Annotated in this window: 52 protein-coding genes; 16 read left to right on the top strand and 36 right to left on the bottom strand. The window is 70.3% G+C overall.

Annotated elements, in window-relative coordinates; translation table 11 throughout:
- Positions 1-97: 97 nt before the first annotated feature.
- From mmsB to chvE, 3 genes are all read right to left on the bottom strand, one after another.
- Positions 98-1345, bottom strand: coding sequence for a multiple monosaccharide ABC transporter permease (mmsB, locus tag Van01_RS05090; protein ID WP_204000897.1), 1248 nt, complete (start codon positions 1343-1345; stop codon positions 98-100).
- Positions 1342-2889, bottom strand: a complete 1548-nt coding sequence (gene mmsA, locus Van01_RS05085) for a multiple monosaccharide ABC transporter ATP-binding protein (protein WP_204000894.1) — start codon at positions 2887-2889, stop codon at positions 1342-1344. The genes mmsB and mmsA overlap by 4 nt, the downstream gene beginning before the upstream one ends.
- An 81-nt stretch (positions 2890-2970) precedes the next feature.
- On the bottom strand, positions 2971-4101 hold the full coding sequence (gene chvE / locus Van01_RS05080) for a multiple monosaccharide ABC transporter substrate-binding protein (protein WP_239093891.1): 1131 nt from the start codon (positions 4099-4101) through the stop codon (positions 2971-2973).
- Between the two features lie 503 nt (positions 4102-4604).
- Here chvE and Van01_RS05075 point away from each other — a divergent pair.
- Positions 4605-5915 (top strand): hypothetical protein, encoded by a 1311-nt coding sequence (locus tag Van01_RS05075; RefSeq protein WP_204000891.1) that lies wholly within the window; start codon positions 4605-4607, stop codon positions 5913-5915.
- Positions 5916-6096: 181 nt separating this feature from the next.
- On the opposite strand, the gene Van01_RS05070 is transcribed toward Van01_RS05075, so the two are convergent.
- Together Van01_RS05070 and Van01_RS05065 are read right to left on the bottom strand one after the other, a co-directional pair.
- On the bottom strand, positions 6097-9099 hold the full coding sequence (locus Van01_RS05070) for a glycoside hydrolase family 95 protein (RefSeq protein ID WP_204000888.1): 3003 nt from the start codon (positions 9097-9099) through the stop codon (positions 6097-6099).
- Between the two features lie 286 nt (positions 9100-9385).
- Positions 9386-9721, bottom strand: a complete 336-nt coding sequence (locus tag Van01_RS05065) for an L-rhamnose mutarotase (protein WP_204000885.1) — start codon at positions 9719-9721, stop codon at positions 9386-9388.
- 173 nt (positions 9722-9894) lie between these two features.
- Between Van01_RS05065 and Van01_RS05060 the strand changes: the two genes are divergently transcribed.
- Positions 9895-10590 (top strand): FadR/GntR family transcriptional regulator, encoded by a 696-nt coding sequence (locus Van01_RS05060; RefSeq protein WP_204000881.1) that lies wholly within the window; start codon positions 9895-9897, stop codon positions 10588-10590.
- Between the two features lie 96 nt (positions 10591-10686).
- Here Van01_RS05060 and Van01_RS05055 read toward each other — a convergent pair whose 3' ends face one another.
- The 5 genes from Van01_RS05055 to Van01_RS05035 form a co-directional block, all read right to left on the bottom strand.
- Positions 10687-11571 (bottom strand): amidohydrolase family protein, encoded by an 885-nt coding sequence (locus Van01_RS05055; protein WP_204000878.1) that lies wholly within the window; start codon positions 11569-11571, stop codon positions 10687-10689.
- Complete coding sequence (locus tag Van01_RS05050; RefSeq protein WP_204001932.1) at positions 11568-12896, bottom strand: enolase C-terminal domain-like protein; 1329 nt, start codon at positions 12894-12896, stop codon at positions 11568-11570. The genes Van01_RS05055 and Van01_RS05050 overlap by 4 nt, the downstream gene beginning before the upstream one ends.
- Positions 12897-12968: 72 nt before the next feature.
- Complete coding sequence (locus Van01_RS05045; protein WP_204000863.1) at positions 12969-14012, bottom strand: ABC transporter permease; 1044 nt, start codon at positions 14010-14012, stop codon at positions 12969-12971.
- On the bottom strand, positions 14005-15546 hold the full coding sequence (locus tag Van01_RS05040; protein WP_204000860.1) for a sugar ABC transporter ATP-binding protein: 1542 nt from the start codon (positions 15544-15546) through the stop codon (positions 14005-14007). The genes Van01_RS05045 and Van01_RS05040 overlap by 8 nt, the downstream gene beginning before the upstream one ends.
- A complete protein-coding gene (locus Van01_RS05035; RefSeq protein ID WP_204000857.1) occupies positions 15543-16607 on the bottom strand; it encodes a sugar ABC transporter substrate-binding protein in 1065 nt (354 codons plus the stop codon). Before Van01_RS05035 ends, Van01_RS05040 begins: the two co-directional genes overlap by 4 nt.
- 597 nt (positions 16608-17204) lie before the next feature.
- Here Van01_RS05035 and Van01_RS05030 point away from each other — a divergent pair.
- The gene (locus Van01_RS05030; protein ID WP_204000854.1) at positions 17205-17666 is read left to right on the top strand and encodes a VOC family protein; all 462 of its coding nucleotides are present in this window, start codon (positions 17205-17207) and stop codon (positions 17664-17666) included.
- Between the two features lie 23 nt (positions 17667-17689).
- Here Van01_RS05030 and Van01_RS05025 read toward each other — a convergent pair whose 3' ends face one another.
- From Van01_RS05025 to Van01_RS05005, 5 genes are all read right to left on the bottom strand, one after another.
- Positions 17690-18490 carry an inositol monophosphatase family protein gene (locus Van01_RS05025; RefSeq protein ID WP_204000850.1) on the bottom strand — a complete coding sequence of 267 codons (801 nt, stop codon included), beginning with the start codon at positions 18488-18490 and terminating at the stop codon, positions 17690-17692.
- 76 nt (positions 18491-18566) lie between these two features.
- On the bottom strand, positions 18567-19718 hold the full coding sequence (locus Van01_RS05020) for a serine hydrolase domain-containing protein (protein ID WP_204000847.1): 1152 nt from the start codon (positions 19716-19718) through the stop codon (positions 18567-18569).
- A 4-nt stretch (positions 19719-19722) separates the two neighbouring features.
- On the bottom strand, positions 19723-20550 hold the full coding sequence (locus Van01_RS05015; protein ID WP_204000844.1) for a carbohydrate ABC transporter permease: 828 nt from the start codon (positions 20548-20550) through the stop codon (positions 19723-19725).
- Positions 20550-21518, bottom strand: a complete 969-nt coding sequence (locus Van01_RS05010) for a carbohydrate ABC transporter permease (protein WP_204000841.1) — start codon at positions 21516-21518, stop codon at positions 20550-20552. Before Van01_RS05010 ends, Van01_RS05015 begins: the two co-directional genes overlap by 1 nt.
- A complete protein-coding gene (locus tag Van01_RS05005; RefSeq protein ID WP_204000790.1) occupies positions 21515-22876 on the bottom strand; it encodes an ABC transporter substrate-binding protein in 1362 nt (453 codons plus the stop codon). Before Van01_RS05005 ends, Van01_RS05010 begins: the two co-directional genes overlap by 4 nt.
- 377 nt (positions 22877-23253) lie before the next feature.
- Between Van01_RS05005 and Van01_RS05000 the strand changes: the two genes are divergently transcribed.
- Entirely contained in the window at positions 23254-24279 is a 1026-nt protein-coding gene (locus Van01_RS05000) for a LacI family DNA-binding transcriptional regulator (protein WP_204000787.1), read from the top strand.
- 74 nt (positions 24280-24353) lie between these two features.
- Positions 24354-25301, top strand: a complete 948-nt coding sequence (locus Van01_RS04995; RefSeq protein WP_204000784.1) for a glycoside hydrolase family 68 protein — start codon at positions 24354-24356, stop codon at positions 25299-25301.
- 59 nt (positions 25302-25360) lie between these two features.
- Here the strand turns inward: Van01_RS04995 and Van01_RS04990 are convergent, their stop codons facing one another.
- The 6 genes from Van01_RS04990 to Van01_RS04965 all read right to left on the bottom strand — a co-directional run bounded on the left by Van01_RS04990 (position 25361) and on the right by Van01_RS04965 (position 31178).
- Positions 25361-26566 carry a low temperature requirement protein A gene (locus Van01_RS04990; RefSeq protein ID WP_204000769.1) on the bottom strand — a complete coding sequence of 402 codons (1206 nt, stop codon included), beginning with the start codon at positions 26564-26566 and terminating at the stop codon, positions 25361-25363.
- A 195-nt stretch (positions 26567-26761) separates the two neighbouring features.
- Positions 26762-27763, bottom strand: coding sequence for a sulfate/molybdate ABC transporter ATP-binding protein (locus Van01_RS04985; RefSeq protein ID WP_204000766.1), 1002 nt, complete (start codon positions 27761-27763; stop codon positions 26762-26764).
- A complete protein-coding gene (locus tag Van01_RS04980; RefSeq protein ID WP_204000752.1) occupies positions 27760-28596 on the bottom strand; it encodes a sulfate ABC transporter permease in 837 nt (278 codons plus the stop codon). The genes Van01_RS04985 and Van01_RS04980 overlap by 4 nt, the downstream gene beginning before the upstream one ends.
- A complete protein-coding gene (cysT, locus tag Van01_RS04975; protein ID WP_204000748.1) occupies positions 28589-29437 on the bottom strand; it encodes a sulfate ABC transporter permease subunit CysT in 849 nt (282 codons plus the stop codon). Before cysT ends, Van01_RS04980 begins: the two co-directional genes overlap by 8 nt.
- Positions 29434-30453: a sulfate ABC transporter substrate-binding protein gene (locus tag Van01_RS04970; protein ID WP_204000745.1), complete on the bottom strand. Its 1020-nt coding sequence runs from the start codon at positions 30451-30453 to the stop codon at positions 29434-29436. The genes cysT and Van01_RS04970 overlap by 4 nt, the downstream gene beginning before the upstream one ends.
- A 278-nt stretch (positions 30454-30731) precedes the next feature.
- Positions 30732-31178: an RrF2 family transcriptional regulator gene (locus Van01_RS04965; protein ID WP_204000741.1), complete on the bottom strand. Its 447-nt coding sequence runs from the start codon at positions 31176-31178 to the stop codon at positions 30732-30734.
- 258 nt (positions 31179-31436) lie between these two features.
- On the opposite strand from Van01_RS04965, the gene Van01_RS04960 reads away from it, so the two are divergent.
- Positions 31437-32633, top strand: a complete 1197-nt coding sequence (locus tag Van01_RS04960; RefSeq protein ID WP_204001930.1) for an epoxide hydrolase family protein — start codon at positions 31437-31439, stop codon at positions 32631-32633.
- Between the two features lie 26 nt (positions 32634-32659).
- Here Van01_RS04960 and Van01_RS04955 read toward each other — a convergent pair whose 3' ends face one another.
- The 8 genes from Van01_RS04955 to Van01_RS04920 form a co-directional block, all read right to left on the bottom strand.
- Entirely contained in the window at positions 32660-33730 is a 1071-nt protein-coding gene (locus Van01_RS04955; protein WP_204000739.1) for an ABC transporter ATP-binding protein, read from the bottom strand.
- On the bottom strand, positions 33727-34710 hold the full coding sequence (locus Van01_RS04950; protein ID WP_204000722.1) for an ABC transporter ATP-binding protein: 984 nt from the start codon (positions 34708-34710) through the stop codon (positions 33727-33729). Before Van01_RS04950 ends, Van01_RS04955 begins: the two co-directional genes overlap by 4 nt.
- Positions 34707-35597, bottom strand: a complete 891-nt coding sequence (locus Van01_RS04945) for an ABC transporter permease (protein ID WP_204000719.1) — start codon at positions 35595-35597, stop codon at positions 34707-34709. Before Van01_RS04945 ends, Van01_RS04950 begins: the two co-directional genes overlap by 4 nt.
- A complete protein-coding gene (locus tag Van01_RS04940; RefSeq protein ID WP_204000716.1) occupies positions 35594-36538 on the bottom strand; it encodes an ABC transporter permease in 945 nt (314 codons plus the stop codon). The genes Van01_RS04945 and Van01_RS04940 overlap by 4 nt, the downstream gene beginning before the upstream one ends.
- 18 nt (positions 36539-36556) lie before the next feature.
- On the bottom strand, positions 36557-38092 hold the full coding sequence (locus Van01_RS04935) for an ABC transporter substrate-binding protein (protein ID WP_204000713.1): 1536 nt from the start codon (positions 38090-38092) through the stop codon (positions 36557-36559).
- A gap of 122 nt (positions 38093-38214) precedes the next feature.
- Positions 38215-38676: a hypothetical protein gene (locus Van01_RS04930; RefSeq protein WP_204000711.1), complete on the bottom strand. Its 462-nt coding sequence runs from the start codon at positions 38674-38676 to the stop codon at positions 38215-38217.
- 37 nt (positions 38677-38713) lie between these two features.
- Complete coding sequence (locus Van01_RS04925; protein WP_239093463.1) at positions 38714-39334, bottom strand: M23 family metallopeptidase; 621 nt, start codon at positions 39332-39334, stop codon at positions 38714-38716.
- Positions 39335-39377: 43 nt separating this feature from the next.
- Positions 39378-39842: a universal stress protein gene (locus tag Van01_RS04920; protein WP_099846027.1), complete on the bottom strand. Its 465-nt coding sequence runs from the start codon at positions 39840-39842 to the stop codon at positions 39378-39380.
- Positions 39843-39987: 145 nt separating this feature from the next.
- Here Van01_RS04920 and Van01_RS04915 point away from each other — a divergent pair, with 145 nt between their 5' ends.
- On the top strand, positions 39988-40860 hold the full coding sequence (locus Van01_RS04915) for a fumarylacetoacetate hydrolase family protein (protein ID WP_275410251.1): 873 nt from the start codon (positions 39988-39990) through the stop codon (positions 40858-40860).
- Entirely contained in the window at positions 40857-41642 is a 786-nt protein-coding gene (locus Van01_RS04910; protein ID WP_204000705.1) for an SDR family NAD(P)-dependent oxidoreductase, read from the top strand. Before Van01_RS04915 ends, Van01_RS04910 begins: the two co-directional genes overlap by 4 nt.
- A gap of 41 nt (positions 41643-41683) precedes the next feature.
- Here Van01_RS04910 and Van01_RS04905 read toward each other — a convergent pair whose 3' ends face one another.
- Positions 41684-42139: a MerR family transcriptional regulator gene (locus tag Van01_RS04905; RefSeq protein ID WP_204000702.1), complete on the bottom strand. Its 456-nt coding sequence runs from the start codon at positions 42137-42139 to the stop codon at positions 41684-41686.
- 41 nt (positions 42140-42180) lie between these two features.
- Between Van01_RS04905 and Van01_RS04900 the strand changes: the two genes are divergently transcribed.
- A complete protein-coding gene (locus Van01_RS04900; RefSeq protein WP_204000699.1) occupies positions 42181-43353 on the top strand; it encodes an MFS transporter in 1173 nt (390 codons plus the stop codon).
- 113 nt (positions 43354-43466) lie between these two features.
- Here the strand turns inward: Van01_RS04900 and Van01_RS04895 are convergent, their stop codons facing one another.
- Positions 43467-43976, bottom strand: coding sequence for a hypothetical protein (locus Van01_RS04895; protein WP_204000696.1), 510 nt, complete (start codon positions 43974-43976; stop codon positions 43467-43469).
- 171 nt (positions 43977-44147) lie between these two features.
- Between Van01_RS04895 and Van01_RS04890 the strand changes: the two genes are divergently transcribed.
- The 3 genes from Van01_RS04890 to Van01_RS04880 all read left to right on the top strand — a co-directional run bounded on the left by Van01_RS04890 (position 44148) and on the right by Van01_RS04880 (position 46754).
- On the top strand, positions 44148-45263 hold the full coding sequence (locus Van01_RS04890) for a helix-turn-helix transcriptional regulator (protein WP_204000694.1): 1116 nt from the start codon (positions 44148-44150) through the stop codon (positions 45261-45263).
- 82 nt (positions 45264-45345) lie between these two features.
- Positions 45346-46536 (top strand): helix-turn-helix domain-containing protein, encoded by a 1191-nt coding sequence (locus tag Van01_RS04885; RefSeq protein WP_239098855.1) that lies wholly within the window; start codon positions 45346-45348, stop codon positions 46534-46536.
- Entirely contained in the window at positions 46533-46754 is a 222-nt protein-coding gene (locus Van01_RS04880; RefSeq protein WP_204000688.1) for a hypothetical protein, read from the top strand. The genes Van01_RS04885 and Van01_RS04880 overlap by 4 nt, the downstream gene beginning before the upstream one ends.
- A 51-nt stretch (positions 46755-46805) precedes the next feature.
- Here Van01_RS04880 and Van01_RS04875 read toward each other — a convergent pair whose 3' ends face one another.
- The 5 genes from Van01_RS04875 to Van01_RS04855 form a co-directional block, all read right to left on the bottom strand.
- Entirely contained in the window at positions 46806-49601 is a 2796-nt protein-coding gene (locus Van01_RS04875) for a DEAD/DEAH box helicase (protein ID WP_239098854.1), read from the bottom strand.
- 79 nt (positions 49602-49680) lie between these two features.
- Positions 49681-50442 carry a hypothetical protein gene (locus Van01_RS04870; protein WP_204000686.1) on the bottom strand — a complete coding sequence of 254 codons (762 nt, stop codon included), beginning with the start codon at positions 50440-50442 and terminating at the stop codon, positions 49681-49683.
- The gene (locus Van01_RS04865) at positions 50432-50950 is read right to left on the bottom strand and encodes a sigma-70 family RNA polymerase sigma factor (RefSeq protein WP_204000673.1); all 519 of its coding nucleotides are present in this window, start codon (positions 50948-50950) and stop codon (positions 50432-50434) included. Before Van01_RS04865 ends, Van01_RS04870 begins: the two co-directional genes overlap by 11 nt.
- 92 nt (positions 50951-51042) lie before the next feature.
- Positions 51043-51717, bottom strand: coding sequence for a hypothetical protein (locus Van01_RS04860; protein ID WP_239098853.1), 675 nt, complete (start codon positions 51715-51717; stop codon positions 51043-51045).
- Between the two features lie 155 nt (positions 51718-51872).
- The gene (locus tag Van01_RS04855) at positions 51873-52286 is read right to left on the bottom strand and encodes a hypothetical protein (RefSeq protein WP_204000670.1); all 414 of its coding nucleotides are present in this window, start codon (positions 52284-52286) and stop codon (positions 51873-51875) included.
- A gap of 392 nt (positions 52287-52678) precedes the next feature.
- Here Van01_RS04855 and Van01_RS04850 point away from each other — a divergent pair, with 392 nt between their 5' ends.
- From Van01_RS04850 to Van01_RS04835, 4 genes are all read left to right on the top strand, one after another.
- Positions 52679-53032, top strand: a complete 354-nt coding sequence (locus tag Van01_RS04850; RefSeq protein ID WP_204000668.1) for a DUF4212 domain-containing protein — start codon at positions 52679-52681, stop codon at positions 53030-53032.
- A complete protein-coding gene (locus Van01_RS04845) occupies positions 53029-54714 on the top strand; it encodes a sodium:solute symporter family protein (RefSeq protein WP_204000665.1) in 1686 nt (561 codons plus the stop codon). The genes Van01_RS04850 and Van01_RS04845 overlap by 4 nt, the downstream gene beginning before the upstream one ends.
- A 314-nt stretch (positions 54715-55028) precedes the next feature.
- The gene (locus tag Van01_RS04840; RefSeq protein ID WP_204001921.1) at positions 55029-56255 is read left to right on the top strand and encodes a multidrug effflux MFS transporter; all 1227 of its coding nucleotides are present in this window, start codon (positions 55029-55031) and stop codon (positions 56253-56255) included.
- 94 nt (positions 56256-56349) lie between these two features.
- A partial coding sequence (locus tag Van01_RS04835; RefSeq protein ID WP_204000662.1) for an SWIM zinc finger family protein occupies positions 56350-57362 on the top strand: 1013 nt, incomplete at its 3' end.

The raw sequence follows: 57362 nt of genomic DNA, 5'->3' as shown, positions 1-57362 counted from the left end.
GCGACGTCAAGCGCGGCCGGCGGGCCGGCGTCGGTCCGCCGGCCGGAGCTGACCGGAGACCGTCGGGCACCCGCGTGGGGGTGCCCGACGGTCTTGCTCAGCGGCTCGCGCCGGCCCGGCGCTTGTTGTAGACGTCGAAGGCGACGGCGACCAGCAGCACGAGGCCCTTGACCACCGACTGCAAGGACTGGTCCACACCCATCAGCTGCATGCCGTTGCTCATCACCGCCATGATGAGCCCGCCCACCATGGCGCCGACGACGGTACCGACGCCGCCGGTGACAGCCGCACCACCGATGAACGCGGCGGCGATCGCGTCGAGTTCGAACATGTTGCCCGCCGCGGGCTGCGCGCCGTTGGAGCGGGAAGAGAAGATGATGCCGGCCACCGCGGACAGGAAGCCCATGTTGACGAAGATCCAGAAGTTCACGGTACGGACCTTCACGCCGGACAGCATCGCCGCGGAGAGGTTGCCACCGATCGCGTAGACCTGCCGGCCGAAGACCGTGCGCCGGGTGAGCAGCCCGTAGACGAGCACCAGGGCGGCCAGGATGATCAGCACGATCGGCAGGCCACGGGCGTGCGCGAGCTGCCAGGCGAACCACATGACCACGGCACCGACGAGCGCCATCCGGGCGACGAACAACGCGAACGACTCGACGGGCTGCTGGTACCGGACGCGGGCGGCCCGGGTGCGGAAGCAGCTGACCACGTAGCCGGCCACCGCGATGCCGCCGATCAGCAGGGTGAAGGCGTCATAGCCGTCACCACCGATCAGACCGTTGAGGAATCCGGCCGCGATCCTGTTGTACTCGGCCGGGAACGGCGACAGCGAGATGTTGTCAAGCACCCGCAGGGTGAGGCCGCGGAAGAGCAGCATGCCGGCGAGGGTCACGATGAACGCGGGAATGCCGACGTACGCCACCCAGAAGCCGTGCCAGGCGCCGACCGCGAGACCCACCGCCAGGGCGGCCAGCACACCGACCCACCACGGTTGGCCCTGTCGGATGACGACCACCGCGGAAACCGCGCCGGTGAGCGCCACCACCGAGCCGACCGAGAGGTCGATGTGCCCGCCGATGATCACGATGACCATGCCGATGGCGAGCACCAGGATGTACGAGTACTGCAGGACGATGTTCGTGATGTTGCCCGGGCTCAGCGAGAGACCGTCGGTCAGGAACGCGAACAGGGCGACGATGACGACGAGGGCGACGAAGATGCCGCTCTGCCGCAGATTGTTCATGATCAGCGTACGTGGGTCGCTGGTGCCGACATGCAGTGCGGCGGCGGGAGCGCTCTCGGCCGACTTCTTGTCCGCCGAGGAAGGCCTGGTGCTGGTCATCCGACGCTTTCCTTGTCCTTCGCCATGAGTTCCATGAGCTTCTCCTGGGTCGCCTCAGCGACCGGCACCTGGCCGGTGATGCGGCCTGCCGACAGCGTGTAGATGCGGTCGCACATGCCGAGCAGCTCCGGCAGCTCGGAGGAGATGATGATGACGGCCTTGCCGTCGGCCACCAGCCGATTGATGATCGTGTAGATCTCGAACTTCGCCCCGACGTCGATGCCCCGGGTCGGTTCGTCCAGGATCAGCACGTCCGGATCGGTGAACAGCCACTTCGACAGCACGACCTTCTGCTGGTTGCCACCGGAGAGCTTGCCCACCACCGACATCACGCTCGGCGCCTTGATGTTCATGTCGCGCCGGCTGGACTCGGCGACCTTGATCTCCTCGTTGTCGTTCACCCAACCCAACCGGGCGAGTCGACGTAGGCCGGCCGCCGAGATGTTGCGCCGGATGTCCTCGATCAGGTTCAGGCCGAAACGCTTGCGGTCCTCGGTCGCGTACGCGATGCCGTTGCGGATGGCCTCGGCGACGGTGCGCGCCCTGACCTCCCGGCCGTGCACGAACAACCGGCCGGTGATGTCGCGGCCGTAGGAGCGTCCGAAGACGCTCATCGCCAGTTCGGTCCGCCCGGCGCCCATCAGGCCGGCGATACCGACCACCTCGCCGGCGCGCACGTTCAGGTTCGCGTCGTCGACCACCAGCCGGTCCTGGGTCGGATGTCGCACCGACCAGTCCTCGATGCGCAGCACCTCCTCGCCGGGGGTGGACACCCGGTCGGGGTAGAAACTGTCGATGTCGCGGCCGACCATCCCCCGGATGATCCGTTCCTGGGTCACCTCGCCGGAGGCCATCTCGAGCCGCTCCACCGTCCGCCCGTCGCGCAGCACTGTCGTGGAGTCGGCGATCGCGGTGATCTCGTTGAGCTTGTGGGAGATCATGATGCAGGTGATGCCCTCGTCGCGCAGTCGGCGCATCAGGCTCAGCAGGTGGGCCGAGTCGACGTCGTTGAGCGCGGCGGTCGGCTCGTCGAGGATGAGCAGCCGGACCTTCTTGGAGATGGCCTTGGCGATCTCCACCAGCTGCTGCTTGCCGACGCCGAGCTGCACCACAGGCGTCACCGGGTTCTCGGCCAGCCCCACCGAGGCGAGCAGCCGCGCCGCTTCGGCGTTCGTGCGGTTCCAGTCGATCAGCCCGCCGGCCCCGCGCTGCTCGTTACCGAGGAAGATGTTCTCGGCGATCGACAGGTACGGGACCAGGGCGAGTTCCTGGTGGATGATGACGATGCCCCGGCTCTCGCTGTCCCGGATGCCCTTGAAGTGCACCGGTTCGCCGTCGAGCAGGATCTCGCCGTCGTAGCTGCCGGACGGGTAGACCCCCGACAGCACCTTCATCAGGGTGGACTTGCCGGCGCCGTTCTCGCCGCAGATAGCGTGGATCTCCCCACGACGTACGGCGAGGGTGACGTCCTGGAGCGCCGCCACGCCCGGGAAGGTCTTGGTGATGCGACGCATCTCGAGGATGTTGTCGTCAGTGCTCACCATCCTGAGCCTCCAGATCGTCGTGTGTGGCAGGGGTGGTGCCGGGCCCGGTGGCGGGTACGCCACCGGGCCCGGGCAACGCCGTCAGCCGGCCTGGCCGGCGGCGACCTCCTCGGCGGTGAAGTAGCCCGAGTCGATCAGGACCGGCTTGATGTCGTCCTTGTACACCGTCTGCACCGGCAGCAGGTACGAGGGCACGACCTTGACACCGTTGTTGTAGGTCTCGGTGTCGTTGGCCTCCGGCGCCTTGTCGGTGAGGAACGCCTCACCGGCGATGACGGCCTGCTCGGCCAGCAGCCGGGTGTCCTTGAAGATGGTGGAGCTCTGCACCCCGTCGTCGATCAGCTTGACCGAGGCGATCTCGGCGTCCTGGCCGGTCACCACCGGGAAGTCCGCTCCCTTGTAGCCGGCGTTCTGCAGGGCGGTGATGATGCCCCGCGACAACCCGTCGTACGGCGACAGCACGCCGTCGACCTTGGTGCCGCTGTTGTAGCTGGAGGTGAGCAGGTCCTCCATCCGCTTCTGCGCGGCCTCCTGCTGCCACCGCAGGATCGCCACCTGCTCGATCTTCGTCTGCCCGGACGTCACCTTCAGGGTGCCGTCGTCGATGAACGGCTTGAGGGTGTCCATCGCGCCGTCGAAGAAGAAGTGGGCGTTGTTGTCGTCGAGCGACCCGGCGAACAGCTCGATGTTGAACGGGCCCTTCGCCTCGCCCTTCGCGCCGTCCTTGGTCTGCACCCCGAGGCCGACGAGCAGCGCGGTCGCCTGGGCGACACCGACCTTGTAGTTGTCGAAGCTGACGTAGAAGTCGACGTTCGGGCTGTCCCGGATGAGCCGGTCGTAGGCGATGACCGGGATGTCCGCGTCGGCCGCCGCCTGCAACTGACCGCTCAGCGCCGTGCCGTCGATCGCCGCGATGATGAGCACGTCGGCACCCCGAGTGATCATCTGGTCGACCTGCTGGGACTGGGTGGGGATGTCGTCACCGGCGTACTGGAGATCGACCTGGTAACCCTTGGCCTCCAGCTTCTCCTTTACCGAGTTGCCGTCCGCGATCCACCGCTCGGAGGTCTGGGTCGGCATCGACACGCCGATGGTCAGGTCGGCGGGCGTGTCGCTGTCGTTACCGCCGCTGCCGGCACCGTCGCCACTACAGGCCGCCATGCTCAGCGCCAGGGCGGCGCTACCGAGAGCGGCCAGGACTCTTCTGTTCACTGGCTTCCCCAATCTGGAACTCGCGCCGTCGCACCGGCTGCGCGGGTCGCACTTGGGGCCCAAGTGTTAGCGCTCACAATGCCTAGGTCAACACCTGGTTGGAAATACCGCGGTCACGGTCTCGTAACGAACGCCCCACTCCACCGAGTGGCCGAGTCGCCGCAGGTCAAGCGGGTGATCACGGGATCCGACCGCGGAGTCGCGCCCCCGGCCGAGCGACGCTCATCGACGTCAGAGAATACGGCAAGCCCGGGCCGGCGAACACCCCGCGACCCCGCTCCGTCCACTGCGGACCTGCGCGCCGCGCGCGATCACCGTGGCACGGTGCCGTCGTCGCACGGCGTGAACACTGGGTTTCCATCCGGTTACCAACCCGGCATTGACATCTACGACAGCGGCACCGATGCTCTGCTAAATCAGTTTAGCGCCCGCTGTTTCAGAGCTCGGCAGTTGCCGCTCCGGCGCGAGCCGGACCAGACGGACGCGTCCCACGAGGAGGGCCGATGAGACTGCGCAGGACGTTCGTCTCCGTCGCTGCGGTGCTGCTGCTGGCCACGTCCGGCACCGCCGCCTATGCCGCGAGCAGGGATCACGGCGGCGGTACCGGTGGCATCCGCAGCGTCACCCCCATCACCACGGTCTACACCTACGGCCAGAAGGTCTCCGCCGTCGCCGTCGAGTACGGCGGCACGGTCAACCCCCGCAAGCTCGACAACTCGACCTTCTCGGTCTCCGACACCAGCTACAACTTCCGGTTCAACCCCATCGAGGACCTGCCCAAGCTGACCGAGCGGACGATCACCCACACGTACACAAACAGCACCGCCACCGTCCGCGCCGACCGGCGGTCCGTGCCCGGCAACTACGTCATCGTTGAGCTGGACCCCGACCAGAACGCCGGCTGGACCGTCATCGTCTCCAAGTGCCCGACCTTCCTGTGCACGGTGAAGGTGAACCCGGACCTGCCGACCCGGGTGACCCAGCGCAAGGACGTGCACGCCCAGCCGGGCAAGGGCAAGGGCGCCGGGCCGGTACTGGCCAAGGGCGCACCGCGCACCTCGCACGGTGTCACCGAGGCACCGGTGAACCTGCTCGTCGACGAGTTCCGCTACGGCTCGTATCTCAGCGGCGGCATGGTGCTGCCGTACCACTACCACCTGCCGAAGAACTACCAGGCCGGCCGGAAGTACCCGCTGATGGTGGTCCTGCCCGGGCACGGCATGGGCTGGGACGGCGACAACACGGGCGTGCAGATCGCCGCCGACATCCCGGCGACCGCCTGGCTGCGGCCGGAGGTCACCGGCAGCCGGGGGGACGTCATCGTGCTCGCCCCGCAGAACCAGCGGGTCGGCGACGTGGCCGAGGCGGACCTGCTGGTCAAGCTGGTCGAGCAGTTCAGCAAGGACCACGCGGTCGACACCGGGCGGGTGTACGCCACCACCGTCTCGTACGGCTCGCGGCTGCTGTGGGAGGCGTTCGCCAAGCGTCCCGACCTGTTCACCGCCGGCCTGGTGACCGGTGGTTTCCAGGTCAGCGCCAGCCAGGCGACGGCCATCGCCGCCGCCGAGATCCCGCTGTGGATCACCCACGGGGTCAACGACCACCTGCTGAACATCTCGCTGGCCCGCAACTCGCGGGCGGCGCTGCGGCCGGCGTACGAGGCGCAGGGCAGGACGCCCGAGCAGGTCGCCGAGCTGCTGCACTACACCGAGTACGGCAACGAGGCGTTCTCGTTGCCCGACTACCACGCCGCCTACGGCCCGACGTACGACGACCGGAGCATCCTGCAGTGGCTGCTGGCCCAGCGAAAGTGAGCCCGGCCGGATAGGCCCTGGGCGCAGTGGCCAGGAACGTCGGCGGTGTCGCGGCCAGGTCCCGGCGGCGACCCGGGCCACGTTCCTGGCCACCGCACCGGCTCGCCGGCCGCGACAGGGATGTCGTGGCCGGCGAGCCTGCCGGGCGGCTCCGCCCGATCCGGAGATCCGCCCGCGACCGTCAGGCGCCGATGGCGATGGCGAAGATGTGCATGGTCGGGACGTTCGCCGCCGGCCGTGCGCTGATGTTCGGCAGTTCCACCCGGGCCACCGCCTTGTTCTGCAACGCCACCCCGACGTAGTAGACGCAGGCGGCGGTGTTCTGCCGCTGGTTGCCCGGCCGGTTCTGGTACGCCATCACCACGGCAGCGGTGCCACCGGCGTGCGGTCCGCCGTACCAGTCGGGGGTGCTGAGCGTGAAGGTCTGCCGGGTGCCGTCGGCGTAGACCACGGCGGCGGTGCCCGACACGGCTCCGTAGGTGCCGGTCGCAAGGAAGCCGAGCGTACGGCCCGTACCGGTCACCCCTATCGACTGCCCTGAGGCGATGGCGTTGTCGGCGCCACCCGGGGCCACGTTGGGCCACCGGAAGGTGACCCCGTTGCGGCTCACCGTGCTGCCCGGGGTGACCCCGGCCTGGGCCAGGGCCTGGGCGGAGAGGGTGGCGCCGTTACCGTCGAAGTTCCCGGCGCCCGTGTTGTTGTCGTTCGTGGTGCTGACGTTCGTGAAGCTCTGCTCCAACGGCGGCGCGGTGGGCACGCCGCCGGACCCGGTGGCCCGGTAGGTGCGCCCGGCCACGACGGTGACCTCGATCAGGTCGTTCTCGACCTTCGTGGTCCGGGCCGGGGTACCGTCGGCGGCGTCGACCACCGTGTGGTTGCCGGTGAACATGCGGCCCCGCAGCCGGACGGTGCCGGCCCGGTCCGGCCGGACCAGGATCTCGGTGGCCTGGCCGTTGCTCCACGTGATGCCGACTGTGTGACCGCCCCGGCCGCGCAGGCCGCTGACCCGTCCGCTGGGCCAGGCCGCCGGCAGGGCCGGCAGGATGTGCAGCTCGCCGACGTGGCTGTGCAGCAGCATCTCCGCGATGCCGGCGGTGGCGCCGAAGTTGCCGTCGATCTGGAACGGCGGGTGCAGGTCGAACATGTTGGGCGCGAGCCGGGCCGGGGTGGCGAGGAAGCGGATCAGGTCGTGGGCCCGGTTGCCCTCCTCCATCCGGGCCCAGAAGTTGATTTTCCAGGCGAGCGACCAGCCGGTGCCGTCGTCGCCCCGGATCTCCAGGGTGCGTCGGGCCGCCTCGAACAGTTGTGGGGTGCCCCGCCGGGTGATCTGGTTGCTGGGCGCCAGCCCGTAGAGGTGCGAGATGTGGCGGTGGTACCGCTCGGTCTCGACCCAGTCGTAGAGCCACTCCATGATGTTGCCGCGCGACCCGATGCGGTTCGGCGCGAGCCGGTCCCGGGTGGCTCGTACCTGCGCCCGGAAGGTGGCGTCGGTGTTGAGGATCTCGCTCGCCCGGGCGCACCCGTCGAAGAGGTCCCGCAGGATCTGGTTGTCCATCGTGGGCCCGGCGCACACGCTGGCGTCGGCGTGGTGGCCGATCTCCGGCGAGTTCGACGGGTTGGTCACCAGGTAACCGAGGCTCGGCTCGGTCACCAGGGTGTCGAGGAAGAACTGCGCCGCGCCCTTCATCGCCGGGTAGTTCGCCCGGAGGAACTCGACGTCCCCGGTGAACAGGTAGTGGTCCCAGATGAGGGTGGCCAGCCAGGCGCCGCCGGTCTGCCACATGCCCCAGAAGGCACCGTCGACCACCGAGGTGGCCCGCCAGGCGTCCGTGTTGTGGTGGGTGACCCAGCCACCGGCGCCGTACTGCACCTGGGCGGTGCGGGCGCCGGCCACCGCGAGATCCCTGATCATGCCGAAGACCGGTTCGTGGCACTCGGACAGGTTCGTGGTGTTGGCCAGCCAGTAGTTCATCGGCAGGTTGGCGTTGATCGTGTACTTCGAGTCCCAGGCCGGGGTCAGCGAGTCGTTCCAGATGCCCTGGAGATTGGCCGGCTGGGTGCCCGGCCGGGAGGACGAGATCAGCAGGTACCTACCGAACTGGAACAGCAGCGCGGAGAACTGCGGATCGTTTACGTTGTTGTGCTGGGCGATCCGGACGTCTGTCGGCTGGTCGGCGGCGGAGGTGCGCCCCAGGTCGAGACTGACCCGCCCGAACAGCGCCTGGTAGTCGGCGACGTGCCGACTGCGCAGTTGGTCGTAGTTGCTGGCCCGCGCGGCGGTGAGGTGCCGACGTGCGATGCCCTGGTAGTCGCCGCCGACGTTGCGGTGGTTGACGTAGCTGGAGCCGATCGAAACCAGCAGGGTCACGCTTGTCGCGCCTGTCACCCGCAAGGTGCCACCGGAACTGCTCACCGTGCCGCCACTGATCGTGGCGTTGGCCAGGGCCAGGAACCGCACCGCGCCGTTGACGCCCTCCTGATTGCCGGAGACGCCGTCGAGGGCGATAGTGGTGCCGTCCGGACTGGAGACGGAGGTCCGCTGCGGGCTGTCGAACGTGGCGGTGAAGGTGATCGAACCCGCCCGGTCGGCGGTCAGCCGCATCGCGATGATCTGGTCCGGCGCGCTGGCGAACGTCTCCCGCTGGTACCGCACGCCGTTCATCACGTACGACACGCTCGTGGTCGCGGTGGTGAGGTCCAGCTGTCGGTCGTACTGCGACGCCCCGCCGGAGGTCGGGAAGGCCAACCGGAGGTTGCCGACGGTCTGGTACGCCAGCTGCCCGACCGGGTTGCCGAGCATGTTCTGGTTGATCAGATTCTGGGCCTGGATCCACTGATTGGCGAAGACGAGCCGCCGGATCTCGGCCAGCGCGCCCAGACCACGGGGGTTGCTCGGATCGTGCGGTCCGCCGGCCCAGACGGTGTCCTCGTTGAGCTGCAGCCGCTCCGCGTCGACATTTCCGAAGACCATGGCACCGAGCCGGCCGTTGCCGATCGGCAGCGCCCGTAGCCAGTCGGTGCCGGCGGACTCGTCGTACCAGAGGGCCAGGTCGCCGGCGGCGAGCACCTGCGGCGGGGCCGCCGAATCCGCTCGGGCCACGGCGGTCCAGGGCAGCGGCAGCAGAGCTCCGCCAGCACCCGCCGCGCCGATCTTGAGGGCCTGCCGTCGAGTCAGGTCTGACATCGATCCTCCAACCGTGACCGATCCGGCCGTGCGAAGCCTCACTGATCGCCGGCAGGCCCAGAACGGCCCAGACGTCTGATGTGTTTCGCGAATGTTACCGTCACCACACTCGATCGGCAACTGTCAATCTAACTAACGATCGGAGTGGTCGAGAGTTGGAATTTCCGATGCCACAAGGCTTTTCTTTGCCCTGGGACAGGGTGATACCACACCCGGGCGGCAGTCCGATCGGACGGACCGCGTACCGAGCGAGCGCATTCACCACCTCAATCATCAGATGTAAAGGTCAGGGCGCCTCCTCGGTCAGGTGCCAGACCTCCTGCATCGGGGCCCACCAGTGCCCCGACCCGGGCTCGGCGAGGGATTCCTGGCACGGATCGGTCAGCTTCCACCACGCCTGCGTCTCCGGGTCGTCGGCCATCCGCCGCTGGTCCGCGTCGTGGTCGTCACCGACGTACTCGTAGTAGCCGAACAGCAGGTCGCCGTGCAGGAAGATGGTGAAGTTGCGGATGTTCCCCGCGCGTAGGGTCTGCTCGACACCGGGCCAGACCGCGGCGTGCAGCCGCAGGTAGGTGTCCCGGCACTCCGGCCTGAGCCGAATCACCATGCCGTAACGTCGCACGTCACATCCTCTGCTGGGCTCGGTTGGTCCTGGTTTCCGGCAGTCGCATGGCGAGCGGGCAGCGTCGCAGGCAAACGTCCGATGTCTCTATAGTGGTGGGGGTCGCCGGTGCCGGCCGCATGGCCCGGGTCCGGGTCGGCGGCGCGCGCCTGACCGGTCCGAAGGGGGCATCGATGGCACTTACCGACGACGCGATCGCGAAGATCCGGAGCATGATCCAGAGCGGTGAGCTGCCCCCGGGGGCGCGGCTGCCACCGGAGCCACAGCTGGCCGCCCAGATGGGACTCTCGCGCAGCGGTGTCCGGGAGGCGGTGAAGGTGCTCGAATCGGCTCGGGTGCTGGACGTGCGGCGCGGCGACGGGACGTACGTGACGAGCCTCGCTCCCCGACTGCTGCTGCAAGGTCTCGGTGTCGCGGTGGAGCTGCTGCGCGACGACACACTGCTGGAGGTCATGGAGGTGCGCCGGCTGCTGGAGCCGATGGCCACCGGCCTGGCGGCGCTGCGGATGACCGACGCCGACCTCGACGAGCTGGGCCAGATCCTGGAGGACATGCGGGCGGCCACCGACGACGCCGAGAAGCTCATCCAGTTCGACACCGCCTTCCACCACACGGTCGTCGCCACCACCGGCAACGAGACGCTCATCTCGCTGCTGGACGGGCTCTCCGGCCGTACCCTGCGGGCCCGGGTGTGGCGCGGGTTGATAGAGGGCAACGCGGCACACCAGACGATCGAGGAGCATCACACGATCTACCTCGCCCTGCGCGCGCGTGACCAGTTGCTGGCCCAGGCCAGCGCCCTGCTGCACGTCAACACCTCCGAGGCGTGGCTGCGTACGGTGCTCGCCGCCAAGTCGGCGGACGGGTAGCCGCCGACGGGCGCGGTCGTCCGGGACGCGCCGGCGGCCGGCTACCGGGGCGCCGCGCGCAGCCCGCTGCGGGGGCGAGCCGGGAATCCGTCGGGCTCATGCCGGCGGCCTCACCAGTTCGGGCCGGGCGCCCCGACAGGTCAGCTGGTAGACGCGCAGCGCGGTACCGGCGAAGATGTCGTGCCGTTGCCGAGCCGTCAGCGGCGGCAGCGCCGCCTCAAGTGCCCGACGCACCCCCGGGTAACCCGATCTGAGCAGACAGACAGGCCAGTCCGACCCAAACATCAGACCATCCGGGCCGAACTCCGCGACCGCCACCTCGACGAACGGCCGCAGATCTTCGGGTGACCAGTCCGGCGCGGCCTCGGTGACCAGACCGGACAGCTTGGCTGTGACGTTCGGGTTGGCGGCCAGCGCGGCGAACGGTCCGCGCCACCGCCGCAGCCCGGCAGCGCCCTCGTCGACACGCGGCTTGCCCAGATGGTCGAGGACGAACCGGAGCTGCGGGACCGCCCGCGCGGCCCGGGCCGCCGCCGGCAACTGGTCGGCCCGGATCACCAGGTCGAAGGCGAGGCCGGCGGCGGCGATGCCGGCCAGGCCACGTCGCACGTCGGGCCGGTCGAGGTAGTCCGGGTCCGCCTCACCCTGCACCTGTGAGCGCAGCCCGACGAGCAACTCGCCGCCACGTGACCGGCGGTAGCGCTCGATGGTGGCGGTCAGGTCGTCGGCCGCCACGTCGATCCAGGCCACCACCCCGAGGATCGGCCCGGTGTCGGCGGCGTAGCCGAGGAACTCGGCGGCCTCGTCCGGGTGGCACCTGCCGCCCTCGACAAGCACTGTGCCGTGCACCCCGGCGGCAGCGAGTTCGACGGTCAGGTCCGCCGGGGTGAACGGCCGACGGATCGCGGCCAGGCCGGGTTCCAGCAGCCAGGTGTAGCCGCGTTCCGGCCGCCACAGGTGATGATGCGCGTCGATGATCATGTGCTCGGCGCTTCCGCCATCACCGGCGCGTCCACCCACTCCGGGCCGTCCGGGAAGCGGTACCGCGCCAACGAGTCGGGCCGGATCCGCGCGCTCATCCCGGGAGCGTCGGGTGCGCGGTACCGTCCGCCGCTGACCCGTACCGGATCGACGAAGTGCTCGTGCAGGTGGTCGACGTACTCGATGGCCCGGTCGTCTGTGCTGCCGCTGAGCGCGACGAAGTCGAACATGGCCAGGTGCTGCACCAGCTCGCACAGCCCCACTCCCCCGGCGTGCGGGCAGACCGGCACGCCGAACTTCGCCGCGAGCAGCAGGATCGCCAGGTTCTCGTTCACCCCGGCGACGCGGCAGGCGTCGATCTGCACCACGTCGACGGCATCGGCCTGAAGTAACTGCTTGAACATGACCGCGTTGTGCACGTGCTCGCCGGTCGCCACCTTGACCGGGGCGAGCGCCTTCCGTACGGCGCCGTGGCCGAGCACGTCGTCCGGCGAGGTCGGCTCCTCGATCCAGTACGGGTCGAACCCGGCCAGTTCCCGCATCCAGCGGATCGCCTCCGGCACCCCCCAGATCTGGTTCGCATCGACAGCGATCCGGATGTCCGGTCCGACCGCCTGCCGGGCGATGCCCATTCGGCGTACGTCGTCGGCCAGGTTCCCGCCGACCTTGAGCTTGATCAGCCGGTAGCCGTCCTCGACCGCCTCCCGGCAGAGCCGGGCCAGCTTCTCGTCGTCGTAGCCCAGCCAGCCGGGAGTGGTGGTGTACGCCGGGTACCCGTCGGCCCGCAGCCGCTGCTCGCGTTCGCCGCGCCCACCCTCGGCGGCCCGTAGCAACGCCGTCGCCTCCTCCTCGGTGAGGGCGTCGCGCAGGTAGCGGAAGTCGACCTGGGCGACCACCTGTTCCGGGGTGAGGTCGGCGAGCAGCTTCCACAACGGCTTGCCCGCCCGCCGGGCCGCGAGATCCCATACCGCGTTCACCAGACCACCGGCGGCCATGTGCACGACCCCCTTCTCCGGTCCCAGCCAACGGATCTGGCTGTCACCGACGAGCCGGCGGGCCAGCGCACCCGGATCGGCGACCAGGTCGTCGACCCGCTGGCCGACCACCATCGGGGCGAGCGCCTGCACCGCCGCCACCTGGAGGTCGGTGCCACGGCCCACGGTGAAGACGAGTCCGTAGCCCTCGGCGCCGGCCGATGTCCGCACGACGACGTACGCGGCGGAGTAGTCGGGGAACGGGTTCATCGCGTCCGACCCGTCGCGATGCCGGGACGTGGGGAACCGTACGTCGATGGTTTCTACGGACGAGATGCGCTCACTCACCAGAACTCCTGAGGGGTCGACCGGGTTGGGCCTAGTTGTCGGCCTCGCGATGGGCCGGCCGGCGGGCGCGCCGCCTCACGTCTGTGCCTTACCTCCGGTGATGCGGGAGACCACCAGGGCCACCAGGATGACTGTGCCGTTGAGGAAGTTCGTCCACTGCGCGGGCACCCCGGCCAGCGTCAACACGTTAATGATCATGAAAAGCAGCAGGACTCCGGTGAAAGCGCCGAAGACACTGCCCTTGCCGCCGTTGAGGCTGACGCCACCGATCACCGCCGCCGCGAAGACCTGGAAGATGGCACCGCTGCCCTGGGCCGACGGCACCGCCGCGAGCCGGCCGCTGATCAGCAGACCGGCCAGCGCCGCGAGCACACTGGCCACGATGAGAGCCAGCCAGAGCACCCGGTCGGTGCGGATACCCGCCGCACGGGCCGCGTCGGCGTTGCCGCCTATCGCGTACAGCGCCCGGCCGGCCCGGGTGTAACCGAGAACGACGATCCCGGCGGCGAACAGCAGCAGCGACAGCCAGATCGAAGCCGGCACCCCGACCCAGGTGGCGGAGCCGAGATAGGTCATCGACTCGGGCAGCATGAAGAAGGTCTGGCCACCGGAGATGCCGGTGAGCAGCCCGCGTAGGACGATGAGCATGCCCAGCGTGACGATGAAGCCGTTGAGGCCGAAGCGGACGATCAGCAGCCCGTTGAACGCGCCGACGAGGGCACCGACGAGCAGCACCACCGGGACCGCCCAGGCGTCCGGTAGCACGTCGAGACCGAGCCCCCGGGTCAACGCGGGATCCACCACCAACCAGGCCGCGATACCCGGTGCCAGGCCGAAGGTGGACTCCAGCGACAGATCCATCTTGCCGGTGATCAGCACGATGGTCTGGGCGAGGACCACGATGGCGATCTCCGACATGCTCTGCAGCACGTTGATGATGTTGTCGGTGCTCAGGAAGACCGGACTGACGATCGACCCGACGATCGCCACCGCGATGATCGCCGGCACCAGCGCCAGGTCACGAAGCCGCGCGATGGCCAGGCTCCGTGACGACGAACCCGGCGGGGACGGTGGCGGCGTGGCGGCCGGCCGCGCGGTGGTGGAGAGCGTCTCAGACATGGTGGAGATCCACCCCTTCCATGGCGGCTACCAGATCGTTGTCGCTCCAGCCGTGGGCCATCTCGCGGACGACCCGGCCCTGGAACATGACAAGCACGCGGTCACAGATCCGCAGGTCGTCCAGTTCGTCGGAGACGACGAGCACGCTGGTACCGCGACCGCGCACCTCCTCGACGACACCGAGCAGGGTCTGCTTGGAGCGCACGTCCACCCCGGCGGTCGGGGTGATCAGGACCAGCAGCTTCGGATCACTGGCCAGCGCCCGACCCATCACCACCTTCTGCTGGTTGCCGCCGGAGAGGTCGGCGACCGGCACCCGCGGCCCGGCGGCCTTGATCGCCAGGTCGGCGATGGTGTCCCGGGCCAGGGCGTCCCGCCGGGCCGGCGAGATGAGACCCCGCCGACCGATCCGGTCCGGGACGGTCATCGTGACGTTCTCGGCGATGGACAGCAGCGGCACCAGCCCCTCCCGGTGCCGGTCCTGCGGCACCAGTCCGACACCGGCGTCGAGAGCGTCCGGCACGCTGCCGGGCCGCAGCGCCCGACCGTCGACGACGACGGTCCCGCCAGCCGGCCGGGCCAGGCCGACCATCGCCTCGGCGACCTCGACCTTGCCGCTGCCGCCGCCACCCGCGATGCCCACCACCTCGCCCGCCCGCACCTCGACGGACAGCTCGGCACCCGAGGCGGTGACCAGGTCACGTACGGACAGCAGCACCGGCGCGTCGGCGGGCAGCGGCCGGTGGTCGGCTTCGGGCATCGTCACGTCCTCGCCCGTCATCGCGGCGACCAACGCCGATCGGCTCAGCTGCGCCACCGGGGCGGTGACGATGTGCCGGGCGTCGCGGAAGACAGTCACCTGATCGCAGATCTCGTAGATCTCCTGCAGGTGGTGGCTGATGAACAGGAACGTCACGCCCTGCGCGCGCAGCTCCCGGATCCGGGCGAACAGCCGGTTGATGCCCGCGGCGTCGAGCTGAGCTGTCGGTTCGTCGAGAATGATGAACCGGGCGCCGAAGGAGAGCGCCCGGGCGATCTCGACGAACTGCCGCTGCTCGACGGAGAGCGTCGACGCGGGCTGGCGTACGTCGACCTCCACCGACCACTCCGCGAGCAACTGCTCCGCCGCACGGCGCAGCCGCGACCAGCGGATCAACCCGCCCCGCCCACGGGCGTGCCGGTTGAGAAAGAGGTTCTCCGCCACGGTGAGCGTGCCGATGATCGTGGACTTCTGGTAGACGCAGGCCACCCGCTTGCGCCAGCCGTCCCGGTCGCCCAGCGGCGGCGCCGGACGCCCGGCGAAGGCCACCGCGCCGTTGTCGGCAGCCTGCAATCCGGTGAGGATGCTGACGAGTGTGGACTTGCCGGCGCCGTTGCGCCCGACCAGGGCGTGCGTCTCGCCCCGGCGGACCACGATCCCCGCGTCGGCCAACGCGACTGTCGATCCGAACCGCTTGGTGATGTGCACCGCCTCCACGACGGGCTGGTCGGCGCCGACCAGCCCGTCGGTCGACCGTTGCGGGAGGGGGCTCATGCGTTGTTGCCCCAGAGGGACGAGTCGTCGAACTTCAGGGTGGGCTCGCCCGCGATCGGCGCGCCGTCGAGCGTCACCAGCGGTGCCGGCAGCTGGTCTTCCAGCAGACCGTCGCGCACCTGGATGATGGTGCTGCCATGCTCGGTCGGGCCGGGCTGGAAGGTCTTGCCCTCGATGGCCGCCTGCACGTACTCCAGGCCGTACTTGGCGTAGAGGTCGGCCGGCTGGCTGACGGTGGCGTCGATCAGCCCCTCACCGATGTTCTTCAGCTCCTCGGGGATGCCGTCGTTGGAGACCACGAAGACGTGCTTCGGGTCGCTCGGCGGCACCTGGAGACCCCGCTGCTTGAGGATCTGGAGGGTGCCGGAGAGGGCGAACGAGGACTGCATGTAGATGCCCTTGATGTCCGGGTCCGAGGCGAACCGGGTCTGCAGCTTCGACGCCGCCACGTCGGCCTTCCAGTCGGTGGCCTCGCCGAACACGGTGATCTCGGGGAACTCCTTCTGCATGCACTCGTTGAACGCCTCGGTACGGTCCCGGCCGTTGATCGAATCGAGGCCGCCCTGGAGCATGACGACCTTGCCCTTGCCGCCGAGCTTGGTGCCGAGGAACTGACACGCCTTGATCCCGTAGGCGCGGTTGTCGGCGCGGACGACCATGAACACGTTGCCGGTGTCCGGCCGGGTGTCGATGGTGACCACCGGGATCTTTTTGCTGTCCAGTTGGGACAGGGTCGGCGCGATGGCGGCGGTGTCCTGCGGCGCCATCACCACGCCCTTGACGCCCTGGCTGATGAAGGTCTGGGTGTTCGAGATGAGGTTGGCGATGTCGTTCTGCGAGTTGGTGGTCTTGACCTCGACGCCCAGCTCGTCGGCGAACTGCGGGACGTACTTGATGTACGAGTTCCAGAAGTCCGTGTCGGAGCGGGGGTAGTCCACCCCGATGACCTGCGAGCCGCCCGATCCGGTCCCGTCGGCCGTGTCGTCACCGCAGGCCGCCAGGGTGGCCGACACGCCGAGCAGCAGCGTCAGCCCCACGCTCGTCAGTGCCCTGTTTCTCATTGTCGTTCCTCCATGTCCGGGACGTCACCGCAGGTGGTTCGCCGCGACCGGGTCCGGTCGCGACGAGCCGCTTGTCGGACGTGACGTTGAAGGGTTCATGCGGGGGTGATGGTCCAGAGCGGAAGTGGTGGATCTGTGCGTCAGCTAGACATCAGACGTTAGGGGTTACAGACATGTGACGTCAACGCCCGGGACTCCGTCAGGACAGCACAAACAAGGCTCAGGCCGCAGCAGACATCGGACGGATTTCACCGCCGGGTAGCCCTCCGCCACCCCCGCCCCCGGAGAACGGAGGCCATCGCCAGTCCCCGAGCAGCAACGCCCAGTTGGTCGCGCGGGTCGACCGTCCGCCTCCGGCAACCCGACACCGGAAAATGTTGGCGATCACAACGGTGCGGCTGTGGTCGCTTTGCCGAGTGCGAAGGCGCTCGCTGGGAACGCTAACATCGATGACGTTGAGATTGCTAGGTTGTTTCTGACGCGATTACCGAGAATCTGCACCGCCGGGGCACCTCCCGTCCACCACTGTCGCGCACCGATTTGTCAGCCCTGCCTGGCAGGGTGACTGCCTGGACGCGTACCGATTGGAGCAACCCGATGAGCCGCCACATCCAGGTCACCTTCGACGCCCACGACCCGACGGCGCTGTCGACTTTCTGGCGTGACGTGCTGGGCTACGTGCATCCCGCCCCGCCCGGAGTCGACCTGCCCGAGGGAGCCGACCCGCTGGCCGCGTGGGACGACTTCCTCGCCCGGATCGGCGTACCGCCGGAGCAGCGCAACACCCGGTCGGCCATCGAGGATCCGGAGGGGCACGGTCCACGGCTGTTCTTCCAGCAGGTCCCGGAGGGCAAGGTCGTCAAGAACCGGGTGCACCTCGACGTGCGGGCCGCGCCCGGGCTCGCCGGAGCGGAACGCATGGCGGCGTTGCAGGTCGAATGTGATCGGCTTGTCGCGTTGGGCGCCACCCAGGTACGCCGGGTCGAGCCCGCGCCACCGCTCGAGGCCGGCTTCATCGTGCTTACCGACCCCGAGGGCAACGAGTTCTGCCTCGACTGACGGGCCTCCGACGCTCCCGGGTGCTAGGCCGAATCCCGTTGCGCCGCGACGAGTGCCAACAGTTCCGCGTGCGTACCCGGGTCGGCCGCCGCGACGAGCCCGCCCCGGCCGCTGTGCCAGGGCTGGCCGTCGAGCCCGGTCACCACGCAGCCGGCCGCCGCGCACAGGGCGATGCCGGCGGCGAAGTGCACGCTGTCGCGCAGGTGGCCGTCGGTCACGTACCCGGCGCGCCGGCCGGCCGCGACCCACGCCAAGGCCAAGGTGGTCGACACGACCCGGGGCCGGAAGCGCTCGACGAACCGTTCGTCGGCCAACAGCCGCGCGGTCCGGAACGTCCGCTCGTTCGGGTAGGGCGGATCGAGATTGACGTCCACCAGCCCGGATGCCGCCGACGGCCTGAGTTGCTGATCGGCACCGGCGTGCCGCATCCGGGCGACGCTGCCGTCGGTCCAGAAGACCTCCTGCGCGAACGGGTCCACGGCGACGGCCGCCACCACCTCCGCGCCGACCCGCAGGGCCACGTTCACCGAGGCGAGCATGGTGTGTACGGCGAAGTTCAGCGTCCCGCAGAGCGGATCGACGAGCCAGCGGCGCCCGTTCCGGTCCGACCCGCTGCGTCCGCTCTCCTCGGCCAGCACGGCGTCGTCGGGTCGCGCGGACCGCAGCACGCCGAGGATGGCCTGTTCCGCCTCGATGTCGGCGGTGGTGGCGAAGTCCCAACCCGACTTCGCGAACCGGGCCACCGCGGTGCCGTGGTGCGACCGCACCACCTCGGCACCGGCCTGCGCCGCCCGGATCGCGAGCTCAGCATCGACAAGCGACATCCGCTCACCGTACGTCTGTCCCGGTCGCGGGTGTGCCCCCGCCCGATTCAGCGGCATCGCCGGGCCACTCTGTCGGTCAGCCCTCGCCCAGGCAGTCCCGGACCGCTGCGGCGAGCAGGTTGGCCCGCTCGTCGTCGAAGCCGCCCATCTGGTTGACCACATAGCCGAAGCCGACCTGGTGGGCGTCGTCGCCGAAGGCCAGATGCCCACCGGCGCCGTCGTGGCCGAAGCTGCGTTCGCCGAGCATCGGGCGGGGCACCGAGTGCACCAGGAAGCCGGTACCCCAGCGGTGACCCGCGTCGGGGAGCCCGTAGACCTGTTGCCCGCTGACGCGCACCGTGACGGCGTCGTCGACGGACGCTGGGGTGAGCAGCCGCGTACCGCCGACCTCGGAGACGCAGGCGGCGTAGAGCCGGGCCAGGCTCTCGGCGGTGCTCACCGCGCCCGCGCCCGGGATCTGGGCGGCCTGGATGGCCGGGTCGTTGAAGCTGACCAGGCCGTCCTCGTCGGCGGGAAAGGCGAAGGCACCACCCATGGTGATGCCGCGCTCGGCGACCGGGTCGCCGGCCGGGACGGGCTCGCCGATCGGGGCCAGCATCCAGGCGACGGCGTCCCGTTCGGCGGCCGGCAGTCCGATCCAGGTACGCAGGCCGAGCGGCCCGGCGAGGACGCGGGCGACGTAGGCACCGGGCAGCTCGCCGGTGATCCGCCGGATCACCTCGCCGATCAGCCAGCCATAGGTGATCGCGTGGTAGCTGTGCGCGGTACCCGGCTTCCACAGCGGAGCCTGCGCCTCGATCGCCTTGACCACCGGGTCCCAGGCGAGCACCTCCTCGCGGGAGAAGGGCTTGTCCAGCGCCGGCAGGCCGGACTGGTGGGTGAGCAGCCACCGAACCGGAATCTCCGCCTTGCCGTGCTGGCCGAACTCCGGCCAGTACCGGGTGACCGGCGCGTCGAGGTCCAGCCGTCCCTCCTGCACCAGCAGGTACGCGCAGATCGCCATGATCCCCTTGGTGCAGGAGAAGACGACGGCTGGTGTGTCCGCCGACCACTGACGTCCCGACCGGGCGTCGGCCAGCCCACCGTGCAGGTCCACGACCTTCCGGCCGCGCAGGTAGACGGCGACTGCGGCGCCCACCTCCTGACGGTGGGCGAAGTTGTCCCGGAACACGTCGGCGACCCGGCCGAAGCCCTCGTCGACGTCACCGTGGATCTGGGTGTCAGTCAACCCGCTATCCCTTCACGGAGCCCTGCAGCAGGGCCTTGATGAACTGTCGCTGGAAGATCAGGAACACGATGAGGGTAGGCGTGAGGATGAGCAGTGAGCCAGCGCAGAGCAGCACCAGATCGGTGCCCCACTGCCCCTGGAAGGCACCGAGGGCGCCGGCCATCGTCCGCTTCGTCGCGTCGTCGACGAGCACGATGGCGAGCAGGAACTGGTTCCAGGTCCACAGGAACAGCAGGATGGTCAGCGAGGCGATGGCCGGCCGGGCCAGCGGCACGTGGACCCGCCAGAACAGCTGCCAGGTGTTGCTGCCGTCCACCCGCGCCGCCTCGGACAGTTCCCGGGGCACGTTTATGAAGTGGGCGCGCATCCAGAAGACCGCGAACGGCATGTAGAGACCGATAAGCGGCAGGACGATCGCCCAGCGGGTGTTGAGCAGGCCGAGGTCTCGCATCTGGTAGTACAGCGGGGTCACCACCGTCTCGAAGGGCAGGGTGAGGCCGAGCAGCAGCAGCCCGAAGGCGAGGTGGCCACCGGGCACCCGCAGGTGGCCGAGGCCGAATCCGGCCATTGTCGCGATGAGCACGCCGACCGGCACCACCCCGGCCACGATAAGCGCGCTCGACTTGAGCAGCGCGCCCATGTTGGCGGCGGTGAAGGCGTCGGCGAAGTTCCCCCACTGCGGATCGGTGGGCCAGGCCAGGCCGGTGGGCACGGTGCCGCGTGGTTGCAGGGCCGCCGACAGCATGCTCAGGAACGGCAGCAGGGTGACCACGACCAGTGCGATCAGGAAGATGCGTCCGGTCAGCCGCTCGCTGCGGGTGGTCAGGTTCATTACTTCTCTCCCCGGGTGAGCCGCTGGATCGGCAGTACGCACACCAGCACCAGCGCCATCAGCACCACCGCGAGGGCCGAGGCGAGGCCGACCTGACGCTGGGAGAAGGCGAGCCGGTAGATCTCCAGACCGGGCACTGTGGTCTGAATGCCCGGACCACCGCTCGTGGAGATGTAGACGATGTCGAAGCTGGCCAGCGCCGCGATGATGGTCACGGTCAGGCAGATGCCGATCTCCTGCCGCAGGCTGGGCAGGGTCACCGCGAAGAACTCCCGCACCGGGCCGGCGCCGTCGATGCGGGCGGCCTCGTAGAGCGACGGGTCGATCTTGCTCATCCCGGTGATCAGCAGGATCGTGCAGAGACCGAGCATGACCCAGGTGCCGATGACGCCCACCGCCGGCAGCGCCGTGTCGAACTCGCCGAGCCAGGCGCGGGTGATGCCGTCCAGCCCGACGGCCCGCAGCGCCTGGTTGACCAGGCCGTTCGTGGAGAACACCCAGCTCCAGGCGATGCCGGCCGCGACCAGCGGGATCACCTGGGGCAGGAACAGCACGGTCCGGACCATGGTGCCGGCCGGGCCGGTGGTGATCCGCCGGACCAGGCTGGCCACCAGCAGGCCGAGCAGGACCGGGATGAAGCTGAAGAAGATGATCAGGATGAACGCGTTCGAGATGATCTTCAGCAGGTCGCGGTCGGTGAAGACCGTGAGGTAGTTGTCCAGCCCCGCCCAGCGGGCCGCACCGATGCCGTTCCAGTGGTACAGCGAGTACTGCACGGTGAGCACGAGCGGACGCAGTACGAAGACGCCGTACATGATCAGGGCGGGCAGGACCCAGATCCACCCGGTCCACCGGACCGTGCGGCCCCACCGCTTCCGGTGGGGCCGCGCGGGTGACCGGGTGTCCCCCCGGCCGGGTCGGGACGCGGTGTCCGACCCGGCCGGGGCGCTGCCGAGGGCAGACGTCATCGGGACAGTTCCTTCTCGTATTCGGCCTGGACCGCCTTCACGTACCCCTCCGGGGTCTGCTGACCGGCGATCAACTTCTGCATCTCGGGGGTGATGGCCGCGGCGAAGATGCCGCCTGTGGCGTTCGCGGTGAAGTCGACGGCGCCGTTGTCTGCGCCGAGCTGCTGGGAAGCCTTGAGCGTCTCGGCCAGCACGGTGCCCTCCGACACCGGCGGCAGGGCCAGGTCGGCCGGGCCGCCCGGGTGCGAACCACCGATGGTGACCGAGATTTCCCGGGCCTTGTCGTTCGTGTGCACCCAGTTGAGGAAGAAGGCCGCAGCGTCCGGGTTCTTCGCCTTGGCACCCACGCCGAACGTGTTCGGTGCGGACATCGCGACCCGCTTGGCCTCGGCGGTCTCACCCGGGAAGAGGAAGAAACCGACCTCGCCCGTCATGTTCTTGTCCAGGTTCCCCGACTCCCAGTCGCCGTTGAACATGAACAGGCCGTTGCCCTTCTGGAACTCGCCCATCATCGCCGTGTAGTCGATGGCGTTCGCGTCCTTGGGGAAGTAGCCGGCCTCGGCCCACTTCTGGATGGTCTGGGTGGCCTTGAGCGCAGCCGGGGTGTCGAAGGTGGCGCCCGGCTTCTGGAAGATCCAGTCGGCGATGGCTGTCGGGTCGCCGTACTGGTTCTGCAGCGCCTGGTGCGGGAAGTTGATGCCCGCGGTGTTCTTGTTGAACTGCATGATCGGCTGCAGGTTGGCCGCCTTCGCCTTGGCCAGCAGCTCCTCGAACTCGGCGATGGTGGCCGGCGGCTGGGTCATGCCGACCTGCTCGGCCTGCTTCTTGTTGTAGAAGACACCTGTCACGCTGTAGCCCAGGCCCATGCCGTACAGCGAGCCACTGCCCCGCACCGCCCCGCCGTCGGACAGGCGCAGCTGGATCAGCGACGAGGCGGGGAACTTGTCCCAGCCGTACGCGTCGAAGTACGGGTCGAGGTTCTTCAGCAGCCCGTCCTTGACCAGGTCGACCATGGTGGGCAGCCGGATGATGTCGGGCGCGTTGTCCGAGGCGAGCACCCGGGGCGCGTTCTCCGTGATCACGGTGAACTGGTCCTCGCGGACGTTGAACTTGACGTTCGGGTGCTGCTTGGTGAACTCGTCCGCGAGCGCCTTGGCCAGCGGGAAGCCGGTTTCGGCGTACATTTCCAGGGTGATCGGGTCGGTACCCAACTCGGTACTCACCGGGGAGTCGGAGTCCCCCGAGGGGGTCTGCTCCGAACCCGGTGCGCTACAGGCCGTGATGGCCAGGCTGACGCCCAGTAGTGGCACCAGCAGTGCCAACCGGCGTCGGGTGAATCTCGTCGAGAACTCCGGCACCTCATGCTCCTTGACTCATCCGCGCGCCGAGCCGGTTGACGGTCGTCCGTGGCGACCGCCACGAGCCCAGCCCGCCGGCCACCACGTGTCGCACGTCGCGTGCCGAACCCGGCTCGCGGCCCGCGGTACCCAATATGACGTCGGAAGACGCGAAGGCGTCCACCGCAGAGGCGAAACCACGTCGCTAAACTGATTTAGCAGAGCATGCGCGCGTCATCGGGGACTGTCAAGGACGAGTTCGCAACGGTCTGGAAACAGATGGTTCACCAGTCTCGTACGCAGGCCGGGCAGACCGCCGGTGACCACGGACGCGACTCGACCCATCATGATGGGACAACGGCGGCGTCGGGACGGACCCGCCGTGATCGGAGGACTCAATGGGCCGCGAGAGAGCGACACTTGCCGACGTCGCGCGACGGGCCGGTCTGTCCAAGACCGCCGCGTCGATGGTGCTGAACGGACGCGAGGGCACCCGGCTCTCCGCCGAGGCGCACCAGCGGGTCTTCGCGGCCGCCGAGGAACTCGGCTACCGCCCCAACGTGGCCGCTCGCAGCCTGCGCACCCGCAAGACCGCCACCATCGCGTTCGTCTCCGACATCGTCGCCACCACCCGTTTCGCCGGTGGCCTCATCCGGGGCGCGCTGGACGCCGCCCGCGAGCGTGACCACGTCCTGCTGATCACCGAGACACAGGGCGACGCGACGTTCGAGCGGTACGCCATCGAGGCGATCCTCGACCGCCAGGTCGACGGCGTGATCTACGCGGCCATGGCAACCCGCCGGCTGGCGGTGCCCCCGGCCATCCTCGGCGGCTCGGTGGTGCTGCTCAACGCCACAAGTCCGGAGCCGTTGCCCTGCGTCCTGCCCGACGACGAGGGCGCCGGCGCGATGGTCGCCGAGACGCTGCTCGCCCAGGGCCACCGCGACCGGATCGCCCTGATCGGTCGCAACCGGCAGAAGGAGCGCGATCCGGAGATCTCGCTGGCCGCCGACGCCCGGCTGCGCGGCATCCGACGCACCCTCGCCGCCGCCGGTGTCGCACTGCTCACCGAGGGCTTCTGCCCCGAGTGGCTGCCGGAGCACGGCTACGCCGCCATGCGTACGCTGCTGGACCGCCCGACCCGCCCCAGCGCGGTGATCTGCATGAACGACCGGCTGGCCTTCGGCGCGTACCAGGCTCTCGGCGAGGCCGGCCTGACCATTCCTGACGACCTTTCGGTGATCTCCTTCGACGACGACCCGATCGCCGCGTGGCTGCGGCCGGGGCTGTCCACGGCGGCGCTGCCGCACGAGCAGATGGGCCGCCGCGCGGTGGAGGTACTGCTCGACGGCGGCGACGGCGGCGCGTCGTTCGTCCCGATGCCGCTGCGGCGGCGGCGGTCCGTGGCCACGCCCGCCGACTGAGCAACCCGTCCCCTTAGCCGGGCGGGTAGCACCCGCGGTAGTCGCTAAACCGATTCACTGGTACGTTTCCGGCCATGCTTCGACTGCCCGACCACTGGGTGTGGGACAGCTGGTACGCCCAGGACGACAACGGTCATTGGCACGCGTTCTTCCTGCGCGCCTCCCGGGCCCTGCTCGACCCGCACCGTCGCCACCGGCGCGCCTCGATCGGCCACGCGGTCTCCACCGACCTGCGCTCCTGGCAGCTGCGCGCCGACGCCCTGGTGCCTGCCGACGCGCCCGCCTGGGACGACCTGGCCACCTGGACCGGCTGCACGGTGCGCGGGCCGGACGGCCGGTGGTACCTCTTCTACACAGGTGTCGGTCGGGCCGAGGACGGCCTGGTCCAGCGGATCGGTCTGGCCGTCTCCGACGACCTGGTCAGCTGGCACCGGCACGGCGACGCACCGCTGTTGGAAGCCGACCCGACCTGGTACGAACTGCTCGACCGCGAGATGTGGTACGAGCAGGCCTGGCGCGACCCGTGGGTCTTCCCGGACCCCGACGGCGACGGTTGGCACATGCTGATCACCGCCCGCGCCCACCAGGGGCCGGCTGACGCCCGCGGCGTCGTCGGCCACGCGACCTCTCCCGACCTGGTGAACTGGACTGTTCAGCCGCCGCTCTCCGCGCCGGCCGGATTCGGCCACCTGGAGGTGCCGCAGGTCGCCGTCGTCGACGGGCAGCCACTGCTGCTGTTCTGCACGAACGCCTTCGCCGCCGGGCAGGAGTCCGGGTCGCGGCTCTGGGTCGCCACCGGGCCCACGGTGCGCGGCCCGTGGGCCATCGCCGCCGCCCGGCCGGTCGTCCAACCGCACCTGTACGCCCCGCGCCTTGTCCCCGACGGTGACGGCTGGTCCCTGATCGGCTTCGTCGAGCACGACGACGGCGAGTTCGTCGGGGAACTCAGCGACCCGGTCCCGGTCCGCTACGACCCCACGCTCGGCCTCGTCGCCCGGCACCCGGCACCCGTCGGTAGGTGAGCTGCCGGCGACGCCCGCCGACCCGGGCGGTCCCGGCACGCGGGCGTCCGGCTGGCGGCTCACCTGTCGGTCGGTGCGGACGCCGGCCGTTGCCCGCCCCGCGCGAACGGCAGCAGGACCACGCCGACCAGGTAGGTGGCGAGCACGCCGATGGCGACCAGGGCCGGCAGCGCCCGGCCGACCGGCAGCAGGAGCAGCGGTACGACGGCGATGACCAGGTGGCTCCTGCGGGCGCCCCGGCCGGACAGGTATCGCACCAGCAGGGTGCCCAGCAGGTAGAGGGCGGTGCCTCCGTAGAGCGCCACCACCCCGGGCCACTCCAGGGGCTCCCCGCCTGACGTGTCGGCGGCGGAGATCAGCGCCAGCACGTCCTCGAAGCCGAGCGCCGTGTAGAGCACCCCGGCGATCAGCGGCAGATGCCCGAGCGAGTAGGCGTCAGCGGCGACCCGGTCCCGCCGCTCACCTGTGGCCCGCAACAGCGCCTGCTCGGCGAGCGGACCGACCCGGTCGAAGTGGATCGACCACAGACATGCGATCAGGATGAACCCGATCACCGCGCCGGCGAGCACCGGAACCTTGGTGACCATGGTGCCGACCCCCACCCCTGCCGCGAGGAACGACTCCCCCAGCGCGATGATCAGGACGAGTCCGTGGCGTTCGGCGAAGTATTCGGGACTGCGTACCGGCCACCCGCCCAGGCGACTCTGCACCACGCCCCGCTGCCCGCCGATCTCGATCAGGAAGGCCAGCGCCCACAGCCAGGTCTGCGCCCCGCCGCCGAGCACGGCGCCAGCCAGCAGCGGCAGCCAGGCCAGCACGCTCGCCACGGCGAAACGCCGGATCCGCACCCGCAGCATCGGCTCGCCCGCCCAGTAGTAGAGCGCCAGATGGACCGCGCGCAGTAGCACGTACGCCAGGGCCAGCAGCAGCGGCCCGTCCAGACCCGGGGCGTCGGCCCAGGCGTTCGGCATGACCAGGGCGGCGACGAAGAACCCGGCCATCGCGGCCAGCACCAGGAGGCGTACCGGCGGCCTGTCGACGCGGGTCTGGTTACCCAGCCAGAGATACCCCGACCAGGCGAACCAGAGCAGCATCAGCAACAGCAGGCCGCGGCCCATCGCCACCGGATCCGGTGGCTTCCCCATGAACGCGACGATGCGGGTGAGGGTGAAGACGAAGACCAGGTCGAAGAAGATCTCGAACGGCGTGACCGCACGTACCCCACGCCCCGGCACCGGCCGCCCCACCCGCCACCCACGGCGCACCTGCCAAAGACCCTTCCCGTCGTTCGAACCCACCGCGACCCGCGCCCCAGCAAGGATGCTAGGCACCACTCCCTTCGCCAGAGCGCGATTCCCGCACTCCCACCCACCCGCTGGCGGTGATCAAGAAGTTTGCGTCGGACCTGCGCCGGGAGGCGACGCAAACTTCTTGATCAACGGTGGGTGGGGCGCGGGGTGTCAGTGGGTGGGGGTCAGGGCGGTCCGGAGAGTGGGGGCGTGGGTGGAGAGCTGGGTGGTGGGCGTGTCAGGGGCGATGCGGAGTCGTACGTCGGTGCCGGTCTCGATGTTGAGGGCGAGGAACTCGTTGCGGGTGAGGGTCACCGTGACCGACTGACCGTCGGCGGTGGTGACCTCGACCCGGATCTCGAAGCCGATCCGGGTGATCCGGCTGACCCGGCCGGGCACGCCGTCGGCCGGGTCGACAGCGAGTCGCAGGTCATGCGGTCGGACGAGCTGGTCGCCGAGTTGGGTGACCGGGCCCAGGAACCGCATGACGAACTCGTTCGCCGGGCGGTCGTAGAGGTCGTCGGGTGACCCGATCTGTTCCACCCTCCCCTCGTTGATCACCACGATCTCGTCGGCGACCTCCAGGGCCTCCTCCTGGTCGTGCGTGACGAAGACGGTGGTCACGTGCACCTCGTCGTGCAGCCGGCGCAGCCAGTCCCGCAACTCCTTGCGGACCTTCGCGTCGAGGGCGCCGAACGGCTCGTCGAGCAGCAGCACCGTCGGCTCCACGGCCAGCGCCCGGGCGAGCGCCATCCGCTGCCGCTGCCCACCGGAGAGCTGCGTGGGCAGCCGGTCGCCGAACTGTTCCAGATGGACCAGGGCGAGCAGTTCGTCGACCCGACGTCGGATCTCCTCCGTGGGACGTTTGCGGATCTCCAACCCGAAGGCCACGTTGCGGCGTACCGACAGGTGTTTGAAGGCGGCGTAGTGCTGGAACACGAAACCGACGTTGCGCTGCTGCGGGGGCAGCGCGGTGGCGTCCACGCCGTCGATCTCGACCCGCCCGGTGTCGGCGCGTTCCAGGCCCGCGATGATCCGCAGCAGGGTGGACTTGCCGCCACCGGAGGGGCCGAGCAACGCCGTGAGCCGACCGGCCGGGATGCTCACCGACACGTCGTCGAGTGCGACGAAGTCGGCGAATCGCTTGCCGACGTGGGAGATCTCGATGCTCAACGCTCTTCCTTCGGCCTGAGGACGGATACGACGATGATGCAGGCCACCGCGACGAGGGCGAGGAGGAAGGCGGTGGCGTACGCCCCGCCCTTGTCGAAGTTGAGGTACTTCTCCTCCACCACGAGGGTGGCCGTACGGGTGTCACCGAGCACGTTGCCGGAGACCACCTTTACCGCGCCGAACTCGCCGAGCGAGCGGGCGAGGCTGAGCACGACGCCGTAGATCACGCCCCACTTGATGGACGGCAGCGTGATCCGGCGGAAGGTCTGCCAGGCGTTGGCGCCGAGGCTGCGGGCGGCCTGCTCCTGCTCGTCGCCCACCTCCTGGAGCACCGGCACGACCTCCCGGATGACCAACGGCAGGGCGACGAACACGGTGGCCATCACCATGCCCGGCACCGCGAAGATGATCTGGAAACCGGCGGCCTCCAGGGTCGGGCCGAACCAGCCGTCCCGCCCGCCGTAGACCAGGATCAGCGCGAGCCCGACAACGATCGGCGAGACCGACAACGGCATGTCGAGCAGGGCGTTGAGGGCCCGTTTGCCGGGGAAGTCGTAGCGGACCAGCAGCAGCGAGATGCCGACCCCGAACACGGTGTTGATGACCACGGCGACCACCGCGATCACCACTGTGAGTCGCAGCGCGTGCGTCACGTCGGGGTCGGTGAGGATGTCCTGGAAACTGCTGATCCCGTCGGCGAAAGCGTTGCGCCCCACCAGATACAACGGCCAGGCCACCAGGAAGAACAGGTACGCCACCACCACGGCGCGCAGGACGTGCCGACCGGGACGGCGACCGACAGGGGTACGGGCGGCAATCGAGCTGTCAGCCACGGCGCATCACCCTCCGCTGGATGACGTCGAGAAGCACGATGACGGCGAGCGAGACGGCCAGCAGCACCACCGCGACCGCTGCCGCGCTTTCCGGGTTGTCGTTCTCGATGCTGCTGAGGATCCGCACCGAGGCCACCTCGGTACGCATCGGCAGGTTGCCGGAGAGCAGGACCAGCGAGCCGTACTCGCCGACCGCGCGGGCGAAGGAGAGCGCCGCGCCGGCCGCGATGGCAGGGGTGAGGCTGGGCAGGATGATCCGCCGGAACGTGGCGAACCGGCTCGCGCCCAGCGACGCCGCCGCCTCCTCGGCCTCCGGATCCAGCTCGGCCAGCACGGGCTGCACGGTCCGCACGATGAACGGCAGGGTGACGAAGAGGAAGGCGAGGAACACCGCGATCCGGGTGTTGGCGATGTTGACACCGAGCGGGCTGTCCGGACCGTACAGCGACAGCAGCACCAGGCCGGCGACGATCGTCGGCAGCGCGAACGGCACGTCGATGAGGACTTCGAGCGCCCGCTTGCCGACGAACCGGTCCCGCACCAGCACCCAGGCGATCAGGGTACCCATGACGACGTTGACGAGCGTGACGAGCAGCGCGGTCCCCACCGTCAGCCGGAGCGTGGCGGCGGTCTGGTCGTTGGTGACCGCCCGCCAGAACCCGCCCCACCCGCCCTCGGAGGCGGTCACCACCACTGCGGCGAGCGGAATCAGCACCAGCAGGCTGAACCACACCATGGCGACGCCGAGGCCCAGGCCGGAGACCCGGGTCAACGGCAGACCGGCCCGGGCCGGCCGGCGGTCGCCCGCCGGCCGGTCCGGAACCAGAGTCGTCGAGGTCACGTCGCCTTCCCGGAGGCCGCGATGACAGTGGTGACGATGCCGTCGTTCTCGTCGAAGAACTTCTCCGACAACGCCGACCAGCTCTCGAAGTCCTTGTCGACGGTGAGCAGCTTCTGCGGTGCGGGGAACGGATCGTTCGGGTCGATCGCCCCCTCGATGCCGCTGGTGTCGACACCGTCGATGATCGGGCGGAAGCCGGTGAGCGCGAACTGCCGCTGGCCCTGCGCACCGAGCACGAAGTCCAGCCACTCCTTCGCCTTGGGGTCGGCGTCTTTCAGGATCGCGCCCGGGTTCTGGATCAGGATGGTGGTGGCGGGCAGCACCCAGTCCAGTTCCTCCCCGTTCTGCCGGGCCAGGATCGTCTCGTTCTCGTAGGCCAGCAGGACGTCGCCGGTGCCGCCGAGGAAGGTGGTCGTGGCGTCCCGGCCGCTGTTGGGCAGCGACACCACGTTGGCGAACAGCTTGGTGAGGTACTCCTCGGCCTGGGCGTCGGTGCCGCCGTTGGCGGCGATGTGGCCCCAGGCGGCGAGGGCGTTCCAGCGGGCGGCGCCCGACGAGGCGGGGTTCGGCGTGACGATGCCGATCCCCGGCTTGATCAGGTCATCCCAGCCCTGGATGTTCTTCGGGTTGCCCTTGCGTACCGCGAGGACCACGACCGAGGAGGAGACGATGCCCTTGTTCGGCCCGTCGTCCCAGCTCTCCTCGACCAGGCCGGCCTCGACCAGCCGGGTCACGTCACTGCTGACCGAGAAGTGGACGTAGTCGGCCTCCAGCCCGGAGACGACGGCCCGGCTCTGGTCGCCGGAGGCACCGTACGACGTACGGAAGCGGACCCCCTTGCCCGCCTCGGTCTTGTTCCATTCCGCGGCGATGGCCTTGTTCGCCGCCTCGGGTACCGCGAAACCGACGATGCTCAACGTGGTGGAGCTGCCGGCGGCGTCCCCGCCACCGCAACCCGCCAGGGCCAGGCCGACGACCGCGGCCAGGGCGCTCACTGCTCTGATCCGGTGCCTCATCTGCGAACCCGTCCTCCTCCAGTGCGCCGCACCATATTAATTCGACTGGTTAAATAGGTAATTTGCCCAGCATGAAGCCGCCACAAGGGACGACAGCACGAACACGGATCACGCATCGGGCCTCGATGCCCGGCATGCCCGCAGAAACGAACGCCGTCGCACTCGACATCGATCCGCGCGGCGTGCGGCGATCGCCAAACACCGACCGCGCACCGAATATCCCACTAACTCGACAGGTTTTCAAGCCTCGGTGGCGACACCTGACCGGCGGGTCGCCGTCACGCCGCACCGGGACCGCGATCGGCCACGCCCCGCTTTCCCCGGCACTCCCGATCGAGCAGGTCGGCCAGGCTGGTGCGGTCGACCACCCCCTCGATGGCCCGGTGCACCGACCGCCACACCTCGCCCAGGCCGGTGGCCACACCGTGGTACGCCGCCACCTCGGCTGGCGCGCCCCGAACCGTGGTCAGCGCGCCCGTGGTGGCTCGCAGCACGTCCCCTACCGCGATCTCGGCCGGCGCCCGGGTCAGCGCGTACCCGCCGTCGGTGCCACGCAGGCTGTGCAACAACCCGGCGCGCCGGAGGTCGAGCAGGATGCCCTGCAGGAAGGGGTACGGGATGTCCTGGCTGGCCGCCAGGACCGCCGCCTTCACCACCCCCGGGTGATGCTGCGCCACCGCCAGCATGGCCCGCACGGCGTAGTCCGACCGCGCCGAGATGTGCACGACCACACCCCCGTCCCCGTCATTTCCGATAGAACATGTAGGGATAGTGGACAGGGCGTGGGCGGCAACCGTCAAGGCACCTCCGACGACGCGGCACGGCAGCCGGATCAGAGACTCGGACTGCCGCCGCCGCTCCAGACAACCGGGCCCACCGCGAAAGCGGGCATTCCGGTCCCCGACCGCCGGGCCGATGTGAGGATGAACGGGTACCGGCTCGACTGGCGCCCGGTGGGCTGGCTGACCCGACAGGTGGTGGACATGTCAAACGGCAACGGGATCCGTTCCTTCCGTCTCGACACCCCGGACGAGGCGATAGCGGACATGCACCGCCGGATCACGGCGACCCGTTGGCCCACCAGGGAGCTGGTCACCGACCGCTCGCAGGGCGTGCAACTGGCGACGGTCCAGGAACTCGCCAGGTTCTGGACCAGCGAGCACGACTGGCGGGCCTGCGAGGCGAGGCTCAACGCCCTGCCGCAGTACACCACGGAGATCGACGGCGTCGAGATCCACTTCATCCACGTGCGTTCCCCGCACGAGAACGCGCTGCCCCTGATCATGACGCACGGTTGGCCCGGCTCGGTGGTCGAACTGCTCGGGGTGGTCGGCCCGCTCACCGACCCGACGGCGCACGGCGCTGCGGCCGAGGACGCCTTCCACCTGGTGCTCCCGTCCCTTCCCGGTTACGGCTTCTCCGGCGAGCCGACCGAGCTGGGGTGGGACTCCAACCGGATCGCACGGGCCTGGGCGCAGCTGATGGACCGCCTCGGCTACTCCCGCTATGTCGCTCAGGGCGGCGACGTGGGCTCCTCCGTCACGGACGCGATGGGCCGCCAGGCACCCGACGGACTGGTCGGCATCCACCTCAACCTGCTCGCCGCGGCCATCGGTCTCAAGGATCAACTGCCGGCGAAGTCCACGCCGGAACGCGCGGCGCACGACGCGCTCACCACATTCAGCACCGACGGCTTCGGCTATTTCCTGGAACAGGCCACCCGACCACAGACCATCGGGTACGCGCTGCTCGATTCCCCAGTCGGGCTGGCGGCCTGGATGCTGGACCATGACACGGACAGCTACTACAAGGCCGCCCGCGCCTTCGTCGACGGCGATCCGGTGGGCGGGCTCACCCGGGACACCATCGTCGACAACATCACGCTGTACTGGCTGACCGGAACCGGCGCCTCGTCCGCCCGGTGGTACTGGGAGTCCGGGCGCTTCCAGGCGGCCGCCGACGCGTCCGGCAAGCCTCCGCCACCGGTCAAGGTCCCGGTCGGCTTCACTGTGTTCCCCGACGAGATCTGGGCAGCGCCGCGCAGCTGGGTCGAGGCGGTCTATCCCGGCGTCGCGTACTTCAACGAGGTCGACAGGGGCGGCCATTTCGCGGCCTGGGAGGAGCCGGAGCTCTTCTCAGCCGAGGTACGCGCCGCGTTCCGGCCGCTGCGGACACCCTGACCCGCGCGGTCGGCGGGTCGACGGGTTCACCGCGAGCGCATCGCTCGGACGGCCTCCCCGGCGAACAGGCACGCCGCGCGGTGATCGGGGTCGACCTCGGCCAGCACCGGGTCGGTCTCGGCGCACTCCGGCCGGGCCTGCGGGCAGCGGGTCCGGAACCGGCAGCCACCCGGGGGATCCACCGGGCTGGGGATGTCACCACTGAGGATGATCCGGCGGCGGTCCCGCTCGGCCTGCGGGTCGGCGACCGGCACCGCGGACAGCAGCGCGGCAGTGTACGGGTGGGCCGGATCGCGCCAGATCTGGGCCGGGGTGCCGGTCTCCACGATCCGCCCCAGGTACATCACCGCCATCCGGTCGCTCATGTGCTCCACGGCGGCCAGGTCGTGAGCGATGAAGAGGTAGGTCAGGCCCAGGTCCCGTTGCAGGCGGCGCAGCAGGTTCATGATCTGCGCCTGCACGCTCAGGTCGAGCGAGGCGATCGGTTCGTCGAGCACGATCAGGTCCGGCTCACCGGCCAGGGCACGGGCGATACCGACCCGCTGCCGCTGGCCGCCGGAAAGCTCGTGGGGATGCCGGTCGGCCAGTTCGCCACGCAGGCCGACCATGTCGAGCAGTTCGTCGACCCGGCGGCGACGGGCGGCACCCCCGTCGGTGAGCCGATGCACGATGAGCGGCTCGGCGATGCTCGCCCCGATGGTGAGCCGGGGATCCAGCGACGCCTGCGGGTCCTGGAACACCATGGCCACCCGCCGACGCAGCGCCCGCAGCCGTCGCCGGGACCACCTGGTGACGTCCTCGCCGGCCACCCGGACCGTGCCGGAGGTGGGATCCACAAGTCGGAGCAGCGCCAGCCCGGCGGTGGACTTGCCGCTGCCGGATTCGCCGACAAGCCCCAGCGTCTCCCCCCGCCGTACCCGCAACGACACCCCGTCGACGGCCCGCACGACACCCGCCGGCGTCGGGAACCACACCGCCAGATCGTCGAGTTCGGCCACCACCTCGCCCGGGTCCCGCTGCTTGGGCACCGCAGCGTGCGCGCCGTCGGCCGGCACGGCCGCGTTGAGCTGATGATCGGCTCGTTGACGCTCGCTCATCGGCGCTCCCCGTCGCTCGGCTTCGGGTAGAAGGTGCGGACCTGGTGCCCGGCCGAGACCGGCACCAGCGGCGGCAGTTCGTGCTCGCAGCGGGCGTCACCCCGAACCGGGCAGCGGGGCCAGAACGCGCAGCCCGCCGGCAGGTCCAACGGGCTGGGCGGCGCACCGGCGATGGTGACCAGATCTCCGCCGCCGGCCGCCGGGTCCGGGCGGGCGGCCAGCAGAGCACCGGTGTACGGGTGCGACGGGGCACCGAAGACGGCGTCGACAGGCCCCTGTTCGAGGATCCGGCCCCCGTACATGACCGCCACGGTGTCGGCGATGCCGGCCACCACACCGAGGTCGTGGGTGATCCAGACGACAGCGGTGCCGAGGCGCTGTTGCAGGTCGGCGACCAGCTCGACGATCTGGGCCTGGGTGGTGACGTCGAGGGCGGTGGTCGGTTCGTCGGCGATCAGCAGGTCCGGTTCACAGGCCAGCGCCATGGCGATCACCACCCGCTGGCGCATGCCGCCGGAAAACTGGTGCGGGTACGCGTCCACCCGTTGCCCCGCCGACGGGATGCCGACCAGGTCCAGCAGCTCGACGGCGCGGGACCGGGCGGCCCGCCGGGTCAGCGCGAGGTGTTCCTCGGCGGCCTCGGTGACCTGCCGGCCGACGGTGAGCACCGGGTTGAGCGAGGTCATCGGGTCCTGGAAGACGAACCCGATGTGTCGTCCGCGCAGCCGCCGGCGGCGTTCCTCGGTCAGCCCGGTCAGCTCCGTGTCGTGCAGGTGCACCCGCCCGGTCACCCGCGCCGTGCGGGGCGCCAGCCCGGTGGCGGCGAGCACGCTCATGCTCTTGCCGCTGCCGGACTCGCCGACGAGCGCCAGCGTCTCCCCCGGCCGCACCGCCCAGTCGACCCCCGCGACGGCGTGCGCGGGCCCACGCCGGGTGCCGATGGTGACGGTGAGGTCCTCGACGGCAAGTACCGGCTTCATGCGGTGCTCCTCCGGGCTTCGCTGACGGTGAGCTGGCGAGGGTCGAGCACATCCCGCAGCGCGTCACCGACCAGGTTGAACGCCAGGACGGTGACGAAGATCGCCGCGCCGGGGAAGAAGCCCAGCCACCACGCCTCGGTGACGAACCCGCGCCCGTCGAACAGCATCCGCCCCCAGGCGGGATCGGGTGGCTGGACGCCGAGGCCGAGGAAGGACAACGCCGCCTCGGAGAGGATCGCGAAGGCAAGCGACAGCGACGTCTGCACGATCAACGGTGCCGCGATGTTCGGCAGCACGTGCCGACGCATGATCCGCAGGTCGGACGCGCCCACCGAGACCGCTGCCCGGACGAACACCTGTTCCCGTACCGAGAGCACGCCGGCCCGGGTCACCCGGGCGAAGATCGGTGTGTAGACCACCCCGATCGCCACCATCGCGGTGGTCAGTCCCGGACCGAGCACCGCCACGATCGCCACCGCCAGCAGCAGCACCGGGAACGCGAACAGCACGTCCATGCAGCGCATCAGCACGTTGTCGAGCCAGCCACGGTAGTAGCCGGCGAACAACCCGAGGGTCACCCCCACCACCAGCGCGATGCCGACGCTGACCAGGCCGACCTGCAACGACACGCGGGCGGCGACCATGACCCGGCTGAGCACGTCGCGGCCCAGCTCGTCGGTGCCGAACGGGTGTGCCCAGCTCGGCGGCTGAAGCATCACGTCGACGTCGACCTCGTTGATCCCCGACGGCGCCAGCCAGGAACCGCCCACACCCACCACGACCAGCACCGCCAGCACCAACGTGCCGGTCAGCGCCAGCGGGTCGCGCCGCAGTGCGGACAGCGCCCGGCGCACCTGTCCCTCGCGGCTGATCTGCTGCTCGCTCATTTGACAGTGATCCTCGGGTCGAGTCGGGCGTAGAGAACGTCGACCAACAGATTGACCAGCAGGAACAGCGCCGCCACCAGCAGCACCGCGCCCTGCAGGACCGGATAGTCCCGGGCCGCCACGGCGTCGTAGGTGAGCCGCCCGATGCCGGGCCAGGCGAACAGCACCTCGATCACGATCACCCCGCCGAGCAGGCTGGCCAACTGCACCGCCACCACTGTCACCACCGGGATCAGGGCGTTGCGCAGCACATGCCGCAACACCACCACCCGGGTACGTAGACCCTTCGCCTCGGCGGTGCGTACGTAGTCCTCGGAGAGCACCTCAAGCATCGACGAGCGGATGAACCGGGTGAGGATCGAGGCGGTGACCAGGCCGACAGTGGCGGCGGGCAGCGCCACGTGGGACGCCCACCGGCCCGGGTCCTCGGTGAGCGCGACGTACCCCGACGGTGGCAGCCAACCGAGCACTCCGGAGAAGAGCAGGATGCCCATGATCCCCATCCAGAAGTCCGGTACCGAGACACCGAACTGACTGAACACCCGGGCCGCGTGGTCGACGAGCGAGCCGCTGCGGATGGCCGAGACGATCCCCAGCGGAAACGCGATAAGCATCGCGAACACCACTGCGGTGACCGCCAGCGACAGCGTCGCCGGCAGCCGCTCCAGCACGATCGCGGTGACCGGCCGTCCACTGCGGAAGCTGACCCCGAGGTCGCCGGTCAGTGCCCGCCGCAGGTAGTCGAAATACTGCACCACAAGCGGCTGGTCCAGCCCGGCCCGGGCCCGCAGCGCCTCGTACGTCTGCGGGTCGAAGCGGGTGCCGAGGGCGACCCGGACGGGGTCACCCGGCACCAGTTGGAGCAGCAGGAACACCACGACTGTCACGCCGAGCAGCACGACTGCCGACTGCAACAGCCGACGGATGACGAAGCGGGCCACCAGAGGTCCCCCGCCCGGTCACCGGGCGAGGGCCACGTCGCGGAACCGGATCGCCCGGTCCGTGCGTACCTCGTAACCGCTCACCTGCTTCGACCAGCCCTGGGCCACGTCGGGGTTGTAGAGGTAGATGTAGCTGGCGTCGTCCACGATCTGCTTGGCCACCTGGTCGTACTGCTGCTTGCGGGCGGCCTGGTCGGTCTCGGTCCGGGCCTGGTCGAGCAGTCGGTCCACGTTCGGGTTGGCGTACTCGTGGAAGTTGAACGTGCCGTCGCTGTGGTGCTGGGCGTAGTAGAACTCGTCCGGGTCGATGTTGCCCAGCCAGCCGAGCATGAACGCGTCGAACTTGCCGGCGCCCTGCTCGTCGAGCCACTGCGCGAAGTCCAGCGTACGGATCTTGACGGTGATCCCGACGGCTTCCAACTGGGAGGCGATGACCTGGGCGGCGGTGACCGTCTCCGGGTACTCGCTGGTGACCATCAGGTCCATGCTCAGACCACTCACCCCGGCCTGGTCGAGCAGCTGCCGGGCCTGGTTCACGTCGTGGGTGTACGGCGCGTACTCGTAGTAGAAGGCGCTGTTCTGCGGGATGGCCGCCTGGTTGACGGTGGCCAGCCCGAACTTGGCGGCCTTGGTGATCGCCTCGCGGTCCAGCGCGAAGGCGATCGCCCGGCGTACGTTGACGTCGTCGTACGGCTTGCGCGCCTGGTTCAGCGCGAGATACCAGTAGTCGGTCGACGGCACCGACCGCACGGTCGGGTCGTCCCCGTCGAGCAGCGCCGGCACCTGCTGCGGTGGCAGGTTGTCGGTCCAGTGCACCTCGCCGCCGCGCAGGTTCTGCAGGGCGACCGTGGGGTCGCTGACGAAGGTGAACCGGACGCCGTCCAGCTTGGGCTTCTCGCCCCAGTAGTTGTCGTTGCGGACCAGCCGGATGCTGTCGCCGGAGCTGTAGTTCTCCACGGCGAACGGACCACTGCCGACCGGCTTGGTGGTGATCTCACCGGATTCCACGTTGGCCTTCTGGACGATCGCCACGCCCTTGAAGCCACCGAGGTTGGCCAGCAGGTTCGGCGTCGGCGCGTTGAGCGTCACCACGACTGTCTTCGGGTCGGATGCCTCGATCGACTTCACGGTGCCGAACTTGTACGCGTTGTTCAGCTTCTCGTCGATGATCCGGTTGTACGAGTAGACGACGTCCTCGGCGGTCAGCGGCGACCCGTCGGAGAACTTCACCCCCTCGCGGAGGGTGAACGTCCAGGTCAGCTGGTCGTCGCTGGTGGTCCACCCGGTGGCCAGGGCGGGCTTCATCTCCAGGTTCGCGTCCGGCTCGACGAGCGTGTCGAAGACGTTCTCCAGCACCTGGAAGCTGTAGTAGGCGGAGGTCTTGTGCGGGTCGAGCTGGTCGGGCTCGCCGCCGATCGCGGCGTTGAGCACACCCCCGGCGCCTGCCGCGTCGTTGCCGTCGACGTCGACGCCCTCGCCGCCACTGCATCCCGCCACGGCGGCGAGCATCAGGGCGATCGTCGCGCCGGCCAACCTGAATCTGGTCCTGGACATGGTCCTCCCCCTGGATTCTTCCGCGGCAGTCGATCTAGCCCCACGCTAACCGCAAACCCGCCGGTCGGCAGGGCACGGACCGGCCGGCGGACACGTTCGCCGTCAAGCTGTGACCCGGGCGGTCAGAGGCAGCACCAGCAGTAAAGGTGGTGACCGGCGGCCTGGGCGCGGTGGGCCAGGGCGCTGATCTCCTCGATCACCGGCAGCAGCTCATCCGGCGGCAGCGGCTCACCCCAGGCCAGCTCCTCGATCTGCCCCCAGCGCGCCGACAGCTCGGGCGACTGGGCGGCGGTGATCGACGCCAGGGTGTCCCTGGTTGCGTCGTCGAGGGCGATCAACCATGGCCCCTCGTCGCCACCGCTCCAGATCAGCCGCTGCTCGATCAGGTCGGTGGACCAGGCCAACCCGCGCACGAAACCGACAAGCTTGCCGAGGGTCACGGCCGGCTCGATGCCCTTGAGGTCGATCGCGTCCACCCCGGGGCGACCACCTGAGACAACGACCGGACCGCCGTCGAGATCCGCCATCAGCCCGATCGCGGCGGCGTCGTCCACCACCCGGAAGTAGTCATAGAGAACACCCATGGCCGTACCCCATCAGAGGGGTACGACAGCACCCGCGCTACGGACAGTTGTTGCTGGTCAGCCGGAGCGTGTACTCCGCGTCGTCGTGGGTGATGCCCGACGGGGCGCCGTCGAAGTGGGCCTCCACCTTCTGCCAGCCGCGGCGCTGCTCGTAGTGCAGGTGTGGCGCACCGGAGTTGCCGGTGCTGCCGATCCGACCGATCTGCTGACCCTGGACGACCCGCTCGCCGGCCTCCACGAGCGGCGGCTCCAGCAGGTGCAGGTACTGCGTCTCCCACCGGCCGCCGTGGTCGATCTTCACCCAGTAGCCACCACCACGTCCCCGGGGGCCGTCCGGGTTGTCCGGGGTACGACCACCAAGCGACCCGTTGATCCCGGCCACGGTGACGGTGCCCTCGTACGAGGCGAGCACCGGTTGTCCCCACGGGTCGCCGGAGAGCGGGAAGAAGTCCACGTCGTAGTCGCCGTGCCCCGGGTAGGTGCCGACCTGCCAGGTCTCCCCGCAGGTGACAGGCATCTGGAACAGCGGGCGGGGGCCCGGCGGGCGCAGCACGATGACGGCGGCCACGGCCAGGGCGATCACGATACCGAGGGTGAACAGGAGCCCGAAACGCGTCCGGCGGGCGCGGCGGTGGGAACGGGGGTGGCCGGTCGTCACGGCCCAGAGCATGTCAGAGACCGGCAACCCCCGTCGGTCGCGGTCAGGCCGGCACCGCCGGCACGGCGGGGCCGCTCGGCGCCGAAACCGGCACCGGGATCACCACCACCGGGCAGGTCGCCTTGCGTACGCACTCCTCGCTGACCGAGCCGAGCACCGTGTGCCGCAGCCGGCCGTGCCCGTGACTGCCCAGCACCAGCAGGTCGGCGCCACGGGCGGCGGCGGTGAGCACGTCGGCCGGCCGGCCCTCGACGACCTCGGCCGAGACCGGTGTCGCCGACGTGCCCCGGGTGACCTCGCCGATCTCCCGCGCCAGCAGGGCGGTGGCCCGCTCCTCCTCCTCGATCGGGTTCGGCGCGACCATGGCACCGCCGTCCAGGCCGTCCCACCGCCAGGCGGTCACCGCCTGCACGGTGCCGTTGCGCTCGGCCGCCTCGCCGACCGCCCACCGCAGGGCACGTCGCCCACCGTCCGAACCATCGACGCCGACAACAATCAGATAGGTCATCGTCCTCACTCCTCTCCGTCCTGCCTCCAGTGCAGCCTGCGGACGGGCGGCGGACCAGCGGCCGAGGTCCCGTCCGCACGGGTCGGACGGCCTTGTGAGACGTCACGATCACCTGATAGACATCACATGTCTTGCCGGCTCGTACGTGACGCGGTATCTGGGGGCGACGGTGAAGCTGCTGCGGGTTGGCCCGCCGGGTCGGGAAACGCCGGCCCTGCTCGACGAGTCCGGCCAGCTCCGTGACCTCAGCGGCGTGACCGACGACCTGGACCCCGCCTTCCTGGCCGCCGACGGCCTGTCCCGCCTGGCCGGCATCTCCCCGCACGACCTGTCGCCGATGGACCCCACCGGCCTGCGGATCGGTCCCCCACTGCGACCCGGGAAGATCGTCTGCATCGGGCTGAACTACCACGACCACGCCGCCGAGACCGGCGCGGCGCTGCCCGCCGAGCCGGTGGTCTTCCTGAAGGCTGCCGACACGGTGGTCGGCCCCGATGACCCGGTGCTGGTGCCCCGCGGCAGCACCAGGACGGACTGGGAGGTCGAACTGGCCGTCGTCATCGGCCGCAAGGCCCGCTACCTGCCGTCGGTAGAGGCGGCGATGGACTGCGTCGCCGGGTACGCCATCTCCCACGACGTCTCCGAGCGGGAGTTCCAGCTCGACCGGGGTGGTCAGTGGGACAAGGGCAAGTCCTGCGAGACGTTCAACCCGCTCGGCCCGTGGCTGGTGACCGCCGACGAGGTCGCCGACCCACAGGATCTGCGGTTGCGACTCTGGGTCAACGGCGTGCTGCGGCAGGACGGCAGCACCAAGGACATGGTCTTCCCGGTGGCCGAGATCGTCCGCTATCTGAGCCAGTTCATGGTGCTGTACCCCGGCGACGTGATCAACACCGGCACCCCGGCCGGTGTCGCCCTCGGCCAGCCGGAACCCAAGCCGTACCTGGTCGCCGGGGACGTGGTCGAGTTGGAGATCGACGGGCTGGGCCGGCAACGTCAGTCGCTGGCACCGGCATGACCGGCGCGGACGCGCGGGAGTTCGCCGGGTTGTCGGCGGTGGTCACCGGCGGCGCCTCCGGCATCGGCCTGGCCACGGCCACCCTGCTCGCCGAGCGTGGTGCCCGGGTGGCCTGCCTGGACCTGAACGCGCAGCAGGTGCCCGAGCCGTTGCTCGGCCTGGCCGCCGACGTGACCGACGACGCGTCGGTCCGAGCCGCTGTCGCCGCCGCCCACGAGGCGTTCGGCGGCCTCGACGTCCTGGTCAACAATGCCGCCATCGGCGCGGTCGGCACCGTCGAGGCCGACAGCGATGCCGACTGGCACCGGGTACTCGACGTCAACGTGGTGGGCATCGTCCGGGTTACCCGGGCCGCGCTACCGCACCTGCGTGCCTCCGCGCACGCCGCGATCGTCAACATCGGGTCCATCGCGGCCTGGCTCGGGCTGCCCCAGCGGGCCCTCTACAGCGCCAGCAAGGGCGCGGTGCAGGCGCTCACCCTGGCGATGGCCGCCGACTACGTGACCGTTGGCATCCGGGTCAACTGCGTCAACCCGGGCACGGCGGACACGCCGTGGGTACGTCGGCTGCTCGACGCCGCCGACGACCCGGCGGCGGCACTTGCCGCGTTGCGGGCCCGCCAGCCCACAGGCCGCCTCACCACCCCACAGGAGGTGGCCGCCGCCGTCGCGTACCTGGCCAGTCCGCTATCCGGGTCGACCACCGGCAGCGTGCTCGCCGTGGATGGCGGGATGCACGGGCTGCGGCTGCCCACGCCACCGAGCGGGGACCGCGCCGGCTGACCGCTCGCCGGCCAGGGTGACCAGCCGGCCTGAGCGGCAGCTCAGCGGGCCAGACCGACCGCCGGGCCCGCCTTGCGCACCGACCGGCGGGCCACCCCGCCGCCCGGGTCACCGGGATGGCCGGGCCCCACCACGTCACCGCGTACGTCGGCGAGGATGGTGGCGAGCAGATCGTGGCTGGACCGCAGCGACTCGATCTTCTCGGTCAGCAGGTCCAACTCCACCTGAAGGGTGTCGGCCAGGCGGGCACGGTCAGCCGGCTCGTCGGGTATCGCAGCCCGGCCGTCCAGCAGGAATCGCAGCGCCTGCCCGACCACGCCGGAGGGCAGCGCGGCGGACAGCATGCACCGGATCCGGGCCACCCGGTCGACGTCGGACTCCTGGTACGTCCGGTAGCCCGAGTCGGTACGAATCGGCGTCAGCAGGCCCTGCTCCTCGTAGTAGCGCAGCATCCGCACCGACGCGCCGGTCCGCGCGCTCAACTCACCGATCCGCATCGCTTGACTCTAACGTCGATGTCAGGCTTTAGCGTCCGTCTGTGATCATCTATGTGCTCTTCGTCTGCTCGTTCGCCGTGGCCACTGCCGAGTTCGTGCTTGTCGGCCTGCTCCCCCAGGTCGCCACCGACCTGGACGTCTCCGTTGCCGCCGCCGGGCAGCTGGTCACCGCGTACATGATCGTGGTGACGGTGGGCGGCCCGGTCGCCACCGTGCTGACCCGCCGGCTGCCGCGCCGGGAACTGCTCGCCGGCACCATGGCGCTGGCGACGGTGTCCGCGGTGGCCAGCGCCATGGCCACCTCGTACCCGATGCTGTTGTCGGCCCGGCTGGGCTCGGCGCTGGCCCAGGCGCTGTTCATGGCGGTGGCCTCGCAGGTGGCCATGGCCTCGGTGCCGCCGGAGCGGCAGACCGTCGCGGTGGCCCGGCTGTTCGGCGGATTCGCCCTGGCCACCGTGCTCGGCCTGCCGCTGGGCAGCCTGATCGGCGAGGCGTACGGCTGGCCTGCCACCTTCGTGGCCGTGGCCGGCCTGGCCGCGCTGGGGCTGCTCGGCGTGCTCGTCTTCTGCCCCCGGATCCCCAACCCACCGCCGGCCGGCGTCCGGGACAGCGTCGGCGCGCTGCTGCGCCCCGGCATCTACGCGGGACTCGGCGTCACCCTGCTGGCGCTCACCGGTTTCGTGGCCGCCTTCACCTACGTCGCTCCGATGCTGCGCACCGTCACCGGGCTGAGCCCCGGCTGGGTCAGCGTCGGCCTGGTCCTCTACGGCCTCGGCACCATCGCCGGCAACCTGCTCGCCGGCCGGGTACGCCCCGACGCGATCACCCGACGGCTGCCCCTCGCCGTCGGCGCGCTGACCGCGATCCTGCTGGCGCAGCCGCTACTGCTGCCGGTCGCCCCGCTGGCGCTGGCCGGGCTCGCCCTGCTGGGTGCGGCGGCGTTCCTGGTCGTGCCGCTGGTCCAGACCTGGCTGATGGGTCAGGTCGACACCGCCGCCACCGGCCTGGTCGCCGCCGTCAACATCTCGGTCGCCGGTGCCGCCGGAGCCCTCGGCGCCGCGCTCGGCGGCACGGTGCTCGCGGTCGGCCTCGGCCCGGCCTGGATCGGCCCGGTCGCCGCCGTCTCCGTCCTGGCCAGCACCATCGTCGCCACCCGCCTCACCCGGGTCTCGACGCCGCGCGGACCGTCGCCCGCCGCACTGCTCGACCGCTGAGCACAGGAGTTGGTCTCGCTCGTCGGCGGGAGACCGCACCGACGAGCGAGACGCACCATGCGTGGGAAGCGTCAGGTCAGGGAGACATGCTCATGTCTGTCTGACCTGTGGTGTCAGCGAATGATCGGGCTGGTCTTGACGAAGATGGGTGGCGGCTCGGGCGGCCGGGGCGGCAACGCGATGCCGACCGGCAGCGTCTGACCGTCCCACAGCAGCAGGATCTCGTTGGTCCGCGAGCCGGTGCTGATCCACTCCATCAGGACCACCACAAAGGACGCGCCCGGCAGCACCACGCCCTCATCCAGCCCCTCGATCTCGCTGATCTTGAAGCCGCGGGACTGTACCGTGACACCAGTCGCCGGTTCGTTGCCGACGTTACGGATCACGTAGGGCGTCCCGATCTCCATCGGGCGGCGGCTGCGCGGAAGCTCGGCCTGCCAGGACACCGGCGGCGGAGCCGGCGGCACGGCCAGTTCGGCGGCGACAGCCTGCCGCTCGGCGGCATCAGCGGCGCGCTGGGCGTGCCGCAGCGACCGTACCGACACCGCAAGTGCCGTCGTGGAGAAGACGACAGACGATACGACACCGGCCCACGCCGCCGCATCGCCGTAGCTCACCGCCATGCCCGGAAGAGTAGCCCCACCCCGCACCTGCTCCATCCACCGTCGAGCGATGCCAACGTGCCCGTTCGACAATGCTGCTGGGACGAGCTACTCGGTGACTGCGCGGGTGTACGGTCCGAAGTGGCGGCTCCGAGGTGAGAGCTGCGGATCCTCGCGTTCGGGGGTGTCGACATGGCAGCCATCGCGGATGGCCGGTTCGGTGGGGAACTGCGTAGGCTCCGTGTGCTGGCGGGCCTGTCGCTACGGCAACTCGCACCGCTCGTCCTGTCCAGTCGAGGGCACCTGCACGATCTGGAGACGGGTCGACGCCGGCCAACAGTAGACCTGGCCGCGCGACTCGACGATGCGCTCGACACCGGCGGCATTCTGTCCGGCATGCTGCACCCAACTCCCGCGCCAAGCGACCCGGAAAGCTTGGCCTACGTCGCCCAGCATCCCCGCCGTGTCGACCCTGCGGCCCTGCACACTTTGACCGATCTGCTCGCCGCGTATCGTCGTCTGGAAGACACCCTCGGCTCCGCACCGCTGCTGCCAACGATGCGCACTCAACTGGACATGGTCACCACGCTCGTCTCGGAGGCCACCTCGGCGCTGCGACCGAATGTGGTTGACCTCGCCGCACAGTGGGCGCAGTTCGGTGGGTGGCTGTACGCCGCCAGTGACCGACGTCGGCTCGCCAACCGTTGGTACGGCACGGCCCTGGAGTGGGGAACTGAGGCGGGCAATCCGGACATGATCGCCACGGCGCTCAGCATGCGAGGACATCTCGCCTGGTCGGAGCGGCGTTCGCATCCGATGATCGGGCTTTCTGCGGCAGCGGCACGACAGCCGGCCAGCCCTGGCATACGTGCCATTGCCATCCAGCAACAGGCTCGTGGGCATGCGCTGCTCGGCGAGGCGGACTTCGTGACCGCCCTGCTCGATCAGGCTGCGGAGTTGGTGGCGGCGGCCCGCCAGGCACCCGACCGCGAGCCACCATGGATCTACTTCCACTCGACTGCCTACCTGACCATGCAGCGCGGCCTCGCCTACCGCCTCCTCGGCTGGAATGCGCAGGCGATCGAATATCTGCGGTTGGGACTGTCCGGGATGTCGCCAGAGGCGGCCGGCGCCGCCTGGACCGGTCCCTACCTCCTGCGCCTGGCGGCGGCGCTCGTTGACACCGGAGAGGCCAGCGAGGCGCTGAGCATCTACCAAAGGGTCCATGGTATCGGGCAGGCAACCCGCACCCTCAGCCTTATTGACCAAGCCGAGGAGGCCGTCCGCGCGATGTCCGCAGGTAGATAGCAGACACCCATACTCTCGACCGTCACCATCCGATCACTGAATGCTGATCGAGGGCACACAGTGCCTGCTCAGGGGGGTGACGATGAGGGACTCGGTGCCGATCGGGCGGCGGGTGGCGTACTGGCGGGCGCGGCGGCGGATGTCGCAGCAGGTGTTCGCCGACCGGCTCGGCAAGTCCAAGAGCTGGGTCGACAAGGTCGAGCGGGGGGTACGCGCCCTGGACAAGGTCTCCACGCTGCGGGACATCGCCGCCGCGCTGCGGATCGATCAGGGGTTGCTGCTCGGCCAGGACAGTCGACCTGCTGAGGCGACCACCAGGGTCGAGGGCGATGAGGTGATCCGGGCGGCACTGTCCGCGTACGACATTGCTCTGGATCGGCCGGCGGCGCGCCGGGACGCGCCGGACGGTGCTCGGCTGGCACGCGGCGTCGCGCATGCCTGGACCAGTTTTCAGCACGCGCGGTATCCGGCGCTTATCGGCCTGCTGCCGGAGTTGCTGGTCGGAGCGCAGCGCGGGCACGCGCATGATCCGGAGGTGGGCCGGGTGTCGCTTGTGGAGGCCTACCGGGTGACCGCGTCGCTGCTGGTCAAGCTTGACGAGTCCGAGCTGGCCTGGCTCGCCGCCGACCGGGCGATGACGGTCGCGACAGGTGATCCGCTGCTGGTGGCCGCCGCCACGGTGCAGCTCGGCCAGGTGTTGCGGGCGGCCGGTCGGGCGCGGGAGGCGGGCCGGGCGACGCTGGCGGCGGCGTACCGGATCGGCCGGGCCGACCTCGACGTGGCGCGGTTGTCGCTCTGCGGGGCGCTGCTCGTGCAGGCGGCGCTCGCGGCGGCCCGGCACGGTGACGATCGGGCCGCCACCCGCGTCGACGAGGCCGCCGATCTCGCCGCCGAGGTCGGCGACGGCAACGATCATCATCACACCAGCTTCGGACCGACGGCCGTGGCGCTCGCCCGGGTCGCTGTCGCGATCGATCTGGGTACGCCGGACGAGGCGATCGTCCGACACGAGAAGGCTGTCGGGCGGGTCGGCTGGCGATGGCTGCCACCGGAGCATCGGGCGGCTCATCTGATCGACGCCGGGCGTGCGTACCTTCAGGTTGCCGACCCGGTGAACGCGGCCCGGGTGCTGCTGGAGGCCGACCGGACCGCACCTGCCGAACTACGCCACCGGCCCGCCGCCCGGAACGTGCTCGCCGCCACGGTCCGCCATCCGGGCGCTCCCGCCACGATCGTCGCGCTGGCCGCCACCCTCGGGGTGACCCGCGCATGACCGCCCCGATCCTCACCCTCGCCCAGATCCTCAACCGGCTCACCCTGACCGCCCGCTGGACCCTGCGTGATCACCAACCCGGCTCCGACGGCCGCTGCCCGATCTGCCGCGTCACCGACTGTGCCGTTGCCACCGCCGCCCGCGACCTCCTCACCACCCTCAAGCAGACCCGCTGGACCGGGGGCGGTGGCACTCCCGATCCGTGGCAGTCGCGGTAGCCGACACGCCGGCCGGCTGACACCTTTACTGCCACGGTTCGGCGACGTGGGTTACGAAGGCGCGTGCTGGGGCGGGAGCCCGGGTGCCGGGTCGAGCAGGCGGTGGCGCTCGGCGGCGAGGACCTCGCGGACGAGTTCGGCCTCGGACAGGTCCACCGCCTCGGGACTCGACTCGGCCATGTCGCTGACCCGGGCGAAGTCGTCGAAGATGCGTCGCTTGCCGGCCAGCAGTTCGGTGATCCGCTTGTCGACGCCGTCCTCGGAGAGCAGCCGGTGGACCTGCACCGACTGGACCTGTCCCATCCGGTGCGCCCGGGCGACGGCCTGCGCCTCGGTGGTCGGCTTGAGCTGAGGTTCACAGATGACCACGACGGACGCGGACTGGATGTTCAGCCCGACGCCACCGGCCACGATCTGGGCCACCAGGACGGCCCCGTGGCGGGCGGCGGAGAACTCGTCGACCAGCTGCTGACGTCGGTTGGCGGGCACCGATCCGGTGAGCGGCCCGAACACCGGCTCGGGAAGGGCCTCGGCGACCCGGTCGAGGACCGCCCTGAAGTGGGAGAACACGATGACGCGGCGCTCGTTCTCGGCCGCTTCCCGGACGATCTCGACGAGTCGCTGCAGCTTTGTGGACTCGGCCGCCTGGAGCATGGCGACCTGGCGCATCTCCATGAAGTTTCCCCGTTCGACCGCCGCGCGGTAAGCCGTGGTGTCCGTCGAGGACATCGGCAGCCACTCCTCGACCTCGATGAGTTCGGGCAGCTCGTCGAGGACGTCGTCCTGGTTGCGGCGCAGGTACGCCGGTGCGATCTGCCGCCGGAACCGCGCGGGTGACAGGTCGGTGGCGTCGACTGTGAGATCGGGGCGCACGTACGAGGCGAGGTTGCGGAACTCGTCGACCCTGTTCTCCAGTGGCGTGCCGGTGAGCAGGATGGCCCGTTCGGCACGCGCGACGATCTCCTTCGTCCTGATCGTCCGCTGCGCCTGCGGGTTCTTGATGTAGTGGGCCTCGTCGACGACGACACAGGCGAGGTCGGGGAACTCCCGCAGTTCCGGCGCCCACCAGGCGAGGGTCTCGTAGGTGGTGACCGCCACGCCCCCGTCCCGCAGCCAGGTGCGGGCTGCGGCGTCGCGGTCCGGGCCGTGCACCCGGTGTGGACGCAGCCTCGACTTGCCGCTGATCTCGCGGACCCAGTTGGTCACCACGGCGGCGGGACACACCACCAGGAAGTGGGTGCGTCCCCTGCTGCGCAGGTGGGCCAGGACGGCCAGCGCCTCGACTGTCTTACCGAGGCCCATCTCGTCCCCGATAATGATCTTGCGTTGGACGAGGGCGAAGCGCGCGGCGAAGCTCTGGTAACCGCGCAGCGACGCGGTCAGGTGGTCACCGTCGAGCGCCTGGTCGCGTACCGCCTGGATGATCTCGTCCGGCAAGTCGCCGTGCGTCGCGGGCCTGTCGTCGGCGGCGAAGCCCAGCTCGGCGAGCATGGCGAAGTAGTCGGCCGGCCGGGCGCGGAAGTCGTCCCACGGATCGACGCGACCGCTCCGCCGACCCGAGGCCGGCGACCCCCGGAGCAGCTCGGCTCGCCGGATGACGAGCTCGACGCTCTCGCGCAGGTCGGTGACGGTGAGCCCTCTGGTCGGCACCACGAGCAGGTGGCGGGTCCTCCGGTCGATGGCGCTGCCCAGCGGCGCGAGTTCGGCGGCGCGTTCGAGGTCTGCCGCCGCACCACGGGTACGCCGGTACGCGTCCCACTCGGCGAGGCGACGCAGCAGCTGCGTGGTCTCCGGATGGCGGTGCTCGACGTCGATGCGGACCGACGTGTCCTCGTACGTGGTCTGCCAGAGGGTGCGGGCCGCGCCGAGCAGGCGACGGGCCGAGGTCTCCCCGACACCCGGAAGCGCCGGAAGGGAGGCGCCGACGCGCAGCACGTCCTGCACCGTGTCGATGCCCGCGTCGGTGAGCGGCCCGAGTCGGAACCGGTCACGGGTGACGGTCCGCAACGCCTCCACCGGCATGTCCCGCAGGATCCGTTGCGCCTCGGCCTGTCTGACCTGCTCACCCGCTTCGCGGGCCGCCGCGCGGTAGGCGGCCTCGCCGGCCACCACCTTGTCGATGGTGGCCAGGGCCGCCGGCAGGCCCGCGAACACCGACCGGTCCACCAGCTCCGGCTCTGGACTCGTCCGCTCGGCCGGTCCTCGCTCTGGACTCGTCCGCTCGGTCGGTTCCCGCTCCGGAGGCGTGCGCTCGGCGAGCAGGGCGAAACGGAGAGCCGGGTCGAGCAGATCCTCGATGCGGGACCGGGCCGGATCGAGCGACGCGGCGGGGACGCCGAGGTACGCCAGACGTTTGGGGCTGCCAGCAGCGATCACCTCCGCGTACCGGTCACGTAGGAACGTCGCGGCGGTGGCCGCCGACTGCTTCCTGGCCGGCCCGGCGAGGTAGCGGCGTACGTCGAGCATCGGTGCGAGGTCGGCGACGGCGCGGGGGGCGTCCTCGGCGAGCAGGCGCAGCAGGGCGTCGTCGGCGACTGTCGTCGCGGGAAGCGCCGCCCGCTGCCGGAGTCGCCGGACGACGTCGCTGTCGTTCTCCCGCAACGCGAGCACGCGCCACGCGGCCCGACCGGAGCGCTCGACCACCACGCTGCGGTCCCACATGGCCCCTTCGGCGGCGCTCGCCTCCTGCCGGACAGCCCGGCGCCGGTTCCGCACGTCCTCGGCGAGCCGACCCCACCGCCTGAAGTCCGCCACGAGCCGACGGGACTCTGCACGCTCGGCCTTCTCCATACCCACCCGCAGCCGGTACCCGGCCACCTGCCCGACCATGCGACCTCGCGCGATCATGCAGTTATGGCACCTACCAAAGTGGTGCATTCGCTACATTTCTGGTGCCACAACTGCATGATCGGCGGAGGTGGGGCGGTCACTGCGGGGCGGGGCCGTTGTCGACGAGGCGGAAACGCGTGGTCAGCGTGGCGTCGCCCAGTTCCTCGACGATCAGGCCACGGGTCGGCGAGTTCTGCAGGTAGGCCGAGTTGCTGCTGATCGCGTACGTGGGCTGGCCGCCGCGTTGGCCGTCCCGGACGACTGTGAACTGCTGTCTCGGCTCCTCCGGCGCGCAGGCGGCTGCGACCACCCGCAGCGGCTGGCTCCCCGAGGACCGCACCTCCCAACAGGCGTCTGTCGGTTCGTCACCCCGTTCGGCGGCCCGGATCAGATAGATGTCTGGACCCTGAGGGGTGATCACGAAGAGCTGGCGGCCCTCGTCGCCGTCGACCTCGGCGAGGCGGTCGTCGTCGAGCAGCGACAGCCCGCCACTCTGCTCGGCGGCCCTGACGATCGTCACCTGCCGCAGTCCCGACAGCAGCGGGTCGCCGCCCGAAGCGCCGTCCGGCGGCCCGGACGTCGCGGCCGGGTCGGGACTGGCCGGCCCGGTGGCCGGCGCGGCCGTCGGGCCGGCCGGCCCGACCGGCAGGGAGTCCGGGCCACCGGAGGGGCGCGCCAGGACCGCGCCGGCACCGAGCAGACCGACGAGTACGACGCCCAGCGCGGCGGAGGCGGCCCGGCGACGGCGACGGCGGGCGTCGCCCCGGCCTCGGATGTCGACTGCCGGCGGTACCTTTCCCTGCCGGCCGTGTCCGGCCAACGCACGCAGGGCCTCGTCGAGATTCGGCTCAGGACCCATTTCTGCCTCCTGCGCCGGTGGTCTCGTACCCGCCGTCGCTCAGGTGAACGGCCAACGCCCGGCGTCCCCGGGCGAGCCGCGTCTTGACGGTGTTCACGTTGCTGTCGATCTCCGTCGCGATCTCGGTCACGCTCAACCCCACCAGGTGGTGCAGCACCACCACGCGCCGCTGCTCGGCGGAGATGCGGCGCAGCGCCGACACCACCGCCACGTGATCGACAGAGGTCGTCTCGTCGTGCTGGCCGGCCACCTCCCGGCGGTGGGCACGCAGCCGGTTCACCGTCTTGCGCCAGGCACTGACGGCGATCCGGTACGCGACCCGGCGGACCCATGCCTCCGGGCTGTCGCACTCCCGTACCGACGCCCACCGGTCCCAGGCCCTGGCGTACGCCTCCGCGACCGCGTCCTCCGCCTCGGCCCGGCTGCCGACCATGGCGGACAGGTGGCCCAGCACCCGCTGCGCCGACGCCGTGTAGAAGGCGTCGAACTCCTCAGCGTCGCGTTTCACTCACGTTCCCACCCGTACTGTCGCTGCTGGTCGTGGTCCCGGCGGACGGCGGACGGACGCCCCCGGGCCGGGACCGGGGGCGTCACCGCGCCTCACCGTCGGGGTGCCGGCCCGGTGTCGTTGAACCGGAAGCTACTCGCCGGCGGGGCATCCCCCAACTCCTCCATGATCAGCCCGGATCGCGCGGAGTCCCGCAGGTACGCCCACCGGTTGCTGATCAGGTATTCGCGGGGGCCGCCGCCGGCCACGGCGACGATCTCGAAGCGTTGGGCAGGGTCGCCGGCCCGGCAGGTGGCTCCCCGCACGTACAGCGGCCGGGTGTCGCCCGGGTTGTGCACCTGCCAGCAGACCGGCTTACCGGTGCCGCCACCGTAGTACGCCTTGATGAGGAACTGACTCGAGCCCACCGGCGTCGGTACGAACACCTGCCGCCCCTGGTCATCGTCGACCTCGGCCAACCGGCCACCGTCGAGCAACGCCAGCCCCGACTCGAAGGCACCCACCCGGACGATGGTGACCCGGCGCTTGCCGGACAGCAGCGGATCCCCGACCGCCGTCGGCCGTGGGGTGGCCGCCACCGGCACACCTCCGGACGACTGGGCTCCAGTCACGGCCAGACCCGCCGGCGCGTCACCGGCCGGCGCGGGCCGCCCCGCCGTCGCGCCCGCCGGGCCGTCGCCGGAGGCCGGACCCATGCTGTACACCGTTACGGCGGTGCCGGTCAGCACCACCAGGCCCGCCGCGGCGAGCCACCTACCCAGCAACACGATTCCTCCCGAGCTGCTCAGCACCGGGGTCAACCGCCTGGCGGCGGCGGATCCCCTGTCGATTCAGCGGGATGACGCGTGCGGGCGCCTGAAGGTTTCACGGGCCGGCCAGATCTTCGGGTGGCCGGCTCGACACCGCCGGTCCGGCATCCCGGTCAGCGCAGCGTGACCAGCCGCATGCCGGTACGGATCAGGACGACCGCGCCACCGGCGGCCATGACCAGACCGATGCCCGGCATCAGTTGCCCCCACGCGCCGGTGCTGGCGCTCAGACTGATCAGGCGGGCCACCTGCCACCCGGCGATGACGGCGACGACGAGCCCGGGGATCAGGCTGTGTGCGATGGCCACCTTCCGGTTGGGCAGCAACGCACCGGCGATGGCGAGGAACGCCACGCTCAGCGTCCACAGACCGGGTCCGGCCACGCCGGAGAGCGAACCGAACGGCGTGATGACCCAGGGCAGCAGCGAGCCGACGAGCGCGAGCACGCCGCCGACGATCATGCCGAGGCTGCCGGCGTGCAGGATGCGGCGGCGAACCGGGGCGGCGGTGGATGCGGTGTCGGCCATTTCCGGATGCTATGCGCTCGACGCCGCTGACCGGACGGGCGGATCGGCGAGCGGTCGGACCGGATCGGTGGGCGGCCGACCCAGCCTCGCGAAAAGCCGCAAAACGGTACGACTGCCTGCCCCGGCCCGGGCCGTCGACCGTTCACAGGATCCAACGGACCGTTCAGCGACCTGATGCCGTACCTGCCCGGATCACCTCTTGCCCGGCCAGGCCGCGTCGCGTTCCCTTCCCAGCCAAAGGTGTGACCGACCGCACAACCGCGTCGAGCGGGACGGCGAGGCGGGAGGGCGGGTCGGCCACGGCACCAGCACCGCGTCACCACCAACCAGGCGCCGTGTCGCAGGCCCCTCGCCGGATCTGCCGGTTCCATACCGACTAGGAGGCTCCAGACATGACCGAGGTAACCCCCGATAAGGAGACCCGTGGCGGTGAACCGCCACCATCGGCACCACCACCGGCCGCACCGCCGGACAACGGCTGGCGCAAGGAGTACTGGAGCCGCAACCTGCGGCTCATGGTGATCCTGCTCGCCATCTGGTTCACCGTTTCGTTCGGCTTCGGAATCCTCCTTGTCGAACCGTTGAACAACATCGTCATCGCCGGATTCCCGCTCGGATTCTGGTTCGCCCAACAGGGATCGATCTACGTCTTCGTCATTTTGATTCTGGTGTACGCGAAGATGATGGATCGACTCGACAACCAGTTCGGCGTTGACGAGCAGGAGACCGAGGGGGCTGGCAAATGAGTCAGATCCAGACCTGGACCCTCGTCTTCATCGTCGGCTCGTTCGCTGTCTACCTGTACATCGCCTGGCGCAGCCGGGTGAAGGAGACGGCCGGCTTCTACGTCGCCGGCCAGGGCATTCCGACAATCGCCAACGGTGCGGCCGTCGCCGCCGACTGGATGTCGGCAGCGTCGTTCATCTCGATGGCCGGCCTGATCGCGTTCCTGGGATCCGACGGCACCATCTACCTGATGGGCTGGACCGGCGGCTATGTGCTGTTGGCCCTGCTGATCGCGCCCTACCTGCGTAAGTGGGGCAAGTTCACGGTTCCCGAATTCGTCGGTGACCGATACTCCGAGACCGTGCGCACCATCGCCGCCGTGGCCGCGATCATCATCTCCTTCACCTACGTGGTGGGGCAGATGCGCGGTGGCGGCATCGTCTTCAGCCGGTTCCTGAAGCTGGACGTGACCCAGGGCGTCGTCCTCGCCGCGGTGATCATCGGCTTGTACGCGGTGCTCGGCGGCATGAAGGGCATCACCTGGACCCAGGTGGCGCAGTACACCGTGCTGATCGTCGCCTACCTGATTCCCGCGTTCGCGGTGGCTCAGCAGATGACAGGCATTCCGGTCCCGCAGGTGTCGTTCGGGCAGATCCTCGCCGAACTCGACGCGATAAGCGTCGAGATGGGACTCAACCAGTACACCGAGGCGTTCGCGGCCCGACCGCAGATCGACGTGTTCCTGGTGACCATGGCGCTGATGATCGGCACCGCCGGTCTACCGCACGTGATCGTCCGGTTCTACACCACGAAGAGCGTGCGGGGCGCCCGCTACTCGGCGTTCTGGGCGCTGTTCTTCATCGCGCTGCTCTACACCACCGCCCCGGCGGTGGGTGCCTTCACCAAGCTGAACCTGCTCCAGGACGTCAACGGGGTCTCCGCGAACGCGCTGCCCAGTTGGATCGAGAACTGGGCGGCGACAGGTCTGGTGACTGTCAGCGACGGCGCGTCGACGATCAACTCGGTGAGCAACAGCCCGACCTCCGGCGCCGACCTGATCGTCAACAACGACATCCTGGTGCTGGCCAGTCCCGAGATCGCCGGCCTGCCGGCACCGATCGTGGGTCTGGTGGCGGCCGGCGGTATGGCCGCCGCGATGTCCACAGCGGCCGGGCTGCTGCTGGTCATCTCGTCGTCCTTCTCGCACGACCTGTACTTCCGTCGGGTCAAGCGGGACTCCACCGACAAGCAGCGGCTGCTCGCCGGTCGGATCGCGATGGGCCTGGCGGTGCTGGTCTCCATCTACGCCGGCATCAACCCGCCGGCGTTCGTGGCGCAGGTGGTCGCCTTCGCCTTCGGCCTGGCCGCGGCGAGCTTCTTCCCCGCCATCGTGCTCGGCATCTTCTGGAAACGATGTAACGCCACGGGCGCGGCGGCCGGCATGGTCACCGGCATACTCTTCACCGCCAGCTACATGATCTACACGCTGCCGGTGTTCGGCACGGCGGCCAACCCGCACATCTTCGACATCAGCCCGGAGGGCATCGGCACCATCGGTGCGATCGTCAACTTCGTCGTCACCATCGTGGTGTCGAAGATGACCGCGCCGCCGCCGGAGGAGATCTCGGAGATGGTGGAGAGCATCCGCTACCCGGCCAACCGGCGGGAGGTGACCGCCGGCACCGCCGCCGACACCGCCTGACCTGCTCCCGCACCTCGGAAAACCACCGGTCGCCGGTCCCACCATCGATGTTGGGGCCGGCGACCGGCCGTTGCGCAGGAACCCGACCGGCGGCGATCCGCCACTCGGCAGGGCGCGGCCAACACCCGGTCGGTGGCGGTGTGAGCTGCCGCACGTGGGAGGCGATCGGGAATCAGGCCGGCGGCTGCGGGTTTGGAGCCAGATATGACCATCGCAGCACGTCCCGCCCCGCACGCCGGTCGGCGGGAGACCACCCGGTGAGCGCCGTCGACACCGCCCCCGCGCCACCGGCCTCGCTGATGCCGGGTGACCTGATGACCCGCCGCCAGCGCGTACGCCTCATCCTCGTGCTCGGCTCGCTGATCGCGGTGGGCCCGCTGACCATCGACATGTACCTTCCGGCGCTGCCCTCGATCGTCGACAACCTCGACACCACCTCGGCGGCGGTCCAACTGACGCTCACCGGCACCCTGATCGGCCTCGCCCTGGGACAACTGCTGATCGGCCCGCTCTCCGACGCCGTCGGCCGGCGGACGCCGCTCATCGCCGGTACCGCGCTGCACATCGTGGCCTCCGTGTGCTGCGCCCTCGCCCCGAACATCGCAGTGCTCGGGGCGCTGCGGGTGGTCCAGGGCCTCGGCGCGGCGGCGGCTGCCGTGATCGCCATGGCCGTGGTCCGCGACCTGTTCAGCGGCTCGGCCTTCGCCCAGTTGCTGTCCCGGCTGCTGCTCGTGATGGGCGCCGCCCCGATCCTCGCGCCGACCCTCGGCAGCGAACTGCTGAGGTGGACGCAGTGGCGCGGCGTGTTCGCCGCCCTCGCGGTCTTCGGCGTAGTGCTGCTGCTGATCGCGATGCTGGGCCTGCCGGAGACGCTGCCACCGCTGCGGCGCCAGCGCGGCGGAGTGCTGCCCACCGTCCGGCTCTACGGCTCGCTGCTGGGTGACCGCGCCTTCGTCGGGCTGGTGCTGGTCGCCGGGCTGGCCATGGCGGCCCTGTTCGCCTACGTGGGCGGCTCGTCGTTCGTCCTACAGGGACAGTACGGGCTCGACGAGCAGCAGTTCGGGCTGGCCTTCGGTGCCGGGGCGATCGGGCTGATCGCGGCCACCCAGGGCAACGTACGCCTGCTGCGCCGCTGGTCCCCGCAGCGGATCCTGGTGGGCGCCCTGATCGTGGGCTCCGCCGCGAGTCTGGTGCTGCTCGGCCTCGCCGCGACCGGGACCGGTGGCCTGCCCGCCCTGCTCGCCGCACTCTGGGTGGTGCTCGCGGCCGCCGGCCTGGCGCTGCCGAACGCCCCCGCGCTGGCCCTGACCCGGCACGGCGAGGCGGCCGGCACCGCCTCCGCCCTGCTCGGCGCGGTGCAGTTCGGCATCGGGGCGCTCGCCGCGCCGCTGGTGGGCGTGCTCGGCACCGGCGCCGTGGCGATGGCCCTGGTGATCGCCGGTGGCATGGCCGCCGCACTTGTGGTGCTCTTCGTGGTGGTCCGCCCCGGCCAACTGGCCGTGCCGGAGCCGGTGGAGGCGATGGCCGTCGCGGCGCACTGACGCTCAGACCGTCTCGACGAGCCGGCGGGGATTCGCCGCCGTCACCGTGCCCGAGCGATCAGAATGTCGGTCAGTTGCTCTACCGTCCGGCGGCGTGAACGCAGTCCAGACGTACCGGTACCTCGCCCCCTCCACCCTCGCGCAGCGATCACTCGCCCTGCAGACCAGCGGCGGTCCCGCGCCGAATCCCCGCTTCTTCGCCGGTTTCCTCACCACCGGGCAGGCGGCGGCGGTGGGGCTGCTGGCCGTGGCCGAGGTGGCCCGCACCCGCTACCACCGGCCGGTCAGCCCGGCCAGCCTGGATCCGGTGGTCACCGGCAGCCGCGACCGGCTCCGCTTCGAATCCTTCTCCGGCTGCTGCGGGGTGTACGCGCGGCTCGACGTGCTGCCCGCCGGACTCGACGGTGATTTGTCCGAGCACGGCACCACGAACGTCGACGTGAACACTCCGCTGCGCGAGGCGCTGGCCCGGGTCGGTGGTCTGGATCCGCTGCACCTGTCGGTCGGCCCCGACGACCTCACCGTCTCCACCCTGGACGGCGCGGTGGTGGAGAAGAAGGTGCCGCTGCCGGTGCGTTGGCTGCGCGGCTTCGCCGAGGTGCAGGTCCTCGCCGCCCGGTTCGAGCCCCGGGCGGAGCTGCCGGCGGCCGAGGCCAGCACCTTCCTGCGCCGACTCCCCAGGGGCAGCGACAGGTCGGTGCTGTGGGTGGTGCCGGCGGGCCGGTCCCTGCGGCTGACCTCGCGACCCGTCGCCGGAGCGGTCTGCCTGGCCGGGGCCGGTCGGCTGGCCGCGCTGCAACCGATGCTGCGCTTCGCCAAGACCCTCCGGGTGTACGGACCCACAGTGGCGCCCGGCGCCGCGCCGGCCCCGAGCGTCTGGGAACTGGACACCGGCGCGCTGCGGCTGTCGCTGACCCTCTCCCCCGAGCCGTACCGCGGTTTCTCCGGCGAGGGGGCCGCTCTCGCCGCTCTCGCCGGTGACGATGTCGTCGACGACGCCAACCTCGTCTCCGCACTGCTGTCCTGGGATCCGACGATCGACCCCGACCGGTTGGCCGAGCAGGCCGGCATCGACGCCGGGCGGGTCCGGGGCGCGCTGGCCCAACT

Origin of the sequence: Micromonospora andamanensis (assembly GCF_016863495.1) — a bacterium.
Taxonomy (GTDB): Bacteria; Actinomycetota; Actinomycetes; order Mycobacteriales; family Micromonosporaceae; genus Micromonospora; species Micromonospora andamanensis.
The sequence above is the reverse complement of the archived record's forward strand: the minus strand, read 5'-3'. Positions and strand labels throughout refer to the sequence as shown.

Bases quoted from the DNA above. Each gene is read 5' to 3' on its own strand.
- mmsB (WP_204000897.1), bottom strand. From the start codon at position 1,345: ATGACCAGCACCAGGCCTTCCTCGGCGGACAAGAAGTCGGCCGAGAGC.
- mmsA (WP_204000894.1), bottom strand. From the start codon at position 2,889: ATGGTGAGCACTGACGACAACATCCTCGAGATGCGTCGCATCACCAAG.
- Van01_RS05075 (WP_204000891.1), top strand. From the start codon at position 4,605: ATGAGACTGCGCAGGACGTTCGTCTCCGTCGCTGCGGTGCTGCTGCTG.
- Van01_RS05070 (WP_204000888.1), bottom strand. From the start codon at position 9,099: ATGTCAGACCTGACTCGACGGCAGGCCCTCAAGATCGGCGCGGCGGGT.
- Van01_RS05060 (WP_204000881.1), top strand. From the start codon at position 9,895: ATGGCACTTACCGACGACGCGATCGCGAAGATCCGGAGCATGATCCAG.
- Van01_RS05055 (WP_204000878.1), bottom strand. From the start codon at position 11,571: ATGATCATCGACGCGCATCATCACCTGTGGCGGCCGGAACGCGGCTAC.
- Van01_RS05045 (WP_204000863.1), bottom strand. From the start codon at position 14,012: ATGTCTGAGACGCTCTCCACCACCGCGCGGCCGGCCGCCACGCCGCCA.
- Van01_RS05040 (WP_204000860.1), bottom strand. From the start codon at position 15,546: ATGAGCCCCCTCCCGCAACGGTCGACCGACGGGCTGGTCGGCGCCGAC.
- Van01_RS05035 (WP_204000857.1), bottom strand. From the start codon at position 16,607: ATGAGAAACAGGGCACTGACGAGCGTGGGGCTGACGCTGCTGCTCGGC.
- Van01_RS05030 (WP_204000854.1), top strand. From the start codon at position 17,205: ATGAGCCGCCACATCCAGGTCACCTTCGACGCCCACGACCCGACGGCG.
- Van01_RS05025 (WP_204000850.1), bottom strand. From the start codon at position 18,490: ATGTCGCTTGTCGATGCTGAGCTCGCGATCCGGGCGGCGCAGGCCGGT.
- Van01_RS05015 (WP_204000844.1), bottom strand. From the start codon at position 20,550: ATGAACCTGACCACCCGCAGCGAGCGGCTGACCGGACGCATCTTCCTG.
- Van01_RS05010 (WP_204000841.1), bottom strand. From the start codon at position 21,518: ATGACGTCTGCCCTCGGCAGCGCCCCGGCCGGGTCGGACACCGCGTCC.
- Van01_RS05000 (WP_204000787.1), top strand. From the start codon at position 23,254: ATGGGCCGCGAGAGAGCGACACTTGCCGACGTCGCGCGACGGGCCGGT.
- Van01_RS04995 (WP_204000784.1), top strand. From the start codon at position 24,354: ATGCTTCGACTGCCCGACCACTGGGTGTGGGACAGCTGGTACGCCCAG.
- Van01_RS04970 (WP_204000745.1), bottom strand. From the start codon at position 30,453: ATGAGGCACCGGATCAGAGCAGTGAGCGCCCTGGCCGCGGTCGTCGGC.
- Van01_RS04960 (WP_204001930.1), top strand. From the start codon at position 31,437: ATGTCAAACGGCAACGGGATCCGTTCCTTCCGTCTCGACACCCCGGAC.
- Van01_RS04955 (WP_204000739.1), bottom strand. From the start codon at position 33,730: ATGAGCGAGCGTCAACGAGCCGATCATCAGCTCAACGCGGCCGTGCCG.
- Van01_RS04950 (WP_204000722.1), bottom strand. From the start codon at position 34,710: ATGAAGCCGGTACTTGCCGTCGAGGACCTCACCGTCACCATCGGCACC.
- Van01_RS04945 (WP_204000719.1), bottom strand. From the start codon at position 35,597: ATGAGCGAGCAGCAGATCAGCCGCGAGGGACAGGTGCGCCGGGCGCTG.
- Van01_RS04935 (WP_204000713.1), bottom strand. From the start codon at position 38,092: ATGTCCAGGACCAGATTCAGGTTGGCCGGCGCGACGATCGCCCTGATG.
- Van01_RS04930 (WP_204000711.1), bottom strand. From the start codon at position 38,676: ATGGGTGTTCTCTATGACTACTTCCGGGTGGTGGACGACGCCGCCGCG.
- Van01_RS04920 (WP_099846027.1), bottom strand. From the start codon at position 39,842: ATGACCTATCTGATTGTTGTCGGCGTCGATGGTTCGGACGGTGGGCGA.
- Van01_RS04910 (WP_204000705.1), top strand. From the start codon at position 40,857: ATGACCGGCGCGGACGCGCGGGAGTTCGCCGGGTTGTCGGCGGTGGTC.
- Van01_RS04905 (WP_204000702.1), bottom strand. From the start codon at position 42,139: ATGCGGATCGGTGAGTTGAGCGCGCGGACCGGCGCGTCGGTGCGGATG.
- Van01_RS04895 (WP_204000696.1), bottom strand. From the start codon at position 43,976: ATGGCGGTGAGCTACGGCGATGCGGCGGCGTGGGCCGGTGTCGTATCG.
- Van01_RS04890 (WP_204000694.1), top strand. From the start codon at position 44,148: ATGGCAGCCATCGCGGATGGCCGGTTCGGTGGGGAACTGCGTAGGCTC.
- Van01_RS04885 (WP_239098855.1), top strand. From the start codon at position 45,346: ATGAGGGACTCGGTGCCGATCGGGCGGCGGGTGGCGTACTGGCGGGCG.
- Van01_RS04880 (WP_204000688.1), top strand. From the start codon at position 46,533: ATGACCGCCCCGATCCTCACCCTCGCCCAGATCCTCAACCGGCTCACC.
- Van01_RS04875 (WP_239098854.1), bottom strand. From the start codon at position 49,601: ATGATCGCGCGAGGTCGCATGGTCGGGCAGGTGGCCGGGTACCGGCTG.
- Van01_RS04870 (WP_204000686.1), bottom strand. From the start codon at position 50,442: ATGGGTCCTGAGCCGAATCTCGACGAGGCCCTGCGTGCGTTGGCCGGA.
- Van01_RS04855 (WP_204000670.1), bottom strand. From the start codon at position 52,286: ATGGCCGACACCGCATCCACCGCCGCCCCGGTTCGCCGCCGCATCCTG.
- Van01_RS04850 (WP_204000668.1), top strand. From the start codon at position 52,679: ATGACCGAGGTAACCCCCGATAAGGAGACCCGTGGCGGTGAACCGCCA.
- Van01_RS04845 (WP_204000665.1), top strand. From the start codon at position 53,029: ATGAGTCAGATCCAGACCTGGACCCTCGTCTTCATCGTCGGCTCGTTC.
- Van01_RS04840 (WP_204001921.1), top strand. From the start codon at position 55,029: ATGACCCGCCGCCAGCGCGTACGCCTCATCCTCGTGCTCGGCTCGCTG.